Here is a 57,671-nt window from a genome sequence, read left to right as displayed (position 1 = left end):
AAAGTCATTAAATTTAATAAACCTGTTTTTGCTACAGTACCAATTGTATATACAATACCAACAGGTCCCATTATATCATTCGCAGATACTTTGCCACCTATAAGCATACCAAGTGTTATCACAATCATTTTTAAAAAATATACAGTTTTATCTATCGCATTTGTAAAAGCCCAAGGCAGTGACCTCTTATACTCTGGTATAATTCCTATCATGTTTTTAGAGGATTGTTTATCAAAAACAGGTTTTATATCTTTTGTTATAATATTTGAATCTCTTTCAATAGTTATTTGTATTTCTTTATCTTTTGTAGAACTTATGGCTTTTTCTAACTCCTCCCATGTATTTATCTTTATATTATTTACCATTACAATTTTGTCCCCCGGCAAAATTCCTGCTTTTTCAGCGGGATATCCTTCCATTACGGATTTTACCTGTGGTATCGGACTTCCTATATTAAAAAATACAATAAAAAGCAATAAAAAAGCTAATAGTATATTCATTAGAGGTCCTGCCGCAAAGACAGCTAACCTTACAGGCCAAGGCTTATTTACTATAGCCCGCGGGTCATTAGATTTTTCATCTTCACCTTCTAAAGCAACATAACCACCGAATAGCAATGCTCTAAAAGAATACTCTGTTTCTCCGTATTTCTTTTTAAAAAGTCGTGGACCAAAGCCAATAGAAAATTCATTTACTCTAGATCCAGAAAGTTTTGCAACGATAAAATGTCCAAATTCGTGAAACATTACTAAAACGCTTAAAACAATTATACTAATCAATATTGTCAAAATATATCACCTCATATATCTTTTTGCTATTTTTTCCTTAACCTCTTTATCCACATTTATTATATCATCTAAAGTGGGATTTTGTATATTATTATGTTCTTTCATACTCTCCTCTATAATTTCAGCTATTTGTAAAAATTCTATTTTTTTATTTAAAAACAAAGACACAGCTATCTCATCAGCTGCATTTAATACGGTAGTCATAGTTCCTCCAATTTTTAAAGCCTCATATGCTAACGACAAACATCTAAAAGTTTCTAAATCGGGTTTTTCAAAAGTTAATTGGGTTATAACAGAAAAATCCAAAAACTTTACTTCTTTTATGTAGTTACGAGTAGGATAATTTAAGGCATACTGAATGGGTATCCTCATATCGGCAGTAGCCAGTTGTGCAATTATGCTGCCATCTATATATTCTACCATTGAATGAATTATACTTTGAGGATGTACAACAACATCAATTTTATCTTCAGAAATATCAAATAGCCATTTTGCCTCAATTACTTCAAACCCTTTATTCATTAAAGTGGCAGAATCTACCGTGATTTTTTTTCCCATTTTCCAATTAGGATGATTTAGAGCCTCATTTACAGTTACTTTTCTCAAATCTTCTTTTTTTTTCCCTCTAAAAGGACCTCCAGAGGCTGTTAAAATCAATCGAGATACTTCTTTTTTGTCATTTCCTCTTAAACATTGGAGTATAGCAGAGTGTTCACTATCTACAGGTAAAAGACTTATATCCTTCTTTTTTACCAAATCCATTACAATTTGTCCAGCTGTTACAAGTACTTCTTTATTTGCTAAAGCAATATCTTTTCCCGTCTGGATGGCTGTAATTGTTGGAAGAAGTCCGGCAATTCCTTCTACAGCTACCACCACTAAATCGGCATCGTACTTCACAATTTCTTGAAGCCCTTTGCTGCCAGTTAGAATTTCGACATTTTTTTTTAGATTCTCCCTTAATTGGTTAGCTTTATCTTCATCTTTTACTGCTACAACTTTAGGATTAAATTCTCTAATTTGTTTCGATAAAAGTTCTACATTGTTATAAGCTGTAAGTCCTACTATTTCAAAATTTTCTCTAAAATTTTTTATTACGTCTAATGTTTGTGTACCTATAGAACCAGTTGAGCCGAGAATTATTACCTTTTTCATGAAGTACATCCCTTTCTAAATTAAGTACTGAAAAATAAAGTATATGAAAGGAGAAACAAATAAAATACTATCAAATCTATCTAAAATTCCTCCATGGCCAGGAATTGTATTTCCAAAATCTTTAATGTAACAATTTCTTTTTATAAAGGAAGCAATTAAATCTCCACATTGAGCGATTATACTTCCCAATAAGCCTATAATTACAGAAAGATATATACTGACATTCGATTGAGGAAATAGCCAAGCAAATACAGCACAGCTGATGGTAGAGCCTATGATTCCTCCAATCCCTCCTTCTATCGTCTTTTTGGGACTGATTGTAGGAGCAAGTTTGTGCTTTCCAAAAAATCTACCGGTAAAATAGGCAAAAGTATCCGTCATCCAAGAGACTATAAAAACAAACCATACTATGTACATTCCTTCAGGCATTTCTCTAAGTTTTTGTATGTACAAAAAGAAAAGAGGTATATAAATGATTCCCATCAAAGTCAAAGCGTAATCTTTGAGATTATATTTTTTATTAGTTAAAAACAGCAAAAAAAGCATCATTGCGATTATAACTAATACATCTACTTTTGCGATTTTACTTTCTAAAAAATATAAAAGGATTGCTGACAAATATCCAAAAATTTTTACAGGCCGTACCCCAATATTTTTTATAGCATTATAAAATTCATTAAGTCCTAATATGCTTACTAAAACTAATGCAATTTTAAGCATATTCCCCCCTTTTATTAAAATGAAAAATAAAATTGGCAAGCCTACTATCGCACTTATAACTCTTGTTTTTAGCATATTTATTTACCACTCCTTACTATACTCCCCCAAATCTTCTTTGGCGAGTTTGGTAATACAATATTGCTTCAATAAGATGTTCTTTGCCAAAATCCGGCCACAGTACCTCTGTAAACCAAAGCTCAGAATAAGCAGATTGCCATAATAAGAAATTGCTCAATCTTTTTTCTCCACTTGTTCTTATTATAAGATCTGGATCTGGCTGGTTTTTAGTATACAAATTTTCACTTATAGTTTGTTCTGTAATTTCCTCAATGGACAATTCTTTATTTAAAATCTTTGTGCAAATTTTTTTCACAGCCTTTACTATTTCATCTCTTCCGCCATAATTTAACGCTATATTAAGTACAAGTCCAGAGTTGTTTTTTGTTACATTTTGCGCCCTCTCTATTTCAATTTTACACTTCTGTGGTAAAACGGAAATATCCCCTATAAAGTTAATCAATACATTATTTTTGTTCAATTCGTCTATTTCTTTAGAAAGAAATTCAACGAGTAAATCCATTAAAAAATTTACTTCTTCTTTAGGTCTTTTCCAGTTTTCGGTTGAAAAAGCGTACAAAGTTAAATATTTTATCCCTAATTCTCTAGAGGCTTTTACAACCTCTCTTACAGCATTAACACCAGCTTTATGGCCATAAAATCTCATCATCCCTCTTTTTTGAGCCCATCTTCCATTTCCGTCCATGATAATCCCTATGTGAATAGGCAATTTATTTTTATCAATCTTGTCACTCAAATCTCTATTTTTTTGTCTAAAAAACACCATTTATTTTCCTCCTCATTTTATAAGGGCGCCCCCTCGTCAGAGGGGGATTAAATTCTAATAACAGTAATTTCAAGAATGTTATTTTGTTCTTTTATCCTGGCAACTTTTAAACGAGAACCCTCATATTTAAAAATAGATTTTGTCTCTACAACGTTAAATTTTAAGTCCTTAGGTAATTTTTCTATTATTTTATGTAAATCCATCCCTATAAAATTATTATAATAATCTGTCAAATTTCCATTATCTCCTTTTCTTTAGCTTCCACCACTTTGTCTATCTCTTTAATATATTTGTCAGTTAATTTTTGAATTTCTTCTTCTCTCTTTTTTCTTTCATCTTCCGAAATTTCGCCATTTTTTTCCATTTTTTTTACAGCATCATTAGCATCTCTTCTTATTTGCCTTACTGCTACTTTTGCCTCTTCTGCTTTTTTATGAACTAACTTTACCAATTCTTTTCTTCTTTCTTCAGTCAATTCAGGAAAAACTAATCTTAACACTTTACCGTCAGAAACTGGATTAATTCCTAAATCTGATTTCTGTATTGCTTTTTCAATATCGCTTATTTTTGAAACATCCCACGGTTGTACAACTAGTACTCTTGGCTCCGGAGCTGTAATGGTGGCTAATCTGTTAAGAGGAGTTGGAGTACCATAATAATCTACCATAATTCGGTCAAGTAGTGCAGGATTTGCTCTACCTGCTCTTATAGCAGCTAATTCGTTTTTTAAAACGCTCAAAGATTTTTGCATTTTTTCTTCGCTAGCTTTTAAATAATCACTCATACTTAAACCTCCTTCACTATTGTACCAATATCTTTTCCTGTTACTACTTTCTTTATATTTCCGTAGGTAGTAAGGTCAAAAACTATGATTGGTATTTTATTGTCCATGCATAAAGAAGTTGCTGTTGAATCCATTACTCCTAAACCTTTGTTTAAAACATCTAAATAAGATAATTCTTTAAATTTTACAGCGTCTTTGTATTTATTTGGGTCTTTGTCATAGACTCCATCTACTTTTTTAGCTAATAGTATGACCTCTGCATCTATTTCCGCTGCTCTTAATGAAGCAGCAGTATCAGTTGAAAAGAAGGGATTCCCTGTCCCAGCAGCAAATATAACAACTCGTCCTTTTTCTAAGTGTCTTATTGCTCTTCTGCGTATATAGGGTTCTGCAATTGCTCTCATCTCAATAGCAGTCTGAACTCTTGTAGGAACTCCCCGTTGCTCTAAAGCATCTTGCAGTGCAAGAGCATTAATTACAGTCGCAAGCATTCCCATGTGGTCTGCAGTAGTTCTGTCCATCCCAATACCTTCTCTTCCACGCCATATATTTCCTCCGCCAACTACAAGACCAATTTGAACTCCCATTTCTTTCACTTCTTTTATTTCGTCTGCTATTCGATTAACTGTGTCAAAATCGATTCCAAATCCTTTATTTCCTGCCAAAGCTTCTCCTGAGATTTTCAGAACTACTCGCTTGTAAACAACTGACGACACAATAACACCCCATTCTTATAAGTTCTATAAAAATTTTGAAAATCCTTCTTAATCTTTTAAGTAATTTATAAAAATGGGACACAACCGTGTCCCTATGTGGTTGCCTATTTAATTTTATTACTCATTTGAGGAAGTTTCAATACCTTCTCCTCTTTCAAATCTAACAAATCTTCTTATTACAATATTTTCTCCTAATTTTGCAATCGTCTCATTTAGCAAATCTTTCACTGTTTTTTCTGGGTCTCTAATGTATTCTTGTTCTAACAAGCAATTCTCTTTGTAAAATTTTTCAATACGTCCTTCAACTATTCTATCTACGACATTTTGGGGTTTCCCTTCATTTAACGCCTGTGCTTTTAAAATTTCTCTTTCTTTTTCCAAAACAGCTTGTGGCACATCTTCACGAGAAATATATTTTGGATTTGCGGCAGCAATTTGCATGCATATTTCTTTAACAAAATTTTTAAATTCATCAGTATTTGCAACAAAATCTGTCTCACAATTTACTTCTACTAAAACCCCTATTCTTCCACCACTGTGTATGTAGGCATCAACTAAGCCTTCATTAGCAACTCTACCTGCTTTTTTAGCAGCAGCAGCCAATCCTTTCTCTCTTAAAATATCTATGGCCTTTTCCATATCTCCATTTGCTTCCATTAAAGCTTTTTTACAATCCATCATTCCAGCGCCAGTTCGTTCTCTTAATTCTTTAACAGCTTGTGCTGATATCATTAGAAAAACCTCCTTAGATAATGATAAATGATATACAATAGTGGTAAGGAGCTTTGCCTTTTTCCTTACCACTAGACAAAAATTTTCACTCTTCTGAAGCAGCAAATTGTTCACCTTGATTGCCTTCAATCACTGCATCTGCAATCTTGGAAGTAATAAGCTTGACAGCTCTTATAGCATCATCATTTCCTGGAATAGGATAATCGATTAGCTCAGGATCGCAATTGGTATCTACAATAGCTACAATTGGTATTTCCAAGCTTCGAGCTTCTGCCACTGCGATAGCTTCTTTTTTGGGGTCAACTATGAATAAAGCGGAAGGCAGAGACTGCATATTCTCTATTCCGCCCAAAAATTTCTGCAATCTTTCCTTTTCTTTCCTAAGTTTTATTACCTCTTTTTTAGGAAGAACATCAAAAGTTCCATCTTCCTCCATTTTTTTGAGTTCTTTTAATCGTTGAATCCTTCCTCTAATTGTTTTAAAATTAGTTAGGGTTCCACCTAACCACCTTTGATTTACATAAAACATACCACATCTTTCTGCTTCTTCCTTAATAGAATCCTGAGCCTGTTTCTTGGTCCCAACAAAAAGAATAGTGCCCCCTTCCATGGCCAACTTTTTGACAAATTCATAAGCTTGTTCCAATTTTTCTACCGTTTGTTGTAAATCAATGATGTAAATTCCATTTCTTTCTGTAAAAATATAAGGAGCCATTTTAGGGTTCCATCTTCTTGTTTGATGACCAAAATGTACCCCTGCCTCTAATAACTGCTTCATTGAAATTACCGACATACATACACCTCCTATGGTTATTCCTCCGCCTAAATCCTCTTGCAAAAAGACCTTTTCAGGCACCCTTTTTGCAATCATTAGGCGTGTGTTATTGACTGACAATGAATACTATATTATATATTTTGCTAAATGTCAATATATTATCACACTTTTATGTCTATATGGCCTATAGTTTTTTTGCTTTTTTTACCTTTATCTTTTTCCTGCTTATTTTTTTGTTCAGAGTTTTGGCGATCTTTTATAAGAGTTTTTTCTGTTTTTTCGAGTTCATTAGGCTTTGTCTTCTTTATTTCATTTTCTCTATTAGAAATGGTTATTATTTGCTGAGAATAAATGACAGGCTTTTGAAGGTCAATTTGTTTCAAATTTCCTGCCTCTACAGTACGAGGTAGAATAGATTTTAAATCAATAGGGGAATTGGAAGACATAAAATTCATCTCCTTATTTTAGAGGAAAAAATTTTATTTCTTCCTCATTTTTTATAAACATAGCATATTTAATAGGTTCTTGTATCTTTAAAGTAACGTCATCAATGACGAGTTTAGTTCCTGGAAATATTGTATCAAAAACTTTTATAATTCCAATACTAGAACTTTTTATTTCCTCCTTTAAAGAATTTAATTCCTCACTTAGACGATGATTTAGAGAAATTAAATCTTGGAAAGATTTTTTAGCTTTATGATAAATCTCCTCTTTATCAGGAGGTAATTTTTCGATTTTTTCTATGTACTTAAGAATTTTTCCTATTTTTTCTAACTGGGCATTGTTTTGTTCTATTTGAGAAGTTAATTCCGCTATTTTCAGCCTCTTTTGAGGCAGTATACCTACTTGTAATTCTGTATACGTTCCTATTTTTGAACCAATATTTGCCGCTGAAATTTCTCTTGCAGCTACAATTTTACTGCCAATAATTTGGCTTTTATTTCCTAAAAGTTTTACACTTCCTCCTGCTTTTACATCGCAATAAATTATCGCTTCACTGTATATATCTTCTCCGGCTTCTACACTGCAGTTTTGTAAATACTTTGCTGTAATATTTCCTTCTGCGATAATTTTTGCCCTTCCAGCGCCCTGTACTCCTTTATGAATACTGATATTTCCTTTTGCTATTATAGTGGCTGCTTCCACTACTCCAAAAATTTCTATATTACCTTCACTTTCAACAGTAAAACCTGATTTAACATTTCCAGTAATTTTTACACTTGCTACCGTTTTTATGTTTCCTACAGAAGTGTCGACTTCTTTTACTTCCAAAAGAGTGTGCACTTCTATTTTGTTGTTTAAAACCACGATATGACCATCTACAGAAGCTACAAGCTTATCATCATCAATATAAGTATTTTTTCCAAGAGGAAGTCTTACATCTTTCCCGCCTAAAGCATCAACTTTTTGTCCAAAAACATCAATTCCTGGTTGCCCTGCGGTAGGATTTATTTTTCGAGCTATTATTTGGCCCTTTTTGATGTTTTTAAACAAGTCTAAATTTTTATAGTCTACACTTCCGTCCTCCAAAATTTTTGGGGTTGCAGCCTTTTCTACGTCTATCTCAAAAATTATCTTTCCATCTTCTCCATTTATAGGCTTTTTCCCTTCTGCAATTAATACACCTTTTACCTTTTTCAAATCTTTACAAATATTATCTATAACTTCGAATTTTATTCCGTATACTATATTATGTTTTGCGATTTCTTGTAATAAAACTTCTTTATTAATACTAATGCCATCGGGGTCTTCAATTAAAGTCAAATAGGCTTGTTGTTTATCTCTCGATACGTCAATAAGTACTTTGTACTTTTTTTCATCCATTTTAAAGCCCCCATTTTAAAAGTATCCACTTAATATCTCCCTTATCCTTTTGATAGCTTTTGTATGAATTTGTGATATTCTAGATTCTGTTAAATTTAAAATTTTGCTTATGTCTTTGTAGTTTAAATCTTCATAATAATACAATGTTATTACTAATCTTTCTTTATCTGGTAAATTTTTAATAGCATTTGCTAGTTTTCTTTTCAGTTCTTTGTATAATACTTCCTCTTCTGGGTTTTTTAATTCGACGTCTGAAATAGCATGTAACTTAAAATTATTTTCAATAGCTTCCTCTAAAGAATTAACATTAGAAACATTGATATAACTTAAAGTTTTTAAAACGTCTATTTCATTTAAGCCACAAGCTTCTGTTATTTCTTCAACTGTAGGTTCCCTATTATATTTTTGTTGAAGTGTTTCTACGGTTTCTTCTATTTTTCTGTACTTTTTTTGAGACTTCGAGGCATCCAATCTTTTTTCCGCAAATAGTCTATTATTTCTCCTCTTATTCTTAAAGTAGCGTAAGTTTCAAATTTTACACCTTTACTAGGCTGATATTTTTCAATTGCATCGATAAGGCCAAGTACTCCTTGATTTATCAAGTCTTCATACTCAGATTGAGTAATATCAGAAATGATGAGTTTTTTGACAATATGTTTGACAAGCGGCATATACTTGATTATTATTTCATTTCGTAGATTTGGGTCTTTACTAGAATTATAAGTTTTCCATATATCCTCCTCCACTAATGCCATACAAAATTCCCCCAATTTTTAAATATATTTTATTCCATAACCAATAGTTTTAACTAATAGTCTTCCATCCTCAGAATAAAACTCAATAGTTCTTCCATAATTTCCACCTATATCTTCCGCAACGACCGGTATACCAAGTTTTCCTAGTACTTCTTTAGTAGCAACTGCATTTCTTTCTCCTATGTTCATAATGTCAGAATTTATCTTCGAAGAAAACATTTGCGCTCCTCCAGCAATTTTACTAATTAACCTTTTAGGATTAGCGCCCAATTTTACCATCTCTTCAATCAAAACTTGGATACCGGTATCGGCAAACTTAAGTTTATTAGAATTATCAGATATTTTGTTACTATAAGGTAACATAATATGTACCAGACCTGATATTTTTGTAATTGGGTCATAAAGAACAATTCCGACACAAGACCCCAGCCCAATAGTTGTAAGAATTCCTGGGCTTTGTGTGACCTTTGCATCTGCCATTCCAACCCTGTAAATCTTATTTTCCATTCACTTCAACTCCAAGCGCTTTTAGTATTAAATCAAAAGAATTAATATCTGGTATTAAGAAGAAATCACCTTTTATAAGTTTTTCTCCCTCTATAAATTGGGTCTCAATAAACAAAATCTTATCAGAAATTTCTCCGTATTTAATAGCCGGAACACTCAAAATTGCTCCTGCCATGTCTATACTTATTGCGGGAGGTGAAATTTTTATATTTAAAGAAGTAAGAGTAGATAACGAGGCTACATAGCTACCCGCCATAATATTTCCTATTTCTTCTAAAGCGGATTTTTCTAACTCATCAAATTCTTCTTTTACTTCCAATCCCATGAGACTCCAAATAAGAGAAGCAGCGCTTTTTATATCAAGTGCAAAAAGAATATTACCCTTTACATCTCCATCTAGATCGAAATAAATGCCAACAATGATCGTATCAGCAGAGCCAAAGATATCTGATACTTCTTGAAAATCTAGAATTTTTACCTTTGGCACTTGCATGTCCACTTTTTTGCCAATCATTGTTGAAAGAGCAGTTATAGCATTTCCTGCTCCAATATTTCCTAATTCTTTTAAAATGTCTAAGTACATTTCATTTAATCGGCTAATATCCACATTTCTCACACCCTGACATCTAATAATTTTTTTAAATCCAAAATGAGAAATACCTTATCTTTAATTTTTCCTACTTTGCTGACGAATTTTCCAAATTCATCAGAAGCCTCATTAAAAACCAGGTTATCAATATTTTCTTCCGCAATATCAACCACTTCATTAGCATTATCTACAATCATGCCTACTAACATATCGTAAGCCTTTAAAACCACAATTCTTGTATCTTCATCATACTCTTTTTCAACTAAACCCAATTTTACTCTTAAAGAAATCACAGGAATTATTTCGCCTCTTAAATTTATAACGCCTTTTACATGACTTTCAGTCTGAGGAACTCTTGTTATAGGCATTACTTTTTCTATAGTCTGCACTTTTTCTATGTTTATTGCATATTCTTCCTCATCAATTTTGGCGATAACATATAGGCTCAAAGTTCTCCCTCCCTGTTAAAACAAATTGTTGGCATCGACAATTAAGGCCACTTGGCCATCTCCCAATATTGTAGCTCCTGCAATAACTTTGACATTAGAAAGATACTTCCCTAATGGTTTTATGACTATCTCTTGCTGACCAATTAATTCATCTACAGTACAACATGCTAAATTTTCGCCTTTTTTGATAATTACACACACCAAATTTCCATTGTCAGAAGTCTTTTTGGTTTCTAATACTTCATTTAATCTTATTATTGGAATTACCTTTCCTCAAAAAAGAACTACTTCCTTCCCTTGAACATTGTGTATTTCATCCTCTTTTTTATGAACTATTTCTGAAATTGAATTAAGGGGAATTGCAAATTTTTCATCTCCCACTTTTACTAATAAAGCTTGTATAATTGCTAAAGTAAGAGGAAGTTTAATTATAAATTTTGTTCCCTTATTTATTTCTGATAATATTTCAATTGAGCCGTTTAAAGATTCGATTTTATTTTTTACTACATCTAATCCTACGCCTCTGCCAGAAATATCTGTAACTTTGTCAGCAGTGCTAAAACCTGGCCTAAATAAAAGGTCTAAAATTTTATCTTTAGAAAGGTCATTTACTTGCTCAGCGGTGTAAATGCCTTTCTCTACTGCTTTTGCTTTGACTTTTTCTATATCAATTCCTCTTCCATCATCACTAACTTCTATTATGACATTATTACCTTCATGATAAGCTCTCAAATTAATAGTACCTTGTTCTGGTTTCCCCTTTTGCAACCTTTCTTGTGGCATTTCGATACCATGATCGATAGAATTTCTTATAAGGTGAACTAAAGGATCACCAATTTCATCTATAACAGTTCTATCTACTTCTGTATCTTGTCCATACATATTGAGAATAATTTTTTTGCCTAACTCGTAAGATAAATCCCTTACCATCCTTGGAAATCTATTGAATACTCTTTCAACCGGTACCATTCTTACCTTCATAACAGCATCATGTAAATTAGTAGTTATTCTTTCGAGATATTCAATAGCACTTGCAGTTTCAGAGTTTCTGTTATCTGCCTCTAATCCCTCAAGGCGGGTTTTTATGATTATAAGTTCACTTACTAAATTCATTAAATTATCCAATCTGTCTATATCTACTCTTACACTTTTTGAAGTTTTATTACTGCTTTGAGATTTCTTTATGTTCTCAAAACTTTGAGATTGTGAAGAAGATACCTCTTTGACAAACCTTTCCCCTTCTTTATTTAAATCAATGTTTATTAGTTCCACTTCCACCTTGTTAACCTCAGCAATAGACAATAACCTTTCTTCAATACTTTCTTTATCTTCTTTTGTAATGATGTGAACAGTGAAGCTATCCTCAAATTTTTCATCTTCAATATCTTCTACAGAGGGAGAAGAATTTATTATGTCTCCTATTTCATCTAAATTATTAAAAATTATAAAAGCACGAGCGGATTTCATAACACATCCTTTGTCAATATGTACTGTTATCTTATATGCTTTGTAATTATCTTTTGCTGCCTCTCTTATTATATCTTCTTCGTATACATTCAATAATGTATCGCTACTGGATATATTATCTTCTTTTTCTACAACAGCCTCTTTATTTTTAGATTTAGAACTCACACCCGAAAGTAAAAATATCAACTCATCAACAGATACATTATCTTCTCCTGTTTGTGATATTGAATCCAGCATCTCACTTAAAGTATCTACACACTTAAAGAGAATATCCATGATAGGATGAGAAATGTTTAATTCGCCATTTTTTACCTCTTGTAATACATCCTCCATTTTATGAGCTAATTTATTCATGTTTTCAAAGCCCATAGTAGCAGCCATACCCTTTAAAGTATGGGCAGATCTAAAAATTTCATCGATTATTTGCTTATTTTTAGGGTCATTTTCCAAAAGCAATAAATTGCTATTTAAATTTTCTATATGTTCTTGCGATTCTTCAATAAATATATCGATATATTGATTATTTTCCATAAAATTCCCTCACCTTCTCGATTATTTCTACTGGAATTTTATCCAAAGGAAGAACTTTGTCAACAAATCCTGTTTTTATAGCGTTATAAGGCATTCCTTTTGCCAAAGAAGAATCAATATCCTGACATATAATAAAGCTTCCTTTCTCTTTTAAATATTTGAGTCCTTTTGAACCATCACTTCCCATGCCTGTCAAAATAACAGCTATTATGCAAGCATTTATTTGGGAAGCACTTATGAAAGTAGCATCAATGGAAGGTTTATAAACAGATTCAAAATCAGTAGTTAGTTTAATTTTTACTTTATCATTCTCTTCAATTAATAATAAATTTTTATCGCCAGGTGCAATATAAGCTACATTTTTCAAAATTTCCTCTCCATCTACTGCTTCTTTTACTTTGAGATTACAATTTTGGTCTAATCTTTCTGCCATCATTTTAGTAAACTTTTCTGGCATATGTTGTACTACAATTACTGAAGCAAAAAGGTCCTTTGGTAAATTTGTCAATATATATTGCAGTGCTTTAGGCCCCCCAGTAGAAGCCCCAATTATAACAAGACAATCATTTTTCATAAATCATTCAATCCCTTTTTGTCTACTTTTTCTCTGTTCTTCAAAGATATAGCTTATAATCTTTTCTCTCACTTTTTCAGAAATGTCCACATAACAGATACCAATTTCATATCCTTTTTCTAATAATTCTTCATATCTCACTACTTTTCCGCTTACTGTTATCTCTTGGTCTAATGTAAAAACACAATTTATGATAGTCCCTACCTCTAATTTTTTATCTACCTTACATCTTAATCCTCCACCGCTTATATCTTGAATAAGGCCTTTATAAACCTTATCTTCTTCTCCACCACTAATAGTATAAGTAAAGGGAATCACTTTTTCTAATCTAAAATACTGTCTCCTTTGCAATCTTTCTACACTGCTTATAGGCATTATTTCTAAAAGAGCAAGTTTTCCAGAAAATCTATTTAAAACCTTGGCATAAAAGGTAAATAAACCTTGTTTTGTAAAATAAATTATTTGAACTATTGAACCTATTCTCACAGGAACTAAATGTCCACTGTATACTGGAGTATCAATTAATATAGTTCCATTTTTAGAAATATCCTGTACTTGAGATGAGTACATGGTCTTGCCATTGTTTAAACCTATCCTCAATTTTTGCCCCGGTAGTAAATTTATCTCATTCATCTAAATCCTCCTCTATTGATAAGTCTAGAAAAAATACCCCACAACCCCTTGTTTTCTATAGGAGGAGATTGATTAGCAATTTGAGCTGCAATTTGTAATATCCTTTTTGAGGTTTTACTATTTTCGTATTTAAGGACAATGGGATTTTGCTCAATTATACATTCCATCATCTTTTCGTCATTTTCCAAATAACCTAAATCAATCAAAGATACACCTAAATAGTTTTTAACTACTGTTTCAAACCTGTCATAAATTTTTTTGTATTCATTAAAATTTTTTACCTTATTTATCAGCACATTAATCTTTTTATCTTCACCTACCAGTGAATACTTAATAAGAGTATATGCATCCATAATAGACGTGGGTTCAGGAGTTACTATGAGTAAAACTTCATCAGCCGCTTTCAAAAAATTGCTAACTACGTTATTGAGCCCTGCACCCGTATCTATAATAATAAAATCGGAATAATAGTCTAAAATTTTAATGTTGTTTAGAAAAAGGCTTAAATCCACTCCTTCATTGATAAGGTTGAAATCTCCACCAGAAGATATGTATTTTATGCCTAAAGGTCCTTCGCTTATAACTTCTGTTATCATTTTGTTGTTGTATAAAACATCTAATAAAGTATACTTAGAAGTAACTCCTAATTCAATTTCGACATTTGAAAATCCCAAATCTGCATCAATAATCGTAACATTATAGCCCAATTTTTTAAGCCCCAAAGAAAGATTTACTGAGATACATGTTTTGCCAATTCCGCCTTTACCACCTGTAATTGTAATAACCCTGCTTCTTTTTATCTTCTTTTTTTGGGAAACCAATTTTCTTAAACTTTCAGCCTGGTCCATCATATACTAATTCCCCTTTACTATGCTTGAGGCGATAATTTCACTTCCTGCTAAAGTTATATCATCAGGAACTATTTGTCCATTTGTAAAATAAGAAATTGGCCGCCCTGAATAATAAACAGCATTTAAAATAGAACTATAATTATCGGTTTCATCTAATTTTGTAAAAATCAATTTATAATTTCCTGCAAATTCATATCTTTTTATCACTTCCTTTAAATCTTCCGATTTAGTCGTAGCACTCAAGCATAAATAAGTTTCATCACAGTTTGCATATTTAATGAAGGTTTTTAATTCATTTATTCGCTTTTCATCTTTATGGCTTCTTCCCGCTGTATCTATCAAAACAACATCGTACTTTTCAAACTCTGGCTGAAGTTTATGAAGGTCAAAAATATTATTTACTACTTTTACTGGCACTCCTAAAATTTCTCCATAAGTTTTCAGCTGGTCTACCGCCGCTATTCTGAAAATGTCTGCTGTAACAAGCATTACATTTTTACCTTCATTCAATATCAAATTAGAAGCAATTTTTGCAATGGTAGTAGTTTTCCCCACTCCAGTAGGTCCAATGAACAAAATTTTTTTGCTTTTTTCAGTATTCAATTTTTGAGGAGGTCCCATAAAAGCATCTATTCGTTCCTTTAAAATTTTTATTCCTTTATTATCAAATTCATCAATTCCCTCCCCCAATAACTGAGACACTTCCCTTTCTATTCCATAATCTATTAATTTAGAAACTAAGGTTTTCTCCTTAGCTTCTGTAACCGTTCCATTTTTATTGGTAGCTATAGTTTTAATCAAATTTTTAAGTTCATTTATATCATTTTTTGTAATACTTTCTTTAGGGATTACCGGTGGGTAATCTTCTACCGCTGCTACTACTTCCACTTTACTCTTCTTAAAAAGTCCTATAATCCCTCTTTCTTTAATTTTGTTTTGATGAAGTATTACAGCGTTACTTCCCATTTCCGCTTTTATCATTCTTAAAGCTTCTTGATAATCGTTAGCAATATATTTTTTAACTTTCATTTAATCTCACCGTCCCCACCGATGCAACTTCAATATTTGGTAAAAGTTCGTTATATGACAAAACAGCAATATCAGGAGAAATTTGTTCTACTAACTTTCTGAGATAAAATCGAGTTACAGGCGCTGTCAGAATTACAGGTTGTCCACCCTTTAAAGTTACCTTTTTTGCTAATTCATGGATACTCTTTAAAATCCTTTGTGCCGAAGAAGGTTCCAATGCTAAATAAGAACCATGTTCTGTCTGAGTTATACTAGAGGATATTAACTGTTCAACACTCGGATCTAACGTTATAACTTCAATCTTACCATATGGAGCATATTTATTGGAAATAGTACGAGCTAAAGCCTGTCTTACATACTCTGTTAAAACATCTGTATCTCGTATAATAGGAGCATAATCAGCTAAAGTCTCTAATATTGTAACTAAATCTCTTATAGATAGCCCCTCTCTTAAAAGGTTAGAAAGCACTTTTTCTATTTCACCTATTGTTAAAAGCTTAGGAACTAATTCTTCTATTAAGGCAGGATTTGTAGTTTTTACATTGTCAATTAAACTCTGTACTTCTTGCCTTCCTAAAAGTTCATGGGCATGCTGTTTTATGACGTGAGTAAGGTGAGTAGCGATGACAGAAGGAACATCTACTACTGTATATCCCCTTGCTTCTGCTTTTGACCTTTCGTTTTCATCTACCCAAATTGCAGGCAATCCAAAAGCTGGTTCTCTTTCTCGAATCCCAGAAATATCTTCATCTATTTCTCCTGCCGTCATAGCCATATATCTATCAACGTATACCTTACCTCTGGCAATTTCATTTCCTCTAATTTTTATAATATATTCATTAGGCTTTAATTGAATATTATCTCTTAAACGAATCATTGGGACCACGATACCCAAATCAAGAGCAATTTGTCTTCTTATCATGACAATCCTATCTAACAATTCTCCACTTGCAAGAGGAATCAATTCATAGCCAAATTCCAGTTCAATAGGGTCAATTTGCAATAATTCATATACTTTCTTAGGATCTCTTATATTCTCTAACTCTTTTATGTTTTCTTCTTGTTCTTCTTCTTTTACTGTTACTTTTTGAGTCCCTGCAAATCCAAGATATGCAAACAATGAACCCATTAAGATAAGTGGAAGTTTAGGTAAAAGAGGTACTAATACCAGTGCAAAGAGCAATCCAGCTGCTATTTTTAAAATTCTAGGCTGATTGAAGAGCTGCTTTATTACATCCCCTCCTAAATTTGACTCAGAAGCTGAACGAGTAACAATCATTCCAGTAGCAGTTGATATCAAAAGTGCTGGTATTTGATTTACTAAACCCTCGCCTACTGTTAAAACAGTATAAGTATTTAAAGCCCTATTTATATCCATCCCCTTCATTACCATTCCAATAATGAGACCTGCAACAATATTTATAATTATAACAATTATAGAAACAATTGCATCGCCTTTGACAAATTTACTAGCACCATCCATTGCTCCATAAAATTTTGCCTCTTGCTGTATTTCCATTCTTCTCTCTCTAGCTTCTTTTTCTGTTATAAGGCCTGCGTTTAAATCAGCATCTATTGCCATTTGCTTTCCTGGCATTGCATCCAAAGTAAATCTTGCTGACACTTCAGATACTCTCTCTGCTCCTCTGGTTATGACGATAAATTGTACAATTGCAATTATCAAGAAAATAATGAATCCGACAACTGGATTTCCACCTATTACAAAAATTCCAAAAGCCTGTATTACGCCACCTGCATAGGCATTGCTTAAAATAAGTCTCGTACTCGAAATGTTAAGAGCCAGTCTCAAAAGAGTAGTTATTAATAATATAGAAGGAAATATAGAAAAATCTAAAGCATCTTTTACATACATAGTAGTCAAAAGTATTATTATAGACAAAGTTATGTTAAATATTAATAAAAAGTCCATGATAACGGGTGATACAGGAATCATTATGAGCAAGACTATTCCTACTACAAAAAGAGCTACAGTAAGCTCAGAGGATTTCAAATTATCCCTCCTATTCTCCCTTCAAGCTGTAGACATAAGCCAAAACTTCAGCTACAGCTTGATAAAGCTCTGGTGGAATCATATCTCCTATTTCAGTAGACCTATACAGTGCCTGAGCTAATGGCTTATTCTCAACTATAGGAATATTTAACTTCTTAGCTTCTTCTTTTATTCTGAGGGCAATAATGTCTTGCCCTTTAGCTATCACTACAGGTGCGTCATTTACATTACTATCGTACATAAGAGCAACAGCAAGATGAGTTGGGTTTGTTATTACGACATCCGCCTTTTTTAAGTCTTGCATCATTCTTCTCATAGAAACTTGTCGCTGTTTTCTTCTTATCTCTGCTTTTATCTGTGGGTTCCCTTCTGTTTCTTTAAACTCTTCCTTTATGTCCTCTTTACTCATTTTAAGACTTGTTTCATATTCTCTCCACTGGAAAAAATAATCTAACGCTCCAAGAACAATAAGTACAATTCCTATTCTAATAGTAATTCCCAAAAGTATATTTAAAGCGTATTTTAATATATCTTGAACTGACATATCAAGAAGCATTGGTATACCTTTATATTGAGAAGCTAAAAAAGAGTACATTATATAGAAAAGAACTGCCACTTTAGCAATAGATTTAACCAATTCTACTAATGCTCTTTTTGAAAAAATTCTCTTAAAGCCCTCCACAGGGTTTAATCTTTCAAATTTAAAGGCAAGGGGCTCAGCTGTAAATACAAAACCCACTTGAAGATAAGTTGACGCAAGAGAAACGACAAAAATTAATAAAATTATAGGCATAGCTATTGATATTGCTTGTTGCAAAACGTATGTAAACAGATTTCGTATACCTACTACATTAAAAACATCGTCATTAGCTCCAGAATAGGTATAAAGCAAATATTTTGTTAAAGCCATCATTTTTTCTAAAGAAGGCATTGTAAGTATATTTAGTGCCAAAAAACCTGCTACAATTACTAAAGCAGAAGTTATTTCCCTGCTTTGGAAGACTTGCCCTTTTTTTCTTGCATCTTGTCGCCTTTTAGGAGTAGCTGGTTCAGTTTTTTCTTGGGCAAATAACTGCAAATTTATTTTACTCAAAACTATCACCTTGTCATAAATTTCATCAATCTAAAAATGTCAGCATTCATTCTGTTAAACATAAAATCTATAATTGTCAGGTACACTGGCAACATAATAAGCAAAGTAAAGATTCCAACAAAAATCTTCGCTGGCATTCCTATCATAAAGACGTTAAGCTGAGGTATAGTACGGGAGATTATTCCCAAAACTAAATCTGTCAAAAGAGTTGTTAAAATTATAGGAGCACTTATTTTAAAACCTAATATAAACATATCAGAAACCATTTTTGTTAAGACTTGAGACATACCAGGTAAATTAAAGACAACTTTCCCAACAGGAATTATATCAACACTTTTAGCCAACATTGTAAATAATATATAATGACCATTCATAAGCATGAAGATAAGGATTGTCAAAATATATATGAAATTTCCCATTAAAGGAACTTGAGCTTCGCTGTGAATATCTAAAATGTTTACTATCCCAAACCCCAACTGATAATCAATTAGCTGTCCTGCCAAATGTATGGCGCTGAAGGATATCATAGATGCCAGCCCTATCACAAGTCCTACGGTGAACTCAGAGATGACAACGATGAAGTAATCAAAAACATTATTTGTTTGCAAATCAACAGATCCCATCGTATCAAAAACAATTACTGCAGCAAAAAAGCCTAAACCTATTTTAAAAATAGTTGGGACATTTTTTGTGCCAAAAAAAGGTGTAAGTATAAAAATGCCAAGCATCCTGACAAAAAGTAATATAAAAACTTGAACACTTTGGAGTAAATACTGAATCATATCCATTTTACATCACTTTATAAAATTATTGATATTCAAAAACAATCTTTGGGTGTAGTTGACTAAAGTAGTAAGCATCCATGGCCCAAATAGAATTAAACTTATAAGTATAGCTACAATTTTAGGAACAAAAGATAAAGTTTGTTCCTGAATTTGTGTGGTAGCTTGAAAAATACTAATCAAAAGTCCTACTACTAATGCTACAGCTAATAAGGGAGTAGCAACTGTCAAGGTAACTGTTAAAGCTTCTCTTCCAATATCTATAACCACTCCTGTATTCAACTTTTTTGCCTCCTATCTAAAGCCTAAAATCAAAGATTTTACAACAAGATTCCAGCCATCCACCAAAATAAAAAGTAACACTTTAAAAGGAAGAGATATCAAAACAGGTGGCAACATAAACATACCCATTGACATTAAAACACTGGCAACTATTATATCAATTATTAAAAAGGGAATGTATATTATAAAACCTATTTCAAAAGCAGTCTTTAGTTCACTTATAATAAAAGCAGGAATGACTACCCTCATAGGTAAATCTTCCACATTACTCACATTAATTTTAGCTAAACTTACGAAAAGATTTAAATCATTTTGCCTTGTTTGCTTTAACATGAAACTTTTCAATGGTTTGATAGCATTTTGATATGCTTCTTCTTGAGTTATCTTCCCTTCTGTATAAGGTTTTATGGCATTATTGTTGATATCTTGCCCAATTGGTGCCATTATGAATAAAGTGAGAAACAAAGCCAAACCAATTAGTACTTGATTAGGAGGCATTTGCTGAAGGCCTAGTGCATTTCTTAAAAAAGATAATACAATCACTATCCGAGTAAAAGAAGTCATCATTATTAAAATAGATGGGGCTAATGTCAACACTGTTAATAACAGAACTATTTGCAGGCTAGTAGCCATATTTGAAGGAGCTGTCACCGATGAAGCTAAATCTCCTAAATTCATTTTTGCTCACCATCTTTTTTAGACAAATATTTGTTTTTTAGCTGTTTTAATTTTTCTATTGAAGTATTCAAATTTGTCACAAAATTTTTATCATTGGTTACAAATTTTAAGTCTTCTTTGTTTATCTCTGTAAGATAAGTTATATTGGTGTTGCTCACGCCTATAAGGAAAAATTTATTTCCTACCTTCAGTATGTATAAGCCTTTATCTCTACCCAACATTACGTAATCTATAACCTGTAAATTAGTAGAACGAGTATATCTTAAAGTACTTTGTCCTATAAATCGAGTTATGTAGTAAGCCAATCCAATTACTAAAAGAAAGGCAATTAAATACCATACAAGTTGAAAGACATATTCTGTGCCATTAGACACTTTAAGCGCCTCACTTCAACAATTTTTTAATCGCTTCTACCACCCTATCAGGTTGGAAAGGCTTTACGATGAAGTCTTTTGCTCCTGCTTGAATCGCCTCGATAACCATAGCCTGCTGTCCCATAGCAGAGCACATTATTATTTTTGCATTGGGATCCTTTGCACGGATTGCTTTTACCGCTTGTATTCCATCCATTTCGGGCATAGTAATATCCATAATAACCAAATCTGGATTTTCTTGAAAATATTTTTCTACTGCTATAGCACCATTTTCGGCTTCTACTACACTCCCCAAATTGTTTTTTGAAATAATATCTTTAATCATCATCCTCATAAAAGCAGCATCATCAACTATCATTATTTTGCTCACAAATGATTCCTCCTCATCTTTATTCTATATTGCTAATTCTTTTGCTTTGGTGTACAATATCTATAATTCTAACCCCAAAATTCTCATCAATTACTACTACTTCCCCTTTAGCTATGTATTTTCCATTTGCTAAAATATCTACTGGCTCACCTGCCAATTTATCTAATTCAATAATAGAACCTTCACTTAATTCTAAAATATCTTTTATAAGTTTTTTAGTCCTGCCTAATTCGACAGTAATCGTAAGAGGTACATCTAAGATCAACTCTAAATTTTCTTTCTCTTCCTTGCCTTCAATTGAAGGTTCTTCATCAAAACTTTGAAAAACTACAGGACTTGCGTTAACTTTTTGTTTCTTTTTGGTAGTTTTCTCCTCTTTTAAGATATTATTATCTTTTAAGATATTATTATCTGTCTCGACACTTTTTTCATCACTTTCTATTATAGCACTGGCATTCTCTTCTTGGGAAGTCGCCTGTGGTGATTTTTCTTCATTTTTCGACAAAACGCTTTGCACTAGTTCTTTAGCAAAGTCAAAAGGTAAAAGCTGCATAATTTCACTATCAATTATTTCTCCTACCTCCATTTTAAAGGCGATTTTTACTACATCGCCTTCCGGAAATGAAATATCTGTTGGTAAAGAGACAGTAAAATCAACAATAAAAGCTTTAGGCGGTGAAATATTTATAGTCATATTGAGAAGGGTAGAAAGGGAAGTAGCAGCAGAACCTATCATTTGGTTCATGGCTTCTGATATTGCACTTAGATGTAGATCAGTAATATCTCCTTCTTCTACTTCTCCTTCTCCCCCCATCATTAAATCTGTCATTTTAAGTACATCTTCTTTTTTTAAAATAAGAAGATTACGACCTTTTAGTCCTTCCGTATACTCTACTTCAACCCCAATGTAAGGAATATTAAATTCTTTTTTTAACTCTTCCCAAGATAGAACCGACACTTTTGGAGTAGTAATAGTAACTTTATTTCTCAATAACGTATATAAAGTAGTAGCTGAAGTTCCAAAACTTATATTTCCAATTTCTCCTAGTATATCTTTTTCCTCTTCTGTTAACTCACTTCCACTATGAAACTGATTTTCTTTAGATTCTTCAGTTAAGCCTTTCAATAATGCATTTATTTCTTCCTGCGATAAAAAGTCATTCACTTTCTTCATCTCCTTTGTAAATAACTTCTGTTATTTTTACACTGTATTTGTTATTTCTAATTCCAGGTATACCTCTAAATTTGACATTTTTATCAATGATTATATCTACAGGATCTTTAAAGTTTTTATCTAACAGGATTATATCTCCTATTTCAAAATTTAAAAATTCTTTCACCGTAATAGTTGTAGAACCAAGTTGAGCAGTAAGAGGTATATAAGTTTTGCTTATTTTACTTTTTATAAGCTCAGGACTTACTCTCCCTTCTTTTTTCAGACTTGAAAACCAAAATTTTGTCGTTAACTTGGGTACAATAGGTTCTAAAGTCAAATGAGGCATGCAAAAATTCATCATTCCTTCTGTCTCATTAATCTTTAGTGATAAAGTACATAAAGCTACTGTCTCATTAGGAGATATTATTTGAGCAAACTGCGAGTTAGTTTCCACTCTCACTAATGAAGGATTAATGTCTACTATGCTGCTCCATGGTTCTTTGAAAAGTGGAAGCATTTGCTTTACAATCTTAGTCAAAAGGCTGATCTCAATCTCAGTATAATCTCTAGCTACAAGCTCACCTTTTCCTATTCCTCCTAAAATTCTATCAAGTATTGCATAAGTAGTATTATTATTAAATTCTAAGAGAAAAGGACCTTCTAAAGGAGCTGCATCAATAATGGCAATAAAAACTGGATTATTTAATGAATTACTAAACTCATAATAAGTCAGCTGGTCAACAGAGATCACTGTAACATTTACTACTGTTCTCAAATATCCTGACAAAAAGGATGTCAAAGACCTTGTCAAATTCTCAAAAATCATTTGAAGAGTTCGAAGTTGTTCCTTAGAAAACTTATTAGGCCTTCTAAAATCATAATTTCTTATCTTTTTGCTTTTAGCTTTTTCTTCTTTTTCGATTTTTTGGATATCTGCCTCACCAGAACTAAATGCTTTTAATAATTCGTCTATTTCGCTTTGCGATAATATTTCAGCCAACAGCCCCCCTCCTCCCTATTGAACAATAAATTCATCAAAATAAACATTTATAATTTTTTCCTCGCCTATTATTTTATTTATTCCATTTTTTATATCATTTTTTAACTTTTCCTGTCCCTCTGGTCCTTCTACCTCTTGGGCTGTTTTGCCTCTTAAAATTTGGATTATCAAATCTCTAATTTCGGAATTTCGTTCTTCTAAAGTCTTCAAAATATTTTTATCCGCAACTTGTAACTGTACGGTTGCTTTAACAAATTTTTCCTCTCCTTTTAAATTTGTTATAATCTCTCCGCCTGGAGAATAATTATAATAAGTGATTTCTTGATGAGCTTTAGCGTTAAAATACCAAAACGCTACACCAAAAGACAAAACTACTGCCACGATAACTATTAAAATTGTTTTGTAATTCATTATAACACCTCTTTATCTTTTACTATTGTGAAAATTCTTTTCTTGTAGTCAATAACTTTTTTTATAATTTCCTCAGGCGTTTCTTTTACTACTATTTTTTTGCCTGTAGTAAGGCTTATAACAGTGTCAGGAGTTTTTTCAATAAATTCAATTAAATCTGCATTCACCACAAATTCTTCATTATTAAGGCGCGTAACATAAATCATAATGTCCCTCCATCAAGTCTACTGGGCAAAAGCCCAGTAGACTTAAGTTTATCTCTTCATATTAACAAGGTCTTGCAACATCTCGTCAGAGGCAGTTATAATTTTAGCATTCGCCTGAAAACCTCTCTGAGTAACAATCATATCAGCAAATTCATTGGCCAAATCCACATTAGACATCTCTAAGGTTCCAGGATTTATAGAACCCCTTGTACCTGTACCAGCTGCTCCTATCATTGGTTCCCCTGAGTTTACTGTATTAATAAACATGGTATTGCCTACTTTTTCTAAGCCCATTGGGTTTTGAAAATCAGCAATAGCAATCTGCCCGATTATTTGCTTACGGCCATTAGAATATATCCCTGAGACAACTCCGTATTTGTCTATATTAATACTCTCTAAAGAACCCGCTTCATTTCCATTTTTACTGAGCTCTCTTAAATCTGTCTCGCTAGAAAACATAGTAAGCTGTGAAAGATCCAATTGAACAGGACCAATAGTTGCATTTGTTTCATTGGTATTCATATTAAAAGTAAGTGTACCCGTCGCAGTTGTATTAGGTGCAATCTTTCCATCAGCACCAAAAGTAAGTGTACCTGAACCATCTACAGAGGAAATAGCAGGATCAGAAGAAGACACACTCCAATCCCATGTACTAGCATCAGTTCTTGTAAAAGTAAGTGTAGCTATGTGGCTTCCTCCTTGTGAATCATACACTAATATGTTATAACTTATGGAGCCATTAATTTCTGTAGAAGCGTTTAGATTTCCTCCTATTTCTAATTGTGTGGTTGCTGCAGGCGCTATACTTGACCAGTTTTTAATGCTTATTGGCACTAAATTTCCTGTATCAGTGTTTACTGTTTTACCGTCAGTTGACATCCAACCTAAAACTTTATATCCATCAGGCATTACTAAATCTCCTTGAGAGTCAAAACTGAAGTTTCCTGCCCTTGTGTACAAATTTGCTCCTCCATTGGAAACTATGAAAAATCCGTTCCCATCAATTGAAAGGTCTGTAGGATTATCCGTCCTTTGGGCGCCACCTCTTGTAAACAATGTGTCAATAGAAGCTATGGCTACTCCGAGGCCAATCTGTTGAGGATTTGTTCCGCCGCCATTTCCTTGCGGTGCAGAAGCACCTTTGATTGTCTGGCTAAATATCTCTTTAAAAGTCATTCTGCTGGCCTTATATCCCACAGTGTTGACATTCGCAATGTTATTACCTATTACATCCATCTTTGCTTGATGAGCTTTCAATCCTGAAACCGCAGAATACATTGACCTTAACATATTTTCTCCTCCTTTTTATTTTCGGTGCTGCTCGCTTTATCAGTCAGTCAAAAGCGATAAGCCCCCTGTTAAGGTCCGGCTTAAATTATCACAGCACCGTCTATATTTGTAAAAACACTATTTTTTAACATTTCTCCATCCATAGCTGTTATAACTGTTTTAGACTTTAAATTTACTACAAAGGCTTTGTTATCCATTATGATTAAAGAATCATTTACTCCTTTTTGAGTAGCTTTGTTTACTGCCTCCAACAGCTTTTGATATTCTTCCTGCGTAATTTTAACATTTCTCATTTCCATCCTCATGAGTGAATGCTTTGAAAATTTTAATTCATCAATTTTTTCATTTAAAACTTCTTTGAATGCTGTAGAAGTCCCATTGTTACTTGTTGCTCTCTGGGCTAAGTAATTGACATTCAGGTTTTGAGGAATTTTCACTATTTCAGACATTTTATCACCTCATTCTGAAACAGCTGTAACAGCATCCAAAGGTACATCTATGCCGTTTACTTCTAAAAAGTATTCTTCATTTTGCTTATAAACAGCATCTACTTTTCCTTCAACAGCTTTAGATTCTCCATTATTGTCGGTAACAGTAGCATATATATTTTTACCTAACAAATTTATAGCTCTTACTGCACTAAAACTAGTGTTTAAGTTTTGCATTTGTTCTAAAGTTGAAAATTGAGCCAGCTGTGCAATAAATTCTTTGTCATCCATTGGGTTTAAAGGGTTTTGATTTTTTAGCTGGGCAACTAAAAGTTTCAAAAAATCGTCTTTTCCTAATTGTTTTTTTGAAGTAATTTCACTGTTATTGTAGACATTCGAAAAACTGTAATTGGTATTTACCTCCACAAAATTCCCTCCTTTCTATGCCCGAACATCAATATGATCATGTGAGATATTGTAAATTTGTTGTAAAGGTTCTGTCTCCTCTGCTTCAGCAAAATCATAGTGTAAATACCCACTATATACTACTCTATGGAGATTCTGTTGTTGTGAATTGCCATTGTAACTTTGCTGTTGGCCATTGTATTGAGAAGTAAACTGTAGGTTTTTATCTACTGTCACATTAAAACTATTTATTTTAATTCCCTTTAAATCTAATTGAGTGTTTAAAATTCCTATATTAGATTCAATTTGATGCTTCAATTTTTCGCTATCAGTTATGATAGTAGCGCTAATATTTCCTTCTGCCGACTTGAGATTTATCTGAAGTTTTCCTAAAAATTCCGGTTTCAATTGTATACTTATAGTGGAAGATGTGTGGTTTTTTGAAATATTCATACTTTTCACTATTTGGTCAAAAATTTGTGATTCTGGAGCGTCATTTAATTTCGAACTTTGGTAGTTAACCAGTTGGTTTTTGAAGGTTTTCCCATTATTTTCTAAAAAGGTGAAATCATTTGGTTGTAACTGCTTATTTTCTCCAGCATTCTTTTCCTCTTTCACTACCAAAATTTTGGTACTCAAGCCAGATTGTGAATCATTGGTTTCTAGTATGTTTTCTTTGTTCTCTTCAGAGATATGCTGATTATTCAAAGGTAAATTTCTATTTTTTGAAGTTACTAGAGTTAAATTATCCATCGTATCTTTTTTAATGATCTGTTGTGAAAATACAAATGACTCTGTTTCTTGAGTGTTTAAATTTTTTACATCCACATTTTCATCCTTATATAGGTCTAAAACTTCTTTAAAGTTACTGCTTCTAATTGCTGTAGCTATTTTATCTGGTTGCACTTTAATGCCCAGTTTTTCTTCTAACAACTGGCTTATTTTTTGCGATAGTTTATCAACATCCAAAACACCATTATTTAAAAAATCTTGCATCAGTTTTTGTACTTCTTTTTGCAATTCCGCATAAAAATCTTGTTTTTCAATTAACTGTTTGCCATCATCCTTTTGAATTGCTACATTTAACCCATTTATTAATTGCTGCAACAAATTGAAAACATCTACTAATGATAAATCCTCTGTTTGAAAGGATTTTAAATTTTTTTCTTCTTTCAGTGATCGTGTTGTTGAAAAAAGACCATTTAACTCAGCATTGCCATCAGATGCCACTTTGTTCATAGAATATTCTTTATTTCTATTAATTGCCTCCTGTTGCTGTAACATTTTTGAAAATTTATTTACCTTATTATCTTTTTGAAAAGATACAACTGTTTTGCTTCTGTCAACCCTTGGCTGCTGTATCTTAAATGGTAATAAATCAGTATCCGGTACTACTCCTATCACTCTTTTCACCTCCTTTCTAAGGCATCATTGTAGCATTTTTCAATAATATATTTGTTATTTTTGCTGCCTTATCAGCATTTAGTGATTCCAATATCTTTGAAGCACTATCTTTGTTCATATAACCTAATATATTTATTACGTCCTCGTCTGACATATTATTGAGTATTTGAGCTGCATTTTGCGGATCCATGTTTTGATAATAACTAGCTATGTCTTTTAAGCTAGTCTGCTTATTTTCTAACTGTTGCTTGAGTAATTCCCTTTCTTTTTGAACTTTTTCTAATTCGGCTTTTAATTTATTGATTTGGTCTTCTTTTTCTTTCAATTCAGTTTCGTACTCAGTAATCTTTTCATTTTTTGCCTTTAATTCTTCTGTTAATTTATTTATCTGTGAATCTTTATCTTCTTGTAGTGCCGGAAAAATTAAACTACCTAAAACCGGAACATCAGCTAATTGTTTTCTTAAAAAAGTTTGGCTTTGGAATAGGTTGAAGTAAATAACCAAGACTGTTCCACCTACAAGTATCAAAAAAATTATTAGAATCGCGAGCCAAATTTTTAATTTTCTATTTGTTTGTATATCTTTATTTTGCATATATATCCTCCTAATAGGATTTAGCTATTCTAAAACTTATTTGTTCATCTACAAATTTATTTTGTTCTACAGCTATCAAGTATTGATATTCTGAAAACTTTTTTTCCTTAAGATTTTCTAACGCCTTTTTTTCTTTAGTGACTTTTAAAAGATTTTCTTTTATAAAATCAGCATCTTTCTCTAGTTTTTTTATTAAAAGTTTTTTGTCTTCAATCATCTGGTTAATTTTTTTTACATACACACCTGATTCAACAATTTTGTGTATAGTAGTTCCTTCTTCCATTTCCCCTTTTGTTTTTTCTAAAATTTCATTTAAATGATTAGTTAATTTGCGCAATTCTTCTTTTTGAACGTTTATCTCTGCCATGACCTTTGCTAATTTCTCTTTTTCTATTTTTTCTGATTGTTCCTTTAAATTTAATATTGGTTGCAAAGTAAATTCAAATTTTTTCATGTTTTATCACCTTTTAATAGATTCATATAGCAGTTGTTTTGTAGTTTCAAAGTCATAGGATTCGTCTATTCTCTGCCTTAAGAAATTGTTCATTTTGTCGTTTAACTCAATGGCCTCGTCAATTTTAGGATTGCTGCCAAAATTATATGGCCCTATGTTTATTAAATCTTCCGCTTCTGTGTAAGATGCCAAAATATCTTTAAATCTCGCTATTAATTCTTTGTGTTCTTCTGTAATTATGTCATTCATCACCCTGCTAACACTTGCTAATACATCAATAGCAGGATAGTGATTCTTATTGGCAAGTTTTCGAGACAAAACTATGTGTCCATCAAGTATACCCCTTACTGCATCAGCAATTGGTTCATTTAAGTCGTCTCCATCCACCAATACTGTATAAAGGGCTGTAATAGAACCTTTTTTAGAGCATCCAGAGCGTTCCAAAAGCTTAGGCAAAACTGAAAAAACAGAAGGAGTATAACCTCGTGAAACAGGAGCTTCACCTATAGACAATCCTACTTCTCTTTGAGCCATGGCAAAGCGAGTTACTGAATCCATCATCAAAAGGACATCTAATCCTTGATCTCTAAAATATTCAGCTATAGCAGTGGCAGTCATAGCACCTTTTACTCGTATAAGTGCTGGAGTATCAGAGGTAGCTACTACAACTACAGATTTTTTTAAACCTTCTTCTCCTAGATCTTTTTCCAAAAATTCATTTACCTCTCTTCCTCTTTCGCCTATAAGAGCTATCACATTTAAATCAGCTTTGGCGTTTCTTGCCATCATGCCTAGCAATGTACTTTTCCCTACACCGCTCCCTGCAAAGATACCAATTCTCTGCCCTTTACCGCAGGTAAGAAGTCCATCTATCGCTTTTATCCCAAGAGGCATAACCTCTCTAATTCTCTTCCTTTCTAAAGGGCCAGGTGGTACATTATTGATAGGAATAGATTTTTCAAATTTAACTGGTCCTTTACTATCTATAGGATTGCCCAAACCATCTAATATCCTCCCAAGAAGCTCCTTCCCTACGCTAACCCTTAGGGTTTGACCTGTAGCTATAACTTTGCTGCCTGCTCCTATTCCCTCCATATTTCCTAAAGGCATGAGATACACTTTTTCTTCTTTAAAGCCCACAACTTCTGCTGAGATTATATTTCCATTGGTAGTCTTGATATTACATATCTCTCCTATATTGGAAAGAGGCCCTGTACTTTCGATTGTCAATCCTATTACTTGAGAAACTTTTCCATAGTATTGAATTAATCTTTTTTCTTGAAGAGCTCTTTTATATTTAGTGAAAATAATCTCACTCATTTAGCACACCTACAAATAAGTTTTTTAAAGCTCTAAGTTGTGTACTAATGCCAGAGTTTATCACTCCAGAATTTGTTTCAATTACACAATCTCCTTTTTTTAATGATAAATCTTTTAAAATATTTACATCATCCAAAAACTCTATGTCTTTAAGAATTTTGTCTTTGTTTTTAATACAGTGTTCATAATCCTCTTCACTAACCCTTACAGTAACTTTGTCAAAGGCATTGTAATTTTCCATTCCTTTTTTGATGAGATTTAATATTATATCTTTGTCCTCTTCCACATATTTACCTATAATTTTTTCTACTGCCTCCAAAATTACACTTACCATATCACTTTCTGCATTTTTATACATTCGTTGTTTTTCTTTGATAATCTCTTCTTTAATAGCCTTTGCCTCTTGTATTATCGCTTTGGCATCTTCTTCTCCTTTTTTATATCCTTCTTGATATCCTACAGTATAACCATCTTGATAGCCCTTTTCTTTATATTCTTCTTCAATTTTTTTAGCTTTCTTTTCTACTTCTATTAAGATTTTTTCTACATCTTCTCTAGTTTTCCTAAGTATCTCTTGCTGAACTTGTCTTGCTCTTTCTATTATTTGTTTTGCTAAATTATCACTTTCTTTTTTTATATCCTTTGTTTGTCCACTCAGTTCAATTGCATTTTCTGTTTTTTGTTCTTTTTCACTGTTTTTAACAATCCTTAAAACTATGGGAGAGGAGATGTTGATTTGTTGATGTTTATATACTCTATACAATAATTTCATCCCCTCCTCTTGATATCACAATTTCTCCTGCTTCTTCTAATTGTCTTATAACATTTACAATTCTTTGCTGTGCTTCTTCTACATCTTTTAATCTTACAGGCCCCATATATTGTATGTCTTCTCTTATCATATCAGCGAGTCTCTTAGACATATTGCTGAAAATAACCCTTTGAACTTCTTCATTAGAACCTTTAAGTGCAAGAGCAATATCGTGATTGTCTACTTCTCTCAATACTCTCTGTATAGACCTTGAATCTAATGTGACGATATCTTCAAATATAAACATTCTCTTCTTTATTTCTTCTACTAACTCAACGTTTATAGTCTCCAGAGTATCCAATATATTTTTCTCTGTACTCCTATCCACAGAGTTTAGTATATCTACAATTGTCTGAATACCGCCTGTAGAAGTATAATCTTGTGTAACTAAAGATGACAATTTTCTCTCTAAAATTCTTTCAACTTCTTTTACTACCTCAGGAGAAATGCTCTCCATCGTTGCTATTCGCATAGCTACTTCTGCCTGTAAGTTCTCAGGCAGTGATGATAGAATTGCTCCTGCTTGTTGTGGTTTTAAATAAGACAAAACCATTGCAATAGTCTGTGGATGCTCATTTTGTATGAAATTTAAAACTTGGGAGGGATTCGCTCTTCTTATAAAGTCAAAGGGTCTTACTTTCAACGAAGAAGTCAATTTATTTATAATCTCAAAAGCTTCTTGCGTACCCAAAGCCTTTTCTAAAACTGATTTTGCATACTCTATTCCACCTTCTATTATGTACTCTTGCGCTACGCACATGTTATAAAATTCATCTATAACTTTTTGCTTTTCTTCAGGAGTAAGATTTTTAATGCTAGCTATTTCTAAAGTTAATTGTTCAATTTCATCTTCTCTTAAATGTTTATATATTCGAGCAGAAAGGTCTGGCCCTAATGCAATCAAAAGCATTGCACTTTTTTGTCTGCCTGTAAGTGCACTTCTAGCCATAATAACACCACCTACTCTTCATTAAGCCATGTCCTAATAATCTGTACAACAATATCCGGCTTTTCTTTTATGAGTTTTTCTATCTGTTTTTTCTTTTCATCCTTATATGTGAAATCTATTTCTTCAATAGGTTCTGCAGTAGCTAAGGCTTCCTCTTCAGCCGTAGCTAAAGAGGTTTCTTTTTTCTTCCTTCTCATCATAATGAAGAATAGCCCGCCGCCTAACACTAAAGCCGCTAACATAGCCCATGCATACATGGGCACTCCTTTCGAAACATTTGCTTGCTGCTGCATTGTCTTTAAGAGATCTTGATTAAATTGCATCCCTTGAACTGATACTTGCACACGAGAATCCCCGCCGGCAGCTTTTGCTACCAAATCAGCAATTTGTTGTTTCATTGAATTATTTAAATTTTGATTTACAACGACGGCTATTGAAATATTTTCAATCTTGCCTTGTGCTTGAACAAGACTTGTCTTAATTTGATTTATTTCATAATTTATAGTAGTTTCTGTTCTACTGTAATCAGAAGTACCATTACCAGTCGTTGAAGCTACAGGAGGATTATTTGACGCAGTACCTGGTGAGCTTCCACCTTGTGTACCTGTGGCTTTTTCTTTAAGCTCTTGTATACTCCTTACAATTCCTTTATTGTCATTCCCTTGAACAGGCAAATACTCTATAGTATCCTGCGTCTTTTTATCAAAATTTAAAGTAACATTTGCTCTTACAACTACATTACCTGGTCCAAACACTTGTTCTAACAATGTTTGAAGGCTGTTTTGTAAGTCTTCTTGAACTTTTTTTTGAAGAGTAAACTGAGTATTAGCATTTTCAGCAGTAGTATCACTTTCTGCAGTAAGAATTTTACCATTATTATCAATTACAGTAACATTTTCAGGTTTTAAACCTTCTACGCTCTTAGATACAAAATCTATGATTCCCTTGACTTGCGAAGAGGATAAAGTCACACCTGGCTTTAAAGTTAGCATCACAGCCGCTGTAGCTTGATTAGTAGTATTTGAAAGTACAAAGGCATTTTGATCAGGTACTACGATATTGACAATAGCATCTTGCACTCCATCTATAGTTTTTAGAGAATTTTGTATTTCATTTTGTAGAAAATACAAATACTTTTGTCTTCTCTCTTGGTCTGTTGTAGCAAGGGAGTTATTCATAGCGTCTTGAAAGCTAAATCCCCCTTGTGGGATTCCTTCTGTCGCAAGTTTCATCCTCACCTCATCTTTGTATTGTGCAGGAACTAAAATTGTCGTCCCATCGTTCGATATTTTATATGGAATCTTGAATTCGGTTTTTAATTTTTCAACTACCGCTCCTGCATCTTTTATACTTAGATCTGAATATAAAACTACATAATTAGGCCTATTAACTATGTAAACTAATAAGGAAACGCCTATAAAAAGCAAAATAGCAATAACTCCTAACTGTATCTTTTGTTTCTTATCAAACTTATTCCAAAAGTTTGTCAGTTGCTCTCTAAAGTTGGCAATGAAGTCGGGCATTAATTCACCTCATTTCAATTAAAAACATCACAATGGCATTCTCATTATTTCCTGATAAGCCTCCAGCACTTTATTTTTTATTTGTATTGTAAGCTGCAGTGCAATATCAGCCTTCGCAGCATCTATCATCACTTGATTTATATCGTCAATTTCACCAGTTACAAGTTTTTGGTCATTTTTCATTGCCGTTAACTGTAAATCATTTACCTTATTAAGAGCTTCTTTTAAAAAGTCGCTAAAAGTATCTATTTTACTGCTATTCTGTGTTGCTTCTAAAGTGCTATCCAAAGTTACTGGATTAACCGGTGTTATTTGATTAACCATTTATGTCTACCCCCTACCGATTTCTAAAGACTTTTGAAACATAGCTTTTGAAGCATTAAAGGCTGTTACATTGGCTTCATAAGCACGAGTAGCAGAAATCATATCTACCATTTCAGAAACAATGTTTACATTTGGGTACTCTACATATCCATTTTGGTCAGCATCAGGATGTCCAGGGTCATAAACTTCTCTAAGAGGAGTTTGGTCATCCTCAGCTATTTGTACAACTTCTACTCCTTTGCCACTGTATTTACCTTTAACTTTATCTAGAATGCTCTGAAAACTGTCAGGTTGTATTTCTTTTAAAACCACTAATTTTCTCCTATAAGGCCCTCCTTGAACTGTTCTTGTAGTATTTACATTAGCTATATTTTGAGATATTACATCCATCCTAACTCGTTCTGCAGTTAGACCTGAAGCGCTTATGTCCATCGATCTAAATAAGTTCATTTAAATTACCTCCCATCTTTTACAGCAGTCATGATAGAATTAAGCTCTCCACTTACCCTTTGCACAAGGGCATAGTAATACAACTGATTCTTAGCTAAATTTGCCATTTCGGCATCTATGTCTACATTATTTCCATCTAACCTCATGGAAGTGTCATTTACTTGAATAATTTCCGGTTGTATGGAATCAATAGCAGGTGGGCCAATAGGAATGTGCTTAGGGTTTGTAACATAACCTCTTAACTTTGTACCATTTATAGCATCTTTTAAAATATCCTCAAATTTGACTTCAGACCTTTTGAAATTAGGAGTATCCACATTAGCGATGTTATTGGCAATCACATTGTTTCTTACAGTGGCTGCGTACAATCCCTTTTGTAATAAATCTATATTTTCAATTCCTAAATCCAGCATTTTCTCGCCTCCTCTTATTCGACCACACTATACTTAATTCGACAAACAAACCAAAAATCCTGCTAAAATAAGCCAAAAAATAAATATTTAACTTTGTTCTAACACTGCCTTTTTTGTAAAATAATATCAATTTTTATCGAATAATATTATATCATGCCGTAATAGTTTACACCATAAGAAAAAAGTCCTATTTTTATAGGACTCTCAGTTTGTTGACAAAGTTAAAAAATATTCAAAGGAGATATTTTGCATCGTCGCTCCGATGTTCCAAAGCGACAAAACTAAAGCTCGACCTTCAGGCTCCGGCAGGGTACCTACGTCAGGTGGCATCCATGCCTTAAGGTGCCCGCCTCCGCCATCCCTGGCTTCGGCCCTGCCTACGCCCTCGGTCTTGCTAAGTTTCCCGGCACTCAAGTAAGTAAGCTTGTTTTTTCTATTTTTGCTTTATCAAACTCTCTTACTTGAGTGCCGGGTCGCTTTGTAACAAGTCGCTCCTTATGCAAAATATCTCTTTTACGAAAGTTTGTCTACAGTCTGAAAAGTCCTATTTTTATAGGACTCTTTTACATAAAATTAAGTCTCCTGCTTTCATGCTAAAGTACAACCCCATGCATAAAAGCGGAGACTTATATTTTTCAATAAGGGTTTAAATTTATCTTTTCATTTTCTCTAACTCTTCTAATAATTTATCGTTTAGTACCCTTATATGGGTACCTTTCATTCCTAAAGACCTTGACTCAATTATGCCAGCACTTTCAAACTTTCTAAGGGCATTTACAATTACAGACCTTGTAATACCTACTTTATCTGCTATTTTACTTGCAACTAATAATCCCTCTTTTCCATTTAGCTCTTCAAAAATATTTTTTATAGCTTCTAATTCGGAGTAAGAAAGTGTTCCTAGTGCCATTTGAACAACTGCTCTTTTTCTTGCTTCATCCTCTATTTCTTCATTTTTTGACCTTAAAATTTCAAGGCCAACTACCGTGGCTCCATATTCTGCCAATATCAAGTCATCGTCAGTAAATTCTTTTACCCCTCTTGATAAAACCAAAGTTCCTAATCTGTCACCACCACCATTGACAGGTACTATAGTCAAAATTAATTCTGATAAAACTTTATCCTCTTTAAAAAGATTGCCTTTGTCATTGGCTAGCGTCTCAGTCACTCGCAAAAGTTTGTCGTTATATTCTTCAGGTATTATTTTACTTTGAGCAAAAATATCATCTCCATACTCTCTTAATATACTATAACCTAATACTTTACCCTTTCTACTCAAAATATATACGTTGGCCTCAATGACATCTTTTAGGATACTAGCCATTTCATTAAAATCAACTGGTTGAATTCCTGTTTTTTGCAAAATTCGATTTACTTTTCTAGTTTTTTCTAATAGTGTGCTCATATTTCTAATCCTCCTATGTTTTGGTTTTTGTTATTATAAAATGTACTTATTGACTTCGTATTTATTTAGACTATCCTTTAATTGCTCTTTTACATACTCTTCAGTTATCACTATTTGTTGTCCTTTCAGGTCTGGGGCTTTAAAAGATAATTCTTCAAACAACTTCTCCATAACAGTGTGCAATCTCCTTGCACCAATGTCCTCCGATTGCTGATTTATGAGATATGCTACTTCTGCAATAGCCTCAATTGCTTCATCTGTGTATTTCACTTCTATTCCTTCTGTTCTTAAAAGCTCTTGATACTGTTTTGTAAGAGCATTTTTAGGCTCCTTTAATATTCTTATAAAGTCCTCTTTTGTGAGAGGTTTTAAATTAACTCTTACAGGAAATCTTCCTTGTAGCTCAGGGATTAAATCAGACACTTTTGCAACGTTAAAAGCACCAGCTGCTATAAACAATATATGGTCTGTCTTAACAGGACCGTATTTTGTCATTACTGTACAACCTTCAATTATAGGAAGAATATCCCTTTGAACTCCTTCCCTTGATACATCTGGTCCTGCTGTATAACCGCTGCTGGCAATTTTGTCAATTTCATCTATGAAAATTATTCCATCGTTTTCTGCTCTTTTAATAGCCTCTTCAATTACTTCATCCATATCTATAAGGTTTTGGGCCTCTTCAGACTCTAGAATTCTTTTTGCTTCATACACAGGAACTTTTTTAATTTTTTTCTTTTTAGGTAAAATGTCAGCAAATATATCTTGCAAATTTATATTCATCTCTTCGGAACCTAAATTAGTATACATCTCCAGCATTGGCGTAGATGCATCTGTCACTTCTATTTCCACTACATAATTATCTAGCTCGCCATTTCTTAACTTTTGCCTTATTTCTTCTCTTTTATATTGCATACCATCTTCCTCTGTCTCTTCATTTTTCTCGGCAGAAGGATAATTAAACAACATTTCTAATGGATTTTTAGGTTGTTTTTTCTTTTTTCCGACTATGTAATCAATTAGTCTATCTTCTGCAATTTTCTTCGCTTTTTCAGTAACATTTTTCAATTTTTCCTCTTTCACCATTCTTACAGCAGCCTCTACAAGGTCTCTAACCATAGAATCCACATCTCGTCCTACATATCCTACTTCAGTAAATTTGGTAGCCTCCACTTTTACAAAAGGAGCTTCTACTAATTTCGCAATTCTTCGGGCAATTTCTGTCTTTCCTACTCCAGTAGGGCCTACCATAATTATATTTTTGGGGGTCACTTCTTCTTTAAAATCGTCAGATAAAAGATTTCTTCTATATCTATTTCGTAAAGCCACTGCTACTGACTTTTTAGCTTCCTTTTGTCCTACAATATACTTATCTAGTTCCTCCACAATTTCCTTGGGAGTATAATTCTTCACTTAGAGCACCCCCTATAAAGTCTCAACTGTTATGTTGTTATTGGTGTAAACACAAATCTTTGAAGCTATTTCTAAAGCTTTTTTTGCTATATCTTCTGTATCTAAATTAGTATTATACCGTAGCGCTAAGGCTGCAGCCATAGCATAATTTCCTCCAGATCCTATCCCGATCACATCCTCATCTGGTTCAATAACTTCCCCAGTGCCAGAAATAAGTAAAGTATTCTTTTTATCAACCGCAATCAAAAGAGCCTCTAACTTTCTTAAAATCTTGTCTTTTCTCCATTCTTGTGCCAGCTCTACTGCAGCCCTTTTTAAATTTCCGCCGTATTGTTCCAATTTTTCTTCGAATTTTTGCGAAAGAGTCAAAGCATCAGCTACCGAACCAGCAAATCCTACTATTACTTCTCCATTATATAACCTTCTAATTTTTTTTGCTCCATGCTTTAAGATCGTATTTTCTCCAAGGGTAATCTGTCCATCACCAGCCACCGACACTTTATTGCCTTTTCTCACTGCAATTATGGTAGTACCCTTAAACATGTTTACACCCCTTTAGATAGTTTAATATTAGCACATTTTTCAAAATGCTTCAAGAATTAATTCAAAATTTTTGTTAAATTCATTTAACTTCCTTTTGATAATCACATTCTGCATTAGAACATTTTAGTATATGTATATTCTTTGTATTTTTTTCAATTAATAAGCTACCACAAACAGGACATTTTTCCTCAACAGGTTTGTCCCACAATATAAAATCGCAATTAGGTGCATTTTCGCAAGCATAATACATTCGCCCTTTTTTACTTTTTTTCCTTACAATTTCTCCACCACATTTAGGGCATTTAACACCAATTTTTTCATACAAAGGTTTTGTATTTTTGCATTCAGGAAAACCAGAACAAGCAAGAAATTTACCATATCTGCCTTTTTTTATAACCATGGGTCTTCCGCAGAGTTCACATTTAATATCAGTCACTTCCACTTCTTCTTTTATATCTATCTCTTCCATCTGTTCTTCTGCAATTTTTAAAGTTTTATAAAAATCATTGTAAAACTCTTGCACCACTTCATACCATTTCGCTTGGCCTTCTTCAATCTTGTCCAGCTGCTCCTCCATCTCAGCAGTAAATTTAACATCGACAATTTTAGTAAAAAACTCTTTCAATGCGTCTGTCACAATAAAGCCCAACTCTGTAGGTTTTAAATTCTTATTGTCTTTTACTACATATCCTCTTTCTAACAAAGTAGAGATAGTAGGAGCATAAGTACTGGGGCGGCCTATCCCTTTTTCCTCTAATTCTTTAATCAAAGAAGCTTCCGTGTATCTGGGTGGAGGCTGGGTAAAATGTTGTGTTGGTTTTAATTCCTTCAAAAGCAATTTAGTTCCTTCTTGAAGCACAGGCACAGTTTTTTCTTCCTCTTCTTGTATATCTGTTCCTTCTACATATACCGTCATAAACCCTAAAAATCTTATACTAGAACCAGAAGCTTTAAAAACATATCCATTATTTACTATATCCATAGAAACAGTATCGTAAATTGCAGGTGCCATTTGACTTGCTATGAATCTACTCCAAACTAATTTGTACAATTTATATTGGTCTGGCGTTAAGGAATCCTTTATACTCTCGGGATCCCGGTAAATAGAAGTAGGTCTTATAGCTTCATGAGCATCCTGAACATTGGCCTTTTTAGAAGCATAATTTGCTCCCGGATTGGCATACTCTTTTCCAAACTTTTCAACTATATATTTATATACCTCCGCTTTAGCTTCATTTGCCACCCTTGTAGAATCTGTCCTTATATAAGTGATAAGCCCTACGCTACCTTCTCCCTTGATTTCTACTCCTTCGTATAATTGTTGAGCGATTAACATAGTTTTCTTTGCAGTAAACCCCAATTTCCTTGAAGCTTCTTGTTGCAATGTACTAGTTATAAAAGGCGGAGAAGGATTCCTCTTTTTGACACCTGTTTTTATTTTATCCACAGTGTACTCTTCAGATAAAGCTGCCAATACTTTGTCTACATCTTCTTTTGTCTTTAACTCAACTTTATCCTCTTTAGTACCATAGAATTTTGCTTCAAACTTGGTAAAATTTTTCTCATCAGAAAGAATCGCCGTAATGCTCCAATATTCTTCTGGAACAAAAGCTTCTATTTCTCTTTCTCTATCGCAAATCAAACGTGCTGCTACTGATTGGACTCTCCCTGCGCTTAATCCCCTCTTTATTTTTTTCCAAAGAAGAGGACTTATTTTATATCCTACCAATCTGTCAAGAATTCTTCTAGCTTGTTGCGCATCTACCAAATTTAAATCTATAGAGCGAGGGCTTTTAAGAGCAGTTTGCACTGCATTTTTTGTAATCTCATGAAATTCTATGCGACAAGGCTCCTCAATATTCAAATTTAACAATTGAGCAATATGCCAGGAAATTGCTTCTCCTTCTCTGTCAGGGTCAGTGGCCAAAAAAATTTTATCTGCATCCTTTGCTTCTTTTTTTAAATTCTCTATAATAGCCCCTTTTCCCCGGATAGTTATGTACTTAGGGGTAAAATTGTTTTCAATATCTATACCTAATTGACTTTTTGGCAAGTCCCTAACATGTCCCATGGAGGCCGCTACTTTAAAATTTTTGCCTAAAAATTTAGAGATAGTCTTAGCTTTAGCTGGAGATTCCACAATAACTAGAGATTTTGCCATTTTGACACCTCCAAAACAATTTATAATTATATCAAAGTTTTTGACAATTATCAAAATATTTTTTTCTCATATTTATTGCCAGGAAGTTTTTCAATCATACCTTTTAACATTAAAGAAGATAAAATTACATTGACTTTTGAGATTTTTATTTTCACATGGCCTGCTATTTCTTCTATATCCCTTGGAGCTTCACAAATAAAATCGTACACTTCCTTCTCTTCCTCCGTAAGAGAAGACATAAGATTTTCCTCAATCTTTTGTTGCACATCCTCTCTTAAATTAAATTCTTCTAAAATATCCTCAACACCAATTACAATCTTCGCACCTTGTTTTATCAGCTCATTTGTTCCTCTACTATAAGCACTCGTTATATTTCCAGGTACTGCAAAAACCTCTTTTCCCTGTTCTAAGGCAAATTGAGCCGTCAGTAAAGATCCACTTTTTATTCCTGCTTCTACTACCACTACTCCAAGAGATAACCCGCTTATGATTCTATTTCTCAGAGGAAAATTTTGTGGCAGCGGAGAAGTATCAAGAGGAAACTCTGAAACCAGCAATCCTTCCTCACTAATTTGCTCCATCAGCTTTTTATTTTCTCTTGGATAAACTATATTTATACCATTTCCTAAAACAGCAATAGTTTTTCCTCTTTCCTTTAAAGCTCCTATATGAGAAAAACTATCGATTCCTCTCGCCATGCCACTTACAACTGTTATACCTCTTTCTGATAGCTCATGTGCCAATTTTTGTGCCACTTGTTTTCCATAAAAAGTAGCATTTCTTGAGCCCACCATAGCAATGCACAAATTATCTTTTAAATTTATATTACCCTTCAAATATAAAACAGGAGGTGGGTCATAAATATTCTTTAATTCTTCTGGATATTCCTCTTCTTCTAATGTATATACACTTATTTTTAAATTTTGCAATCTTTCTATATAATCAAAAGGATTCAATTTCTGAGCTTCTATTATCTTTTGCGCTAATTTTTTACTCCCTACTGCTCTAAAAATATCAATTTCTTTTGCTTTATACACTTCTTCCGCAGTTTTGAAAAATTCCATCAGTTGAACAAAATTTTTATACCCTATCCCTTTGACAGCGCTTAACCATATTTTAAAAACCTTTTCCCTTTCCATAATTGCTCCCCTTTAACACCGTTTTCCTTAATTATCTTTATTATAATACATAACCTGTGATAAAATAAAGAAAAAAGAAAGGTGATACCAATGTCAAACTTGTATAACCTACGCCAACTCAAAAACTATTTGTACCAAAATCCCTTTTGTGACTTTCAATCTCTTAACATAAATAAAGCGGCTAAAAAGTGGCTTGAGAAAGAAATAGAAAGAATAAACAATCTAAAATGCTATGAAAACCAATTATATCAATTAAATTTAAACTTCATCGCCGGAATAGACGAGGCGGGAAGAGGCCCTTTAGTTGGACCAGTAGTTGCCGCCTGTGTAATACTTCCTAAGAATGTTTTCATCCCTGAGATAAATGACTCTAAAAAACTATCTGAAGAAAAAAGAGAAGTATTGTCAGAGGTAATAAAAAAAGTAGCTATCTCTTATGCTATTGGAATAGTTGATTGCGAAGAAATTGATAAAATAAATATACTAAATGCTACCTACAAAGCCATGCAGATTGCTATTTCAAAAATACAACAAAAAATTGATTACCTTTTAGTAGATGCTATCACCATTCCTCAAATAGAGATAAATCAAAAAGCAATAATAAAGGGAGATTCAAAAAGTATCTCTATAGCTGCTGCCTCTATACTGGCGAAAGTTGAAAGAGATAAAATAATGAAAGAATATCATAAAATCTATCCTCAGTATAATTTTGAAAAAAACAAAGGTTATGGTACAAAAGAACATATTGAAGCTTTAAAAAAATACGGTCCTTGTCCTATACATAGAAAAACTTTCATCGAAAAAATTCTGAAAGGATGAAAAACATTGAACAAAAAAACAATAGGCAGCTTAGGAGAAAAAATAGCTGCCCAATATCTATTAAAATCAGGTTATAAAATTTTAGAGAAAAATTTTAAATGCAAAATTGGGGAAATAGATATAATAGCTCTATTCAAAAAAGAAATAGTTTTTGTAGAGGTAAAAACAAGAACCTCTACCTTTTTTGGAACTGGAAGTGAAGCTGTAAATTTTCATAAACAACAAAGAATATTGAAAATTGCCCAGTTGTACTTAGCTTCAACAGAAAAATTTCGAAATTTTCAGCCTCGTTTTGACGTGATTGAGGTTTATTTAAATCCTGATACATTAGCCTTTGAAAAACTAAGCCATTTCCCAAACGCTTTTTTAATCTTTTAATATCAATCCCATCTTTTCTTTTACTTCTTTCAAAGTTTTTTCTGCAACAGCTTGAGCTCTTTCCGCCCCTTCCTTTAAAACCTTCAAAACATAATCTCTACTTAAGTCTTTATAATTTTTTTGTATAACAGTCAATTTATCTATTACAACCTCTGCTAATTCCTTCTTTAAAGTGCCATAACCCTGTCCTTTAAATTTATTTACAACTTCTTCTATTTCCATACCTGTAAATAAACTATAAATTGTCAAAAGATTGCTAACACCCGGTTTGTTTTCCCAATCAAGCCTTATTTCAGTCTCAGAATCAGTCACTGCTCTCATTATTTTCTTTTTGATTACAGAAGGCTCGTCCAAAAGATTGATTCTATTATTTGGGTCACTGTCACTTTTACTCATCTTTTTAGTAGGGTCAGTAAGACTCATTATCCTCGCGCCAAATTTTAAAATCATAGGCTCAGGAACAACAAAAGTTTCACCAAATCTGTTGTTAAAACGTTGTGCAATGTCTCTTGTCAGTTCTAAGTGTTGCTTTTGGTCTTCTCCTACAGGAACATAATGGGTATTGTATAAAAGTATATCTGCTGCCATTAAATCAGGGTATGTAAAAAGTCCTACAGAAACTGTCTCTTTTCCTTTGCTCTTTTCTTTAAACTGAGTCATTCTGCTTAGCTCACCAAAATATGTCATGCATTGTAAAAGCCATGCTAATTCTGCATGAGCAGAAACATGAGATTGAACAAAAAGATTAACTTTCTTAGGATCTAAGCCTATTGCAAGGTAAAGGCCCGCCAATTCAATAGTGTTTTCTTTTAATTTTATTGGATCTTGGGGTACTGTCAAAGCATGCAAATCCACTACACAAAAAAAGCACTCATAATCTTCTTGTAGAGCGACAAATTGTCTCATTGCACCCAAGTAATTACCTATGTGAATGTCTCCCGAGGGTTGTACTCCTGAAAAAACTCTTTTCAAGCTATCAACTCCTTTTCAATTGAGTATTTTATGTCGTTTAGAAAAAATTATAAGAGAAAATTTCAAAATTTGCAATGAAATTTAAAATAATTCCCTCATAAATCCTTTCCCATGGACTTCGGCTACATCTAATATAGAGATAAAAGCATTTTCATCTATTTGGTGTACGATAAATTTAAGTTGTGGAAGCTGTGTCAAAGATACAATGGAATACAAAACCTTTTTGTTCTCTTTGGTATAAGCACCCTCTCCATGAAGCAAAGTAACCCCTCTTTTTAATGTAGTCATTATTTCTTTGCTCACTTCTTCTACTTTATCAGTAACCACCAGCACCATTTTTTGCCTATTAAAACCTTTTATAGTTTTATCCACCATGTAGGAAGTAATGTACATAGAAACAAGAGTGTAAAGAGCACTGGTCAAACCAAAAAATATAGCTCCAATGGCTACGATAAAAAAGTTAACAATAAAAGAAATATGCCCAATTTCAAAGTTATCATATTTCTTTTTTACAATCACAGAAATTATATCTAAACCACCAGTTGAACCGTGATTACTAAAAACTATTCCCATACCTAAACCATTTAACACTCCGCCGTATAAACTCAAAAGTAATGGATCATTTATATGCAAGATATTTTTTATTGCATAAGTAAGCACCAAAAACAAAGAAAGTGATACAGTACCTATAATAGTAAAAATTGTAAACCTTAAATTTACTTTTTTATAGCTCAAAATTAAAAGTGGGATGTTTAACAAAAATATAGTGTATCCTGCAGGAAACTTGGTTAAATACTGTATAATAAGTGCAATACCAGAAACTCCTCCACTTAAAAGTTTAGCATGAACAATAAACATGTTAATACCAATAGCAGACATTAAAGTCCCCATAAGAATAAAGAAAATATTTTTTATACTTTCTCTATTAAAAAAACTTGTTATCTCCAAGCTAACACCTTCTTATCACATTTGAGACTTAATTACTTTACATAAAATTTTTATTGTAATTTTTATTTATACCAATATTTGCTATCAATAATTCTATACTGTAATGCTTCTGCTACATGTTCAAACTTAATATTTTCTGCACCTTCCAAATCAGCAATTGTACGAGCAACTTTTAAAATTTTATTATATCCTCTTGCACTCAAATAAAACTTTTCGAAAGCTTCATTTAAAAATTTTTTAGTATCTTCATCAAGTTTGCAATGCTTTTTCAACATATTTCCTTTTAATTGAGAATTGACGTATATACCAGTACCTTTATACCTTTTAAGTTGCATTTCTCGTGCTTTTATGACTCGTTCGCGAATTTCCTTGGAACTTTCTGCTTGTGTTTCTTCTTCGAAATATTTATCTTTTTTAAGAGGTTTTACCTCCACATGTAAATCAATTCTATCTAACAAAGGTCCTGAAATTTTATTTTGATATCTTCTTATTTCATTTACACTACAATGGCATTCGTGAGTATCATCACCATAATAGCCACAAGGACAAGGATTCATAGCTAAAATCAAAATAAATTTGCTTGGATAAGTGAAACTACCATTTACACGAGTAATTGTAACCACTTCATCTTCTAACGGCTGCCTTAAAACTTCTATTGCATCTTTTTTAAATTCAGGAATCTCATCTAAAAATAACACTCCATAGTGTGCAAGAGATACTTCTCCAGGCTTAGGATATTTTCCTCCCCCAACTAAAGCAACTGTAGAGATAGTATGATGAGGAGCTCTAAAAGGTCGAGTAGTAATAAGAGGTGTACCTTTTGGAAGCAATCCTGCTATACTGTATATTTTGGTGACTTCTAAAGCCTCTTCAAAACTTAACTGAGGAAGAATAGTAGGAAAACGCCTTGCCAACATAGTTTTACCCGCTCCAGGTGGTCCTATCATTAAAACATTGTGACCACCTGCAGCGGCAATCTCAAGTACCCTTTTTGCATTTTCCTGCCCTTTTACTTCAGCAAAATCTATATCGTATTCTACATTATCAAAAAAATTATTAATATCTAAAGTAAAAGATTCTATTTCCCTATCTCCATTTAAAAACTCAACCACTTCTTTTAAATTTTTCACAGGATATACTTTTATCCCTTCTACAACTGCCGCTTCATGAGCATTTTCATAAGGAACAACAATAGAGGAAATACCTTTTTTCTTTGCCCCTATTACCATTGGCAGTATACCATTTACGCCTCTTATACTTCCGTCCAAAGAAAGTTCACCTACAAAGGCTATGTCTTCTTTTTCCTCTTTTATCTCCTCTGTGCATTTTAAAATCCCTACTGCTAAAGGTAAATCGAAAGCAGTGCCTTCTTTTTTAGTATCAGCTGGTGCTAAATTTACAGTAATTTTTTTGAGGGGAAATTCAAAGCCACTGTTTTTGATAGCAGACCTTACTCTGTCTCTTGCTTCCTTAACTTCTGTATCACCCAAGCCTACAATATCAAAAGAAGGAATTCCAGTAGATAAATCTACCTCCACCTCTACCACATAGGCATTTATACCTAAGACCGCCATACTTTTTACTTTAGAAAGCATAAAAATCCCCCTTATGGTCTTTCCAGAGAAATCTTCCCCAATTTTCCTTTTCGAAAATCTTCCAACAAAATATGAGAAGTTTTTAAGGTATCTACTTCTCCGCCTGCAATTAAACATCCTCTTTTTTTACCTATTTCCTTTAAAAGTTCAAAATCTTCCATTACTATTTTATCAATTTTATATCGGGACATCAAATAATGGGGGTAATACTTTTTTAAGACTGCAACTAAGTTTAATGCTATTTCTTCTATGTTTAATATTTCATCTTTTATAGCTCCTGTAATTGCCAACATAATTCCTGTTTCTTTATCGTCAAATTTTGGCCAGAGTATGCCAGGAGTGTCCAAAATGTCGAAATAAGGAGTTTTTATCCAATGCAAAGTCCTTGTAACCCCCGGCTTGTCGCCAGTCTTTGCCCTTTTACTGCCAATTAATTTATTAATAAAAGTAGATTTCCCAACATTGGGAACACCCACAATTATTCCTCTCAGCCTTGGAATCATTCCTTTTTGCCTTTTCTTCTCCAAAATATCTTGACAAACTCTCTGAGTTGCTTCATTTATCTCTTTAAGTCCAAACCCTGTAATTGAATTAACTTTTATCGCTTCTATTCCCTTTTCTTTAAAATATTCTATCCATAAATCCGTAATTACATCATCTGCTAAATCAGCTTTATTTAAAAGGATAAGCCTTTTTTTATTTTTTACAATATCATCAATATCTGGGTTTCTGCTGCTCTTAGGTATTCTCGCATCTACTATTTCGTATATTACATCTACTAACTTAAGGTTAGAAACTATCTCCTTTTTAGATTTTGCCATATGTCCAGGATACCATTGTATCATATCTAATTCCTCCATATATTTGAAAAAGGGGTTTATAACCCCTTTTTACATTAATTCTTTTATCTTTGTAGCAGCTTTTCCTACTCTCTTTCTCAAATAATACAATTTTGCTCTTCTGACTTTACCTCTCCTTATAACCTCTATCTTTTCAATTCTGGGAGAGTGAAGTGGAAAAGTCCTTTCGACTCCCACACCATAAGACACACGTCTTACCGTAAAAGTCTCTCTTAGGCCTGAACCGCTTTTTTTGATTACTATTCCCTCAAAAGGCTGAATTCTTTCTCTATCTCCTTCAATAACCCTATAATGTACTCTTATAGTATCTCCTACATTAAAAGGAGTTAAGTCTTTTCTCATTTGCTGACTTTCCACTACTTTTATTAAGTCCATTATTTTCCCTCCTTCCAGCTTCTAAATGTCAAACCCTCTTTCTCGTAAAAATTTTTTATCTTCTTCCGTCAAAATTGCCTTTTTAAGTAAATCAGGCCGTTTTAAAAAAGTTATCTCTAAAGACTTTTGTCTTCGCCATTTAGCTATTTCAGCATGATTACCACTTAGTAAAACTTCTGGCACCTTCATGCCTCTAAAAACTTCTGGTCTTGTATACTGGGGATATTCCAACAAACTATTACTAAAGGATTCTTCTACAGCGCTTTGAGGATGTGAAAGAACTCCTTCAATAAGTCTTGTTACAGCATCAATAATAGCCATTGCGGCTATCTCTCCGCCTGTCAATATAAAATCTCCTAATGAAATTTCTTCATCAATAACAGAATAGACTCTTTCATCAATTCCTTCATAGTGGCCACACAAAAGGGCTATTCTTTCTAATTTAGACATTTTAACCGCTATTTCCTGACTAAAAACCTTACCTTTAGGACCAAGGTAATATACAGGAATATTACCTTGACTCTTTACAAATTCAATTGCGTCAAAAAGAGGCTGAGGCATCATCACCATTCCTGGCCCGCCTCCATAAGGATAATCGTCTACCTTTTTATGTTTATCCTTTGAAAAATCTCTTATATTTATCAAGTTAACTTTTAATTTTCCTTTTTCAATAGCCCTTTTCAAAATACTATAGGATAAAACACTATCAAACATTTCAGGAAATAGGGTTAAAACGTCAAAAATCATCATAGCCCCTCCAAAAGGTGGACCACCATTACTTTATTGTCAACATCTACTTTTTTGACAACTTCTTTTATAGCAGGAATTAGTATTTCCCTCTCCTCACCTTTTATTACATACACATCATTTGCACCAGTTTGCAATACCTCTACCAATGAACCTACAAAATCTCCTTCCTCTGTATACACCTTCATCCCAATTAAATCTTTGATAAAATATTCATCTTTTTCTAACTTTAAAGCATTTTGAGAATCAACCTTTAAAAAGGCCCCCTTTAATTTTTCTGCCTCGTCTCTATTGTCAATTCCCTTTAATTTTACACAAACTCTTTTAGATATAATCTTGACATATTCAATGTCATATTTGCGGGGCCTTTGTTGGTCATCAAAAACCCAAACATACTCAAGTTCATAAAACCTTTCAGGAACATTGGTAAGAGGATATACTTTAACTTCCCCCTTAATGCCATGGGCAGAAGTAACTTTTCCTACATTATAATAATCAGCCATACCACCACCTAGATTATCTCAACAATCACGCGTTTCTTTTCTTTTAAAGCAGCAGCTCTAACCAATGTGCGAATTGCTTGAGCAATCCTTCCCTGTTTGCCAATTACTTTTCCCATATCTTCGGGAGCAACTTTAAGCTCTATTATAACAGATTGCTGTCCCTCAATTTCATTGACTTCTACAGCATCAGGATTGTTAACTAACGCCTTGGCTATAGTTTTAACCAATTCTCCCATTATTACACCTCCTCACAAGAGAGGATTATTGAGATGCACTATTACCAATTATACCTTCTTTTTTAAACAGTGACTTTACAGTATCTGAAGGTTGGGCACCAACACTGAGCCATTTTTTAGCCTTTTCTACATCTATTTTTACTTCAGCAGGCTGGGCTATAGGATTGTAATATCCTATCTCATCAATAAACCTTCCATCTCTTGGTGACCTTGAATCTGCTACTACTATTCTGTAAAAAGGCCTTTTCTTAGCCCCAAACCTTTTTAATCTTATTCTGACTGCCACTTTCTCACCTCCTTCAAAAGTTGCCCACCTTCCGATATTATCTAAAGAAAGGCAGCCTCATTTTACCTTTCTTTAGGTCTTTATCAATATCAGCAAATTTCTTCATCATCTTTTTGGTTTCTTCAAACTGTTTTAAGAGGCTATTTACCTGTTGGATGGTGGTACCGCTGCCTTTGGCTATTCTTTTCTTTCTACTGCCATTTATAATAGAAGGGTTTTGCCTTTCTTCTTTAGTCATAGATTGAATAATGGCTTCTATCCTCTTTAAATCTTTTTCTGAAATGTCTACATTCTTAAGCATGTTTTTGTTCATTCCAGGAATCATACTGAGGAGTTGATCTAAAGGTCCCATATTTTTAAGGCTCTGCAGCTGTTCTAAGAAATCTTCCAGTGTAAACTGTTTTGTTAAAAGCTTTTGCCCTAACTCTTGTGCCTTTTTTTCATCAATTGCTGCTTGGGCCTTTTCAATTAAAGTCAAAACATCTCCCATTCCTAAAATGCGAGAAGCCATTCTATCAGGATAAAAAGGCTCTAAGTCTGTCAACTTTTCGCCTGTGCCCACATATTTTATAGGTTTTTGTGTAACAGCCTTAATAGAAAGAGCTGCTCCACCTCTCGTATCTCCATCCAATTTTGTCAATATAACTCCTGTTATATCTAACCTTTCATTAAAGGAAGACGCTACGTTTACTGCGTCTTGACCTGTCATAGCATCTACTACTAACAAAATCTCATCTGGTTGTACTGCCCTTTTTATATTTACAAGTTCCTCCATCAATTCTTCATCTATGTGAAGTCTACCCGCAGTATCTATAATAATTACGTCAGAGTTATGAGACCTTGCATAATCAATAGAAGCTTTTGCAATATCAACAGGGTTTGCTTTGTCCCCCATTGTAAAAACTGGTACATTTACATTAGCTCCCACAACCTGTAACTGCTTTATGGCAGCCGGTCTGACGACGTCACAAGCTACTAGTAGTGGATTTTTTCCCTGCTTCTTTAACAAGTTTGCCAATTTCCCACAAGCAGTGGTCTTTCCAGAACCTTGAAGTCCAACCATCATTATAACTGCAGGAACTTTATTCCCTATATTTAACCGGCTTTGAGTAGACCCCATAAGGGCTATAAGCTCATCATTGACTATCTTTATCACCTGTTGCCCCGGGGTCAGGCTTTCCATCACTTCTTGCCCTAAAGCTTTTTCTGTAACAGAGTTTATAAAGTCTTTTACTACCTTAAAGTTGACATCCGCTTCTAAGAGGGCAACTTTTACTTCCCTCATAGCTTCTTTTATATCTTTTTCTGTGAGTTTTCCTTTTCCTCTTAACTTTTTAAAGATTTCCTGCAGCCTTTCAGATAGGCTTTCAAAAGCCATTAAAATTTACCTCCTACAGATTTAGCTCCTCTATTTCACGAGCTATCTCCTCAATAATTTTTAAAATTTTTGGGTCTCTTTCTCTTTGCCGTATTATTTCAATGCCCTTTTTTATCTTACCCAATCTATTCATTATTTCTTGATGTCTTTTTACCAACCCTAATTTTTCCTCAAAAAACTCTAACGAGCTTTCTGCTCTTTTTAAAGTGTCATAAACTCCCTGCCGTGAGATATCCAAAAGTTCGGAAATTTCTCCAAGAGAATAATCATTTAAATAGTACATTTCAAAAATTTCTCTTTGCTTATCTGTAAGCAAAGCACCATAAAAATCATACAAAAGAGTCATAAATAAAAAATCTTCATCCACAAAAATCCCACCCGTTAAGGTCCTAACCTTTACATTAAGATTTTATATGAAGGGCTGCATTTTGTCAAGCTGTGTTTTTTCATTTTTTTACGATTTAATTTACTGAAAAATAGCAGAAACGAAAGATTTTGCATCAAAAGCTTGCAAATCCTCTATTCCTTCCCCCATTCCTATATATCGTATAGGTACATTTAATTCTGATTTTATAGCTACAACAATTCCACCTTTTGCCGTTCCATCTAATTTGGTAAGTACAATACCGGTTATATCAGAAACTTCTTTAAATATTTTCGCCTGTTGAAGAGCATTTTGACCAGTTGTAGCATCTAAAACTAAAAAGGTCTCAACTCTCGCTTCAGGATATTCCCTATCTATAACTCTGCGAATTTTCCTCAATTCCTCCATCAGATTCTTTTTATTGTGGAGTCTACCTGCAGTATCACAAATAAGTATATCTATTCCCCTTGCTTTTGAAGCTTGAATGCCATCAAAAATAACAGAAGCTGGATCTGAGCCTTCTTGGTGTTTGATAATTGGACAGTTAACTCTCTCTGCCCATATTTCTAGCTGGTCAATAGCTGCAGCTCTAAAAGTATCACCTGCTGCTAGCATAACTTTTTTGCCTTCTTTTTTGTACATATAAGCTAATTTTCCAATTGTAGTAGTCTTTCCTACTCCATTTACTCCGACGATCAATATCACCATAGGAGAAGTCAAGGTAAAAGGTTTTACATCCTTTTGCAAAATTTCATAAACTTCTTCAGCTAAAAGTTCTTTTATTTGAGATGCATCATAAATCTTCATTTCTTTTGCCTTTTGACGTATTCCTTCTATAATCTTAGAAGTAGTACTAATACCTATATCAGCCAAAATTAAAATCTCTTCTAATTCTTCCAAAAGTTCTTCGTCAATTTTTCTACCTATTGTAACAATACTATCTATTTTAGAAGTCAAATTTTCTCTTGTTTTCAATAGTCCTTCTTTGATCTTTTGAAAAAAACCTTTTTTTTCTTCAGCAGTTTCGGATTCTTTTTTAGATTTGTCAAAAAAATTAAGCATGTTTTACCAAGCCTCCTATTTTGTCGTCAGTATTAAGTTTAAGGGATAACAATTTGGAAACTCCTTTTTCTTGCATTGTTACACCGTATATCGCATCAGCCACCATCATTGTCCCTTTTCTGTGGCTTACAACTATAAACTGAGTATCTTTTGACAATTCTTTCAAAAACTCAGCAAATCTCTCCACATTTGCATCATCTAATGCTGCATCTATCTCATCCAATATACAAAAAGGAGTAGGTTTTATAATTAGCATTGCAAATAAAAGGGAAATGGCAACTAATGCCTTTTCTCCTCCTGAAAGAAGAGAAAGGGTTTGCAATTTCTTTCCTGGGGGCTGTGCTTTAATTTCTATACCTGTTTCTAAAAGATTGTCTTCGTCAGTAAGTATTAACTCTGCATTACCCCCTCCAAAAAGTCGCCTAAACGTCTCCTTAAATTGAATCTGTAGGATTTCAAAACCATCTTTAAATTTTGTTTTGATAATTTTATTTGCTTCTTCGATTACAGAAATCAAAGATTCCTTTGCCTTTATAATATCTTCCATCTGAGATTTTAAAAAATCATACCTTTCCTTTACCTCTTTATATTCTTCAATAGCATCTATATTCACATTACCTAATCCTTTTATAGCCTTTGTCAAATGATCTGCTCTTTGTCTTAATTTTGAAATCTCGCCTTCTTCAGCTTCTTCAAAAGCTCTGTCTAAGGTCAATTCATATTCTTCCCAAAGCCTATTTTTGATATTGTCAATCTCTATCTGAAATCTTTGCATTTCCATTTCTACTTTATGAAATTCTTCATTAATATTAGTAAATTCTTGTTGTAAAATCGAAAATTTTTCTTTACGTTTTTGTAAATCCTCTTCTTCTTGGAAAATATTATCTTCTAAAGAAGAAATATCTTTTTGAATTTTTTCTACTTCTTGTTGTAATTTATATATTTCTCCTTGCAACTTTTCTCTATCTAAACTCAAATTGACCTTTAAGCTTTCTATTTCTTTAATATTCTTTTCTTTCTCTACTATATTGTTTTTTTCTCTATCAAATTCTTGTCGTTTATCTTTTAAGTTATGAAGTTCATTCTGAAGCTTTTGTTCGATTTTGGCGATTTCAATTTTCAAAGCAGTGATTTCTTTGTCTAAAATTGCTAAATTTTCCTCTTCTTTATTGTTTTTTTCTTTAAAACCATTAATCAAGGCATCCAATCGTTCTTTTTCTTTTTCTAAGCTTTCTAACTCTTTTAAAAACCGGTCAATTTCTTGTTGATAATTTCTAACATTTTCCTTTAATTCGCCAATTTCTAAAGTATAACTTTCTAGTTGATTTAATAAATTTCCTATTTCTTTTTCTAATGAAATCCTCCTTTGCTCATTAGAAGTTATATTATATCTAATATCAGAAACTTCTTTGTTCAATAATTCTATTTGCTCCTCTTCATGAATTTTATCATTCATTTTTTGTCTGATTTCTTCTTCCACTATTTCTTGTTGATTTTTTAAGCTATCAATTTCTTTTTTCAGTTTAGTTATCTCTTCTTTTCTCTTAAAGATGCTTTGAAGTTTAGGTTTTAAACTGCCACCGGTTATTGACCCCCCTGGATTTATAACCTCTCCTTCTAATGTTACAATTTTATAAGCTTGATTATATTTTTTAGATAACCTCACTGCATTTTCAATTGTATCTACTATAATAACACGGCCTAGCAAAAAATTAAAAATTTCTTCTAAATTATCGTTATACTTTATTAGCTTAGAAGCAACTCCAATTACGCCTCTCTCAGACAAAATATTGCTTTCTTGCTGAGAAAGGATCCTGCCACGAATCAAATCAAGAGGCAAAAAAGTAGCTCTCCCCAAATTTTCTTTTTTTAGCCTTTCAATCAATTCCGCCACTTTATCAGAAGATTTTATAACTATATTTTGTACATTTGAACCTAATGCTACCTCAATTGCTGTGCTATAAGTATTTTCAACCTCTAAAAGTTCCCCCACAACTCCAATTATGTTTTCTTTAAAAGAAGGAATATTTTCAGAGAGTTTTAACAAGTTCCGCACAGTTCCACTATAGCCTTCGTAATTTTTATCCATCTCCTCTAAAATCGAAAGTCGTGACCTTTTTCTTTCAATTTGTTCTTTAATAATTTTTAAATTATTTTCCTTCAAAATTATTTCATTCTCAATTTTCTGCAAAGCTTGCTGTTCAGTAATCTTTTGTTGATTCTTTTTATCTAGTTCTTTTTGTAAAATTTGTAATTCTTCAACAATTTTATTTTTTTCTTTGTCTAGTTTTTCTATTCGATTTTGAATCTCCTCTATATGTTTTCTTAAGTTTTGCTGCCTACTTATTGCCTCTTCCTTTAGAGAATTGTTTAAAGACAATTTTCCTTTCACATCTGCTATGCTATTTAAAATTTCAATTATATCTTCCTTAGCCTTTTCAACTTCTTCTATCTTATCTTTTTGCTGCTTTTGTACACTTATGTATTCTTCCTGAAATTGTTTTAATTTCTCTTCTAATTCTTTTTTGTTTAGATGTAAAAGCGCTACATTAGACTCTACCCTTTTAAGTTCTTCCCTCAAGAGTTCTTCACGTTTTACAGCTTTTTTCAATTCCTCCCTGTAAAGCTCTGAGGTTTCTTCTAAATTTCTAAGCTTCTCTACTATTAATTCCCTTTTTCCTGAGACTATCTCTATCTCTCTTAACTTGTTGTGATATTCCTCTTTTTTACTGTCTAATTGCTGTTTCAGGTCATGAATTTCTTTTTCTTTATATAGCAAATTTTCCTCTTGATTTATTTTATGTATTTTTTTTACATTCAATTGACTTTTTAGGTTCTCATATTTTCCTTTTAAAGCATCGTACTGGTTCATAGACTTCTTTGCTAATTGAATATATAAACTTATATCTACTTTTCTTTTTTCCTTGTGGAGTTTTAGAAACTCTTCTGCCTTGCTTTTTTGCGTTTCCAAAGTAGTAAGCTGTTTCTCTAATTCTGCAACTATATCGTTCAAACGAATCAGATTATCATTAGCTGCTGCCAGTTTCTTTTCTGCTTCTTCTTTTTTATATCTGTACTTTGAAATACCTATTGCTTCCTCAAAAATTTGTCTTCTATCTTCTGGTTTCGCAGATAGGATTTCGTCTATTCTACCTTGTCCTATTATTGAATAGCCTTCTTTTCCTACTCCTGTATCTAAAAAAAGCTCGTATATGTCCCTAAGACGACAAGGAGTCTTATTTATAAAAAATTCACTTTCGCCAGATCTAAAAATTTTTCTGGTAATAACTACTTCCGTATAATCAAAAGGAAGATAACCATCGGAATTGTCTAAGGTAAGATTTATTTCACAAAAACCTAAAGGTTTTCTATTCTCGCTACCTGCAAAAATTACATCCTCTAACTTAGAACCTCTTAAACTTTTGATACTTTGTTCTCCCAGAACTAATCTAATAGCGTCAGAAATATTACTTTTGCCACTTCCATTTGGACCTACAATTGCTGTTACACCTTTTTCAAAATTAAGAGTTACTTTGTCTGCAAAAGACTTAAAGCCTTGAAGTTCAAGTTTCTTAAGGTACATACCACCACTCCTTATGCACCTTCCATTTTACCACATCTCCATTTAAATTTCATCTTTTATTTTTCAGTATTATACCCATTCGGCCTCTTTGCCGCAGGGGCCAGCCTCCGGGGCCCTTGCCTTCGGCCCCGTCTTCGTCTCTCGGTCTTATTAAGTTTAGCTTCTGTTCTGTCAAGTCACTTCTCTTGTGCAAAATGTCAGCTTTATTAGTCTCACCTACTCTAGTTCTCCACGTACTCTTCGTATTTCTTCTACAATCTCCTCTATTTCTTCCTTATATGAAGAAGGTGCTAATATCTCTCCCCATCCTGTTAGCACTTGAAACAATCCATCATAAGCCGTATCATGATAACTTCTTATAAAATGTGGTATCTCCTTTTCTTTTAAAATGCCTTCTATCAATTTCGCTTCTATTTCATTTTCCAACACTAAAATTTTAGCGAAGTCTTCCATTAAAATCACCTCTATATAAAAATAAAACCTGCTAAAAAGCAGGTTTAGATTATCTTGGTTCTACAATAAATTTTATCGCTGTCCTCATTTCGCCGTCTATCTCAATCTCTGAAAAGGCAGGAATCGCAATTAAGTCTATACCATTTGGTGCCACAAACCCCCTTGCTATTGCAATAGCCTTAACCGCTTGATTTACTGCACCTGCACCAACCGCCTGAATTTCTGCCGAAGATTTTTCTCTTAAGACGGCTGCTAATGCACCTGCTACAGACTTAGGTTTAGATTTAGCTGATACTTTTAGAACCTCCACTGTCAAATAACCTCCTTCATACATTATTGTGAAAATGAATACATTTATATATTTATATATTCGCTAAAAAACCAATATTTCCTTCTTTTTAAATAAAATTTTTTTAAAAATTATTTTTTATAAAATCAGTTATAGAAATGCGCATAATCTTTTTATCAGTACAAATAACTATTTTGTCCTTAGTCAGTCTATCTGATATTTTAAATTCCATTTTTACATTGTATTTTTTTTCTAAAAACAACTTGTTGAACTTTTTTTGCCCTATAATTGTGGAAATCTGCTTTTCATTACAAAAAATTGTAACATTTGTGTCCCTTATATTCTTATCTTTAAATGCCCTTATAAGAATGTCAAGAATAATACTTGACTCGACCAATTGTCCCATCGCAGGATGAAAAGGACCTGCTACTACATCTTTATTGTAATTAATATTTTCTGTCGTTTGAAGTCCAATACGAATGACATCAATATTATTCTTAATAAAAATTATATACATTTTCTTTGAAATTTCAACAGCCTCTTGCAAAGTCAAAGGAAGGAATCTTCCTTCTTTGTACATTCTTTCTAGATAAGTATTTTTAATCACCAAAGTAGGATAAATCCTCACAAAATCAGGTTTCAACTTCACAATCTTATAAGCGGTATTTAAAGATTTTTCTAAGTTATCTCCAGGTAGTCCTACCATTATTTGCAATCCTAATTTAAAGTCATATTGCCGAATTAGATTTACAGCTTTTACGACATCCTCACTTGTATGACCTCTTCTACTTTTTAAAAGCACTTCTTCATCCATTGATTGTACTCCAAGCTCTATTATTGAAACTTGGTATCTTTTAAGGTTTTGTAAAATCTTCGTGTCTATATAATCAGGACGAGTAGACAAACGAATAGCATCTATTTTGCCCTTATCCAAATATTCTTTTGCTATTCCTAAATAGAAATTTTGCATATCCTGGGGTATCCCTGTAAAACTTCCACCAAAAAAAGATACCTCTATTTCCGCATCCCTTGGAAGAGTTTTTAAATGACTTTCTATGGTTTGCCTTACCTCTTCTTCTGTTATCTCCCTTTGTTGCCCTGTTATCGAATTCTGATTGCAAAAAACACACTTAAAAGGACAACCTAAATGGGGTATAAAAATAGGTATTATATACATCTTCTTCTTCATAACAACTTCTACACTCCACTCAAAAGGCTTATTTTCCAGTTTTTTTGCATTAACTCTTTTATGCTATTTCTGGTACGTTTGGGCACAAACATTTTTCTTTAAAAAGTTTGTATTCAATCTAAAGTTTTAAGAGTTAAGTCTTAAGAAATACTTATAAAAACTTAAATCATCAGTAAGTTCGGGATGAAAAGAGGTAGCAAGCAAATTATCTTGCTGTGCTGCTACAATTTTACCTTGGTACTTCGCAAGTATCCTGACACTATTCCCTACATTTTCTATATACGGAGCCCTTATAAAAACCGCCTCTATTTCATTATTGGAAACCTCTGGTATTATAAGTTTTGTTTTAAAGCTGTCAAGTTGACTACCATATGCATTTCTTCTAACTGAAATATCCATTATTCCAAGGTGCACTTTGTCATCATTAATTATATATTTTGCCATAAGTATCATGCCAGCACAAGTGCCCCATATGGGAATGTCTGTGTCAAGATTTTGTAGGAAAAAAATTTTTATAACTG

General features: G+C 33.0%; 66 protein-coding genes and 2 pseudogenes (1 of these 68 running past the window's edge). 2 read left to right on the top strand and 66 right to left on the bottom strand.

Going from position 1 to position 57,671, the window contains the following annotated elements; genetic code table 11:
* From rseP to dprA, 49 genes and pseudogenes are all read right to left on the bottom strand, one after another.
* Positions 1–788, bottom strand: the 5' portion of a protein-coding gene (gene rseP, locus I4N53_RS09715) for an RIP metalloprotease RseP (RefSeq protein ID WP_214496121.1). Its footprint begins 211 nt before the window's first position; the window shows 788 of its 999 coding nt (coding positions 1–788); its start codon is at positions 786–788; its stop codon lies off the left edge, out of view.
* 6 nt (positions 789–794) lie between these two features.
* On the bottom strand, positions 795–1,943 hold the full coding sequence (locus I4N53_RS09710; protein WP_214496120.1) for a 1-deoxy-D-xylulose-5-phosphate reductoisomerase: 1,149 nt from the start codon (positions 1,941–1,943) through the stop codon (positions 795–797).
* 15 nt (positions 1,944–1,958) lie between these two features.
* Positions 1,959–2,738 carry a phosphatidate cytidylyltransferase gene (locus I4N53_RS09705; RefSeq protein ID WP_003866739.1) on the bottom strand — a complete coding sequence of 260 codons (780 nt, stop codon included), beginning with the start codon at positions 2,736–2,738 and terminating at the stop codon, positions 1,959–1,961.
* A 19-nt stretch (positions 2,739–2,757) separates the two neighbouring features.
* Complete coding sequence (locus tag I4N53_RS09700) at positions 2,758–3,507, bottom strand: isoprenyl transferase (protein WP_003866738.1); 750 nt, start codon at positions 3,505–3,507, stop codon at positions 2,758–2,760.
* Positions 3,508–3,554: 47 nt separating this feature from the next.
* Positions 3,555–3,740, bottom strand: a complete 186-nt coding sequence (locus I4N53_RS09695) for a hypothetical protein (protein ID WP_003866737.1) — start codon at positions 3,738–3,740, stop codon at positions 3,555–3,557.
* Positions 3,737–4,291: a ribosome recycling factor gene (gene frr, locus I4N53_RS09690; RefSeq protein WP_003866736.1), complete on the bottom strand. Its 555-nt coding sequence runs from the start codon at positions 4,289–4,291 to the stop codon at positions 3,737–3,739. Before frr ends, I4N53_RS09695 begins: the two co-directional genes overlap by 4 nt.
* A gap of 2 nt (positions 4,292–4,293) precedes the next feature.
* The gene (pyrH, locus tag I4N53_RS09685; protein WP_004396202.1) at positions 4,294–5,007 is read right to left on the bottom strand and encodes a UMP kinase; all 714 of its coding nucleotides are present in this window, start codon (positions 5,005–5,007) and stop codon (positions 4,294–4,296) included.
* A gap of 117 nt (positions 5,008–5,124) precedes the next feature.
* Complete coding sequence (tsf, locus tag I4N53_RS09680) at positions 5,125–5,739, bottom strand: translation elongation factor Ts (RefSeq protein ID WP_003866734.1); 615 nt, start codon at positions 5,737–5,739, stop codon at positions 5,125–5,127.
* 85 nt (positions 5,740–5,824) lie between these two features.
* Positions 5,825–6,532 (bottom strand): 30S ribosomal protein S2, encoded by a 708-nt coding sequence (rpsB, locus tag I4N53_RS09675; RefSeq protein WP_003869145.1) that lies wholly within the window; start codon positions 6,530–6,532, stop codon positions 5,825–5,827.
* Positions 6,533–6,675: 143 nt separating this feature from the next.
* Positions 6,676–6,960 (bottom strand): hypothetical protein, encoded by a 285-nt coding sequence (locus I4N53_RS09670; protein ID WP_009052398.1) that lies wholly within the window; start codon positions 6,958–6,960, stop codon positions 6,676–6,678.
* Between the two features lie 13 nt (positions 6,961–6,973).
* Positions 6,974–8,338, bottom strand: coding sequence for a DUF342 domain-containing protein (locus I4N53_RS09665; protein ID WP_003866731.1), 1,365 nt, complete (start codon positions 8,336–8,338; stop codon positions 6,974–6,976).
* A 15-nt stretch (positions 8,339–8,353) separates the two neighbouring features.
* Positions 8,354–9,093 (bottom strand): annotated as a pseudogene (locus I4N53_RS12705) (FliA/WhiG family RNA polymerase sigma factor).
* 18 nt (positions 9,094–9,111) lie between these two features.
* Positions 9,112–9,600: a chemotaxis protein CheD gene (locus I4N53_RS09655; RefSeq protein WP_029689059.1), complete on the bottom strand. Its 489-nt coding sequence runs from the start codon at positions 9,598–9,600 to the stop codon at positions 9,112–9,114.
* Complete coding sequence (locus I4N53_RS09650; RefSeq protein WP_214496119.1) at positions 9,590–10,207, bottom strand: chemotaxis protein CheC; 618 nt, start codon at positions 10,205–10,207, stop codon at positions 9,590–9,592. The genes I4N53_RS09655 and I4N53_RS09650 overlap by 11 nt, the downstream gene beginning before the upstream one ends.
* 5 nt (positions 10,208–10,212) lie before the next feature.
* Positions 10,213–10,638, bottom strand: a complete 426-nt coding sequence (locus tag I4N53_RS09645; RefSeq protein ID WP_029689057.1) for a chemotaxis protein CheW — start codon at positions 10,636–10,638, stop codon at positions 10,213–10,215.
* Positions 10,639–10,653: 15 nt separating this feature from the next.
* Positions 10,654–12,636 (bottom strand): annotated as a pseudogene (locus I4N53_RS09640) (chemotaxis protein CheA).
* Positions 12,626–13,210 carry a CheB methylesterase domain-containing protein gene (locus I4N53_RS09635; protein WP_214496118.1) on the bottom strand — a complete coding sequence of 195 codons (585 nt, stop codon included), beginning with the start codon at positions 13,208–13,210 and terminating at the stop codon, positions 12,626–12,628. Before I4N53_RS09635 ends, I4N53_RS09640 begins: the two are co-directional and overlap by 11 nt.
* A 3-nt stretch (positions 13,211–13,213) precedes the next feature.
* Positions 13,214–13,843, bottom strand: a complete 630-nt coding sequence (locus I4N53_RS09630) for a flagellar brake protein (protein ID WP_009052403.1) — start codon at positions 13,841–13,843, stop codon at positions 13,214–13,216.
* The gene (locus tag I4N53_RS09625) at positions 13,840–14,694 is read right to left on the bottom strand and encodes an AAA family ATPase (RefSeq protein ID WP_012269362.1); all 855 of its coding nucleotides are present in this window, start codon (positions 14,692–14,694) and stop codon (positions 13,840–13,842) included. The genes I4N53_RS09630 and I4N53_RS09625 overlap by 4 nt, the downstream gene beginning before the upstream one ends.
* Positions 14,695–14,697: 3 nt before the next feature.
* Positions 14,698–15,723: an AAA family ATPase gene (locus I4N53_RS09620; protein WP_003866722.1), complete on the bottom strand. Its 1,026-nt coding sequence runs from the start codon at positions 15,721–15,723 to the stop codon at positions 14,698–14,700.
* Positions 15,713–17,734: a flagellar biosynthesis protein FlhA gene (gene flhA / locus I4N53_RS09615; RefSeq protein WP_214496117.1), complete on the bottom strand. Its 2,022-nt coding sequence runs from the start codon at positions 17,732–17,734 to the stop codon at positions 15,713–15,715. Before flhA ends, I4N53_RS09620 begins: the two co-directional genes overlap by 11 nt.
* A 10-nt stretch (positions 17,735–17,744) precedes the next feature.
* Entirely contained in the window at positions 17,745–18,836 is a 1,092-nt protein-coding gene (gene flhB, locus I4N53_RS09610; RefSeq protein WP_214496116.1) for a flagellar biosynthesis protein FlhB, read from the bottom strand.
* On the bottom strand, positions 18,833–19,615 hold the full coding sequence (gene fliR, locus I4N53_RS09605) for a flagellar biosynthetic protein FliR (RefSeq protein ID WP_214496115.1): 783 nt from the start codon (positions 19,613–19,615) through the stop codon (positions 18,833–18,835). The genes flhB and fliR overlap by 4 nt, the downstream gene beginning before the upstream one ends.
* A gap of 6 nt (positions 19,616–19,621) precedes the next feature.
* Positions 19,622–19,891, bottom strand: coding sequence for a flagellar biosynthesis protein FliQ (fliQ, locus tag I4N53_RS09600; protein WP_012995275.1), 270 nt, complete (start codon positions 19,889–19,891; stop codon positions 19,622–19,624).
* 12 nt (positions 19,892–19,903) lie between these two features.
* A complete protein-coding gene (gene fliP, locus I4N53_RS09595) occupies positions 19,904–20,569 on the bottom strand; it encodes a flagellar type III secretion system pore protein FliP (protein WP_012995276.1) in 666 nt (221 codons plus the stop codon).
* Positions 20,566–20,943 (bottom strand): flagellar biosynthetic protein FliO, encoded by a 378-nt coding sequence (gene fliO / locus I4N53_RS09590; protein WP_214496114.1) that lies wholly within the window; start codon positions 20,941–20,943, stop codon positions 20,566–20,568. The genes fliP and fliO overlap by 4 nt, the downstream gene beginning before the upstream one ends.
* A gap of 10 nt (positions 20,944–20,953) precedes the next feature.
* A complete protein-coding gene (locus tag I4N53_RS09585) occupies positions 20,954–21,313 on the bottom strand; it encodes a response regulator (protein ID WP_012995278.1) in 360 nt (119 codons plus the stop codon).
* Between the two features lie 19 nt (positions 21,314–21,332).
* On the bottom strand, positions 21,333–22,478 hold the full coding sequence (gene fliY, locus I4N53_RS09580) for a flagellar motor switch phosphatase FliY (RefSeq protein ID WP_214496113.1): 1,146 nt from the start codon (positions 22,476–22,478) through the stop codon (positions 21,333–21,335).
* Complete coding sequence (fliM, locus tag I4N53_RS09575) at positions 22,471–23,469, bottom strand: flagellar motor switch protein FliM (RefSeq protein ID WP_214496112.1); 999 nt, start codon at positions 23,467–23,469, stop codon at positions 22,471–22,473. The genes fliY and fliM overlap by 8 nt, the downstream gene beginning before the upstream one ends.
* A gap of 15 nt (positions 23,470–23,484) precedes the next feature.
* A complete protein-coding gene (gene fliL, locus I4N53_RS09570; protein ID WP_214496111.1) occupies positions 23,485–23,880 on the bottom strand; it encodes a flagellar basal body-associated protein FliL in 396 nt (131 codons plus the stop codon).
* Complete coding sequence (locus tag I4N53_RS09565) at positions 23,880–24,086, bottom strand: flagellar FlbD family protein (protein ID WP_012995282.1); 207 nt, start codon at positions 24,084–24,086, stop codon at positions 23,880–23,882. The genes fliL and I4N53_RS09565 overlap by 1 nt, the downstream gene beginning before the upstream one ends.
* Positions 24,087–24,134: 48 nt before the next feature.
* On the bottom strand, positions 24,135–25,376 hold the full coding sequence (gene flgF / locus I4N53_RS09560) for a flagellar basal-body rod protein FlgF (RefSeq protein WP_214496110.1): 1,242 nt from the start codon (positions 25,374–25,376) through the stop codon (positions 24,135–24,137).
* Positions 25,377–25,456: 80 nt separating this feature from the next.
* Positions 25,457–25,825 carry a TIGR02530 family flagellar biosynthesis protein gene (locus I4N53_RS09555; RefSeq protein WP_012995284.1) on the bottom strand — a complete coding sequence of 123 codons (369 nt, stop codon included), beginning with the start codon at positions 25,823–25,825 and terminating at the stop codon, positions 25,457–25,459.
* Positions 25,826–25,834: 9 nt separating this feature from the next.
* Entirely contained in the window at positions 25,835–26,230 is a 396-nt protein-coding gene (locus I4N53_RS09550; protein ID WP_012995285.1) for a flagellar hook capping FlgD N-terminal domain-containing protein, read from the bottom strand.
* A gap of 15 nt (positions 26,231–26,245) precedes the next feature.
* Entirely contained in the window at positions 26,246–27,613 is a 1,368-nt protein-coding gene (locus I4N53_RS12700) for a flagellar hook-length control protein FliK (RefSeq protein ID WP_214496109.1), read from the bottom strand.
* 16 nt (positions 27,614–27,629) lie between these two features.
* Entirely contained in the window at positions 27,630–28,208 is a 579-nt protein-coding gene (locus I4N53_RS09540; RefSeq protein WP_214496108.1) for a MotE family protein, read from the bottom strand.
* A 10-nt stretch (positions 28,209–28,218) separates the two neighbouring features.
* Positions 28,219–28,662 carry a flagellar export protein FliJ gene (gene fliJ / locus I4N53_RS09535; RefSeq protein ID WP_012995288.1) on the bottom strand — a complete coding sequence of 148 codons (444 nt, stop codon included), beginning with the start codon at positions 28,660–28,662 and terminating at the stop codon, positions 28,219–28,221.
* A gap of 6 nt (positions 28,663–28,668) precedes the next feature.
* Positions 28,669–29,982 carry a flagellar protein export ATPase FliI gene (gene fliI, locus I4N53_RS09530; RefSeq protein ID WP_214496107.1) on the bottom strand — a complete coding sequence of 438 codons (1,314 nt, stop codon included), beginning with the start codon at positions 29,980–29,982 and terminating at the stop codon, positions 28,669–28,671.
* Complete coding sequence (locus I4N53_RS09525) at positions 29,975–30,745, bottom strand: FliH/SctL family protein (RefSeq protein ID WP_028991698.1); 771 nt, start codon at positions 30,743–30,745, stop codon at positions 29,975–29,977. The genes fliI and I4N53_RS09525 overlap by 8 nt, the downstream gene beginning before the upstream one ends.
* The gene (fliG, locus tag I4N53_RS09520) at positions 30,738–31,742 is read right to left on the bottom strand and encodes a flagellar motor switch protein FliG (RefSeq protein ID WP_013150345.1); all 1,005 of its coding nucleotides are present in this window, start codon (positions 31,740–31,742) and stop codon (positions 30,738–30,740) included. Before fliG ends, I4N53_RS09525 begins: the two co-directional genes overlap by 8 nt.
* A gap of 11 nt (positions 31,743–31,753) precedes the next feature.
* Positions 31,754–33,265 (bottom strand): flagellar basal-body MS-ring/collar protein FliF, encoded by a 1,512-nt coding sequence (gene fliF, locus I4N53_RS09515; RefSeq protein ID WP_214496106.1) that lies wholly within the window; start codon positions 33,263–33,265, stop codon positions 31,754–31,756.
* A gap of 27 nt (positions 33,266–33,292) precedes the next feature.
* Entirely contained in the window at positions 33,293–33,589 is a 297-nt protein-coding gene (fliE, locus tag I4N53_RS09510) for a flagellar hook-basal body complex protein FliE (protein WP_214496105.1), read from the bottom strand.
* A 6-nt stretch (positions 33,590–33,595) separates the two neighbouring features.
* Positions 33,596–34,039: a flagellar basal body rod protein FlgC gene (gene flgC / locus I4N53_RS09505; protein WP_214496104.1), complete on the bottom strand. Its 444-nt coding sequence runs from the start codon at positions 34,037–34,039 to the stop codon at positions 33,596–33,598.
* A gap of 5 nt (positions 34,040–34,044) precedes the next feature.
* The gene (gene flgB, locus I4N53_RS09500; RefSeq protein ID WP_003866698.1) at positions 34,045–34,452 is read right to left on the bottom strand and encodes a flagellar basal body rod protein FlgB; all 408 of its coding nucleotides are present in this window, start codon (positions 34,450–34,452) and stop codon (positions 34,045–34,047) included.
* Positions 34,453–35,104: 652 nt separating this feature from the next.
* Positions 35,105–35,857, bottom strand: a complete 753-nt coding sequence (codY, locus tag I4N53_RS09495) for a GTP-sensing pleiotropic transcriptional regulator CodY (RefSeq protein ID WP_013150347.1) — start codon at positions 35,855–35,857, stop codon at positions 35,105–35,107.
* A 33-nt stretch (positions 35,858–35,890) separates the two neighbouring features.
* Positions 35,891–37,270: an ATP-dependent protease ATPase subunit HslU gene (gene hslU, locus I4N53_RS09490; RefSeq protein WP_214496103.1), complete on the bottom strand. Its 1,380-nt coding sequence runs from the start codon at positions 37,268–37,270 to the stop codon at positions 35,891–35,893.
* Positions 37,271–37,282: 12 nt separating this feature from the next.
* Positions 37,283–37,813 (bottom strand): ATP-dependent protease subunit HslV, encoded by a 531-nt coding sequence (gene hslV / locus I4N53_RS09485; RefSeq protein ID WP_012995297.1) that lies wholly within the window; start codon positions 37,811–37,813, stop codon positions 37,283–37,285.
* A 79-nt stretch (positions 37,814–37,892) separates the two neighbouring features.
* Positions 37,893–39,974, bottom strand: a complete 2,082-nt coding sequence (gene topA, locus I4N53_RS09480) for a type I DNA topoisomerase (RefSeq protein WP_028991696.1) — start codon at positions 39,972–39,974, stop codon at positions 37,893–37,895.
* A gap of 50 nt (positions 39,975–40,024) precedes the next feature.
* Entirely contained in the window at positions 40,025–41,113 is a 1,089-nt protein-coding gene (gene dprA / locus I4N53_RS09475) for a DNA-processing protein DprA (RefSeq protein ID WP_013150349.1), read from the bottom strand.
* A gap of 90 nt (positions 41,114–41,203) precedes the next feature.
* On the opposite strand from dprA, the gene I4N53_RS09470 reads away from it, so the two are divergent.
* On the top strand, positions 41,204–41,932 hold the full coding sequence (locus tag I4N53_RS09470; RefSeq protein WP_013150350.1) for a ribonuclease HII: 729 nt from the start codon (positions 41,204–41,206) through the stop codon (positions 41,930–41,932).
* A gap of 6 nt (positions 41,933–41,938) precedes the next feature.
* Entirely contained in the window at positions 41,939–42,310 is a 372-nt protein-coding gene (locus I4N53_RS09465) for a YraN family protein (RefSeq protein WP_013150351.1), read from the top strand.
* Here the strand turns inward: I4N53_RS09465 and trpS are convergent.
* The 17 genes from trpS to pdxT all read right to left on the bottom strand — a co-directional run.
* Positions 42,299–43,282 (bottom strand): tryptophan--tRNA ligase, encoded by a 984-nt coding sequence (gene trpS / locus I4N53_RS09460; RefSeq protein ID WP_013150352.1) that lies wholly within the window; start codon positions 43,280–43,282, stop codon positions 42,299–42,301. The genes I4N53_RS09465 and trpS overlap by 12 nt on opposite strands.
* 81 nt (positions 43,283–43,363) lie before the next feature.
* Entirely contained in the window at positions 43,364–44,230 is an 867-nt protein-coding gene (locus I4N53_RS09455; protein ID WP_214496102.1) for a YitT family protein, read from the bottom strand.
* Positions 44,231–44,292: 62 nt separating this feature from the next.
* Positions 44,293–45,825 carry a YifB family Mg chelatase-like AAA ATPase gene (locus I4N53_RS09450; protein ID WP_013150354.1) on the bottom strand — a complete coding sequence of 511 codons (1,533 nt, stop codon included), beginning with the start codon at positions 45,823–45,825 and terminating at the stop codon, positions 44,293–44,295.
* Positions 45,826–45,836: 11 nt separating this feature from the next.
* Positions 45,837–46,670: a ribosome biogenesis GTPase YlqF gene (gene ylqF / locus I4N53_RS09445; protein ID WP_013150355.1), complete on the bottom strand. Its 834-nt coding sequence runs from the start codon at positions 46,668–46,670 to the stop codon at positions 45,837–45,839.
* A 45-nt stretch (positions 46,671–46,715) separates the two neighbouring features.
* Positions 46,716–47,060, bottom strand: coding sequence for a 50S ribosomal protein L19 (gene rplS, locus I4N53_RS09440; protein WP_012995306.1), 345 nt, complete (start codon positions 47,058–47,060; stop codon positions 46,716–46,718).
* A gap of 21 nt (positions 47,061–47,081) precedes the next feature.
* Positions 47,082–47,807 (bottom strand): tRNA (guanosine(37)-N1)-methyltransferase TrmD, encoded by a 726-nt coding sequence (trmD, locus tag I4N53_RS09435; RefSeq protein WP_012995307.1) that lies wholly within the window; start codon positions 47,805–47,807, stop codon positions 47,082–47,084.
* On the bottom strand, positions 47,807–48,310 hold the full coding sequence (gene rimM / locus I4N53_RS09430; RefSeq protein ID WP_214496101.1) for a ribosome maturation factor RimM: 504 nt from the start codon (positions 48,308–48,310) through the stop codon (positions 47,807–47,809). The genes trmD and rimM overlap by 1 nt, the downstream gene beginning before the upstream one ends.
* Before the next feature lie 8 nt (positions 48,311–48,318).
* On the bottom strand, positions 48,319–48,546 hold the full coding sequence (locus I4N53_RS09425) for a KH domain-containing protein (RefSeq protein WP_012995309.1): 228 nt from the start codon (positions 48,544–48,546) through the stop codon (positions 48,319–48,321).
* Positions 48,547–48,571: 25 nt separating this feature from the next.
* Positions 48,572–48,832, bottom strand: coding sequence for a 30S ribosomal protein S16 (rpsP, locus tag I4N53_RS09420; protein WP_214496100.1), 261 nt, complete (start codon positions 48,830–48,832; stop codon positions 48,572–48,574).
* Between the two features lie 37 nt (positions 48,833–48,869).
* A complete protein-coding gene (gene ffh / locus I4N53_RS09415) occupies positions 48,870–50,210 on the bottom strand; it encodes a signal recognition particle protein (RefSeq protein WP_214496099.1) in 1,341 nt (446 codons plus the stop codon).
* Positions 50,211–50,223: 13 nt separating this feature from the next.
* The gene (locus I4N53_RS09410) at positions 50,224–50,577 is read right to left on the bottom strand and encodes a putative DNA-binding protein (protein WP_214496098.1); all 354 of its coding nucleotides are present in this window, start codon (positions 50,575–50,577) and stop codon (positions 50,224–50,226) included.
* Between the two features lie 99 nt (positions 50,578–50,676).
* Complete coding sequence (gene ftsY / locus I4N53_RS09405; protein WP_012995312.1) at positions 50,677–51,636, bottom strand: signal recognition particle-docking protein FtsY; 960 nt, start codon at positions 51,634–51,636, stop codon at positions 50,677–50,679.
* The gene (gene smc / locus I4N53_RS09400; protein WP_012995313.1) at positions 51,629–55,219 is read right to left on the bottom strand and encodes a chromosome segregation protein SMC; all 3,591 of its coding nucleotides are present in this window, start codon (positions 55,217–55,219) and stop codon (positions 51,629–51,631) included. Before smc ends, ftsY begins: the two co-directional genes overlap by 8 nt.
* Before the next feature lie 216 nt (positions 55,220–55,435).
* On the bottom strand, positions 55,436–55,672 hold the full coding sequence (locus I4N53_RS09395; RefSeq protein ID WP_012995314.1) for a DUF2007 domain-containing protein: 237 nt from the start codon (positions 55,670–55,672) through the stop codon (positions 55,436–55,438).
* A 49-nt stretch (positions 55,673–55,721) separates the two neighbouring features.
* Positions 55,722–55,982, bottom strand: coding sequence for a stage V sporulation protein S (locus I4N53_RS09390; RefSeq protein WP_003869192.1), 261 nt, complete (start codon positions 55,980–55,982; stop codon positions 55,722–55,724).
* Between the two features lie 103 nt (positions 55,983–56,085).
* A complete protein-coding gene (locus tag I4N53_RS09385) occupies positions 56,086–57,150 on the bottom strand; it encodes an elongator complex protein 3 (protein ID WP_012995315.1) in 1,065 nt (354 codons plus the stop codon).
* Positions 57,151–57,276: 126 nt separating this feature from the next.
* Positions 57,277–57,671: pyridoxal 5'-phosphate synthase glutaminase subunit PdxT (gene pdxT, locus I4N53_RS09380; RefSeq protein ID WP_214496097.1), on the bottom strand; the 395-nt coding region annotated here is incomplete at its 5' end.

It is taken from the genome of Thermoanaerobacter sp. CM-CNRG TB177 (genome assembly GCF_018588165.1).
Classification (GTDB): Bacteria; Bacillota; Thermoanaerobacteria; order Thermoanaerobacterales; family Thermoanaerobacteraceae; genus Thermoanaerobacter; species Thermoanaerobacter thermocopriae.
Note: the sequence above shows the minus strand (reverse complement) of the source record. Positions and strands in the feature narration are given on the sequence as shown.

Bases quoted from the DNA above. Each gene is read 5' to 3' on its own strand.
- I4N53_RS09625 (WP_012269362.1), bottom strand. From the start codon at position 14,694: ATGATGGACCAGGCTGAAAGTTTAAGAAAATTGGTTTCCCAAAAAAAG.
- fliF (WP_214496106.1), bottom strand. From the start codon at position 33,265: ATGCCCGACTTCATTGCCAACTTTAGAGAGCAACTGACAAACTTTTGG.
- I4N53_RS09700 (WP_003866738.1), bottom strand. From the start codon at position 3,507: ATGGTGTTTTTTAGACAAAAAAATAGAGATTTGAGTGACAAGATTGAT.
- fliL (WP_214496111.1), bottom strand. From the start codon at position 23,880: ATGAATTACAAAACAATTTTAATAGTTATCGTGGCAGTAGTTTTGTCT.
- fliP (WP_012995276.1), bottom strand. From the start codon at position 20,569: ATGAATTTAGGAGATTTAGCTTCATCGGTGACAGCTCCTTCAAATATG.
- flgC (WP_214496104.1), bottom strand. From the start codon at position 34,039: ATGAACTTATTTAGATCGATGGACATAAGCGCTTCAGGTCTAACTGCA.
- topA (WP_028991696.1), bottom strand. From the start codon at position 39,974: ATGGCAAAATCTCTAGTTATTGTGGAATCTCCAGCTAAAGCTAAGACT.
- I4N53_RS09665 (WP_003866731.1), bottom strand. From the start codon at position 8,338: ATGGATGAAAAAAAGTACAAAGTACTTATTGACGTATCGAGAGATAAA.
- I4N53_RS09705 (WP_003866739.1), bottom strand. From the start codon at position 2,738: ATGCTAAAAACAAGAGTTATAAGTGCGATAGTAGGCTTGCCAATTTTA.
- I4N53_RS09670 (WP_009052398.1), bottom strand. From the start codon at position 6,960: ATGTCTTCCAATTCCCCTATTGATTTAAAATCTATTCTACCTCGTACT.
- I4N53_RS09620 (WP_003866722.1), bottom strand. From the start codon at position 15,723: ATGAAAGTTAAAAAATATATTGCTAACGATTATCAAGAAGCTTTAAGA.
- flgB (WP_003866698.1), bottom strand. From the start codon at position 34,452: ATGCTGGATTTAGGAATTGAAAATATAGATTTATTACAAAAGGGATTG.
- ffh (WP_214496099.1), bottom strand. From the start codon at position 50,210: ATGGCTTTTGAAAGCCTATCTGAAAGGCTGCAGGAAATCTTTAAAAAG.
- rplS (WP_012995306.1), bottom strand. From the start codon at position 47,060: ATGGACTTAATAAAAGTAGTGGAAAGTCAGCAAATGAGAAAAGACTTA.
- fliR (WP_214496115.1), bottom strand. From the start codon at position 19,615: ATGGATATGATTCAGTATTTACTCCAAAGTGTTCAAGTTTTTATATTA.
- codY (WP_013150347.1), bottom strand. From the start codon at position 35,857: ATGAGCACACTATTAGAAAAAACTAGAAAAGTAAATCGAATTTTGCAA.
- rpsB (WP_003869145.1), bottom strand. From the start codon at position 6,532: ATGTCGGTAATTTCAATGAAGCAGTTATTAGAGGCAGGGGTACATTTT.
- I4N53_RS09425 (WP_012995309.1), bottom strand. From the start codon at position 48,546: ATGGGAGAATTGGTTAAAACTATAGCCAAGGCGTTAGTTAACAATCCT.
- fliE (WP_214496105.1), bottom strand. From the start codon at position 33,589: ATGGTTAATCAAATAACACCGGTTAATCCAGTAACTTTGGATAGCACT.
- I4N53_RS09555 (WP_012995284.1), bottom strand. From the start codon at position 25,825: ATGTCTGAAATAGTGAAAATTCCTCAAAACCTGAATGTCAATTACTTA.
- dprA (WP_013150349.1), bottom strand. From the start codon at position 41,113: ATGGAAAGGGAAAAGGTTTTTAAAATATGGTTAAGCGCTGTCAAAGGG.
- I4N53_RS09565 (WP_012995282.1), bottom strand. From the start codon at position 24,086: ATGATTTATGTTACGCGCCTTAATAATGAAGAATTTGTGGTGAATGCA.
- smc (WP_012995313.1), bottom strand. From the start codon at position 55,219: ATGTACCTTAAGAAACTTGAACTTCAAGGCTTTAAGTCTTTTGCAGAC.
- I4N53_RS09655 (WP_029689059.1), bottom strand. From the start codon at position 9,600: ATGGAAAATAAGATTTACAGGGTTGGAATGGCAGATGCAAAGGTCACA.
- ftsY (WP_012995312.1), bottom strand. From the start codon at position 51,636: ATGCTTAATTTTTTTGACAAATCTAAAAAAGAATCCGAAACTGCTGAA.
- I4N53_RS09395 (WP_012995314.1), bottom strand. From the start codon at position 55,672: ATGGAAGACTTCGCTAAAATTTTAGTGTTGGAAAATGAAATAGAAGCG.
- I4N53_RS09710 (WP_214496120.1), bottom strand. From the start codon at position 1,943: ATGAAAAAGGTAATAATTCTCGGCTCAACTGGTTCTATAGGTACACAA.
- fliJ (WP_012995288.1), bottom strand. From the start codon at position 28,662: ATGAAAAAATTTGAATTTACTTTGCAACCAATATTAAATTTAAAGGAA.
- I4N53_RS09630 (WP_009052403.1), bottom strand. From the start codon at position 13,843: ATGAATGAGATAAATTTACTACCGGGGCAAAAATTGAGGATAGGTTTA.
- rimM (WP_214496101.1), bottom strand. From the start codon at position 48,310: ATGGCTGATTATTATAATGTAGGAAAAGTTACTTCTGCCCATGGCATT.
- trmD (WP_012995307.1), bottom strand. From the start codon at position 47,807: ATGATTTTTGACGTTTTAACCCTATTTCCTGAAATGTTTGATAGTGTT.
- frr (WP_003866736.1), bottom strand. From the start codon at position 4,291: ATGAGTGATTATTTAAAAGCTAGCGAAGAAAAAATGCAAAAATCTTTG.
- tsf (WP_003866734.1), bottom strand. From the start codon at position 5,739: ATGATATCAGCACAAGCTGTTAAAGAATTAAGAGAACGAACTGGCGCT.
- fliG (WP_013150345.1), bottom strand. From the start codon at position 31,742: ATGGCTAGAAGTGCACTTACAGGCAGACAAAAAAGTGCAATGCTTTTG.
- fliI (WP_214496107.1), bottom strand. From the start codon at position 29,982: ATGAGTGAGATTATTTTCACTAAATATAAAAGAGCTCTTCAAGAAAAA.
- flgF (WP_214496110.1), bottom strand. From the start codon at position 25,376: ATGTTAAGGTCAATGTATTCTGCGGTTTCAGGATTGAAAGCTCATCAA.
- I4N53_RS09540 (WP_214496108.1), bottom strand. From the start codon at position 28,208: ATGCAAAATAAAGATATACAAACAAATAGAAAATTAAAAATTTGGCTC.
- I4N53_RS09635 (WP_214496118.1), bottom strand. From the start codon at position 13,210: ATGAAAAATGATTGTCTTGTTATAATTGGGGCTTCTACTGGGGGGCCT.
- I4N53_RS09470 (WP_013150350.1), top strand. From the start codon at position 41,204: ATGTCAAACTTGTATAACCTACGCCAACTCAAAAACTATTTGTACCAA.
- I4N53_RS09385 (WP_012995315.1), bottom strand. From the start codon at position 57,150: ATGAAGAAGAAGATGTATATAATACCTATTTTTATACCCCATTTAGGT.
- ylqF (WP_013150355.1), bottom strand. From the start codon at position 46,670: ATGATACAATGGTATCCTGGACATATGGCAAAATCTAAAAAGGAGATA.
- I4N53_RS09450 (WP_013150354.1), bottom strand. From the start codon at position 45,825: ATGCTTTCTAAAGTAAAAAGTATGGCGGTCTTAGGTATAAATGCCTAT.
- hslV (WP_012995297.1), bottom strand. From the start codon at position 37,813: ATGTTTAAGGGTACTACCATAATTGCAGTGAGAAAAGGCAATAAAGTG.